The following is a 57,671-nucleotide window of genomic DNA, read 5'->3' as shown; positions in this document are numbered from 1 at the left end:
TCGACTCGGGTCGGCTGGTCGTCGACCAGCAGTTCGGCGTCGCTGCGCCCGGACAGTGTGCAGGGCTGCGTCGAGATGTTCGTGGCCTCAACCGTGCCCATCAGGCCGTACGGACCGGCCCGTCGGATGGCGCGTGACTCCTGGTCGTCGGCGCTCGGGTCGACGTGTGGGGTCAGGTCCTGCCAGGCGGGGAGGACGGCAGCAAGGTCGGAGGCCTGGCAGTGACGGTCCGTCGTGATGGTCCAGCGCAGGCGTGCCGGCCGGGTGAACTCGGAGTCGGCCGCCGGCTCGTCCACCCACGGAACCGTGCCGTCGGCCGCGAGGGTGGCCGGTGYGGACACTCTCGGCGGCAGCGGAGCGGCCCTCGTATCCGGGGCGCGGTCACATCCGGCGACCAGACCGCACGCCGTTATAGCCGCCGCCATGGTGACCGGTGCGGTATGTGCCCTGATGTGCCTCATACGGTCGAGTACATCCGCCACCTCGACATCGGTCATGAGTACACGTACTCATAAGCGCGGCGTAACGGCTCCCCGCGCTGCTCGAAGCGCCGCCAAGGGACCTGTCGTCCATCCCGAGCCGGGCGCCCGGCTCGCCCCACAGTTCGCTCAGTGGGACAGCACGGTCGCGAAGGCCAGCCACGGTGATATCGACGCGTTCGGGAGTGGAGGTCGTCCGGGCGGATTTCGACGAACCCGCGTCGCTGCGCCAGGCGGTGGCCACGGTCCGGACGATGTTCCTGCTCACCGCACCGGCCTCACCAACCACGCGCCACGACCTGGCCCTGATCGACGCGGCACGATCGGCGGGAGTGCGCAAGGTGGTGAAACTGTCCGCGATCGGCACAGGTGAAAAGATCGGCGCCGATGTGGTCGGGGCATCGCACCTGGCGGCCGAGCGAGCGGTGCGCGACAGCGGGATGAGCTGGACGATTCTGCGCCCGTCCAGCTTCGCTTCGAATGCCCTGCGCTGGGTCGAGGCAGCCGACCAGGGGCAGCCCGTGCTCGATCTCACCGGACCGGGCCGGCAGGGAGTCGTCGATCCCCATGATGTCGCCGCCGTCGCGGTCGAGGCCCTCCTGTCGTCGACGCACATCGGCAGGATCTACACACTGACGGGACCGGAGCTGCTGACCATGACCGAACAGGTGGCCTGCCTGTCGCAGGCGGTGGTACGCCGGATCGACACCGTCGCAGTGAGTCTTGAGCAGGCAGCCGACGAGATGCTCGCAGCCGGGATGGACAGATCCGCCGTCGACATGATCATTATCGGCGCCGCCTGGGTCCGCGCCGGCCACAACGCCATCCTGACCGGCGATGTGGCCGCTGTCCTGGGCCGTCCTCCCGCCAGTTTTCAGTCCTGGGTCCTGAGGTGCCGGCAGGCCCTCGGCGCCTCACGACCGACGCCGCTTGGCCGCCGTCGGACACCGCCCGGGTGTCGTCGTCGCCGGTTCGTCTACGCCGAATGGCGCAGGTCGTACTCGTTGGCGACGACCCCGGAGCCGAAGGTGGTGGATGCGACCAGCCGCGCCGGACGCGGCCGGCAGTCGCCCTCGAACAGCGAGATTCCCGCGCCGAGAACGACCGGGTTCACCTTCAGCACCAGCCGGTCGATCTGCTCGGCCAGTGCGCTCGCGAGCGTGCCACCCCCGCAGAGCCAGATGCTCCCCCCATCTCGCCTGCGTAGCCGTTCGACCTCTGCTACCGGGTCGGACGAGACCAGGCGGACGTTCGCCGGAACCCGCTCGTTCGCGTGGCGACGGGTGAAGACGACCTGCTCCAGGTGTGGGTAGGGGTCGATCAGGCCGACCCGGCGGCCTACGTCGTAGGTCTCCCAGCCCATCAGCACGGTCGTGAAGCGGGAGTTGTCGGCTGTCAGTCCGAGAGCTGTCAGCGCGGGCGCCGGCAGTGTGTCCGCGTACTCCCGGAAGATCCAGTCCATGTGGTCGCCGGAGGTCGGGAACGCCGAGAAGTCGCCGTCTGGCGCCGCGATTCGACCGTCGAGCGAGACCGCGACGTAGTAGACGAGCTCACGCATGAAACCTCTTTCCACTGCACCTGTCGTGGTTGCAATGTACGGCAGGTGTCGTGGTTGGCGCTACCCTCCTTGTCGTGGCCCGCAACAACGAACGACGCACGGAACTTGCTGACGCCGGACTCGCCGTCCTGGCACGGGAAGGCGCCCGAGGTCTCACCCATCGAGCGGTTGACCGGGAGGCCGGCGTCCCGATCGGCACCTCGTCCAACTACTTCCGCTCGCGCGCCGACCTGTTCGACGGGATCGTCCGCCGGATCGGTGAACGGCTGGCGCCGGAGCCGGCGGTCCTGGAACGCCTGGGCAGGCGCGAGCCCTCGCGAGAGCTGTTCGCCGACTACATCAGCGACATCGTTCGACGGATGACCACCCACCGCGACCTGACCATCGCCCTGTTCGAGCTGCGCTTGGAGGCAGCCCGCCGCCCCGAGGTCGCGCAGCGCCTCACCCCCTGGTTCCGGGACGCCTTCGCCGCGGACGTCGCCTTCAACACCGCGGCCGGACTGCCCGGCGACGCCGCTGACATCGCGCTGTTCCACTACGCGATCGACGGCCTGATGCTCGACCGCCTCACCGTCTCGATCGACCCCGGTTCCGCCGCGGACGCTGTCGCGCGGGATCTCGTCGACCGCCTGCTCCCCGAGGCGGACTGCGCTTCGTAGAGCGTGAGCAGGGGCGGAGGCAGACGAAGCCGCTGCCAAGGGCGCGCGAGGCCTGAGGTGAAGGCGGGTTCAGGTAGTGGCTACCAGGACGTCCTCGCCGCTTGATGGGCGCAGGCCGTCGGGCCGGCCGGTGAAGTAGCGTTCCGCGAGCGCCGTTCCAGGTATGTGGCGGACATCCTTGAAACCCGCCTCGCGGGCCATCGCGAGCATTTCGTCGGGTGGGTAGAAACTGATGAACGGGGTGTTCGAGGCCCGTGCGCCTCTCCTGGACACGTCGAGCCCGGCACGGTCGGCGTCGTCGGTGAGCAGCTCGGGCGGCAGCAGGAACGTCATCGCGACCGTCGAGCCGGGGGCGAGCCCGGCGATCTGGCGCAGAGTGGCGGCGGTGGCCTCCTTGGACAGATACATGGTCACGCCGGTCGAGGCGACGACAGCAGGCCGCGTGGCGTCGAAACCGGCGGCGGTCAGGTGCGCGGGCCAGCCCCCGTCCGTCTCAAGGTCGACGGGGACCATGCGCAGCCCGTCCGGGATGCCATAGCCCAGGTCGATCAGGCGCTGGCGCTTCCACGCCTGGGGGCCGGGCTGGTCGACCTCGAACACGGTCAGGCGGGCGGCGATCTCCGGCTCGCGCTGGACGAACGTGTCGAGACCGGCGCCCAGGATGACGTACTGGTCGACGCCCTGGGCTGCCTTCTCGGTGACGAGGTCCTGGATGAGACGCGCGCGGGCCACGATCGACGCGCGGAAGCCGCTGGTGGCCTGCGGGTCCATGTCCGGCCGGGCGCGCCAGTCGCCGTCGGGGGCGGCCAGGTGCAGGCCGATCTCGTCGGTGAGGACGTGCGGTGGCGAGTCGACCTGGACGTGCATCGCCCGCCAGAGGGCGACGCGAACGGCGGTGCTGTCCGGCGTGGTGCTGTCCGGTGCAGTGTTCTCCGGCGCGGTGCTGCGCGGGCCGGTGCCGGTCACGCCTTCACGTCTCCCAGGTCAGCTCCGCCGGGGGCCTGAAGACTCCAGAGCCGCCCGTCGGGATCACGAACGGTCATCTCCCTGGTGCCCCAGTGGGTGTCCTCGAACGGGGTGACGACCTCGACGGCGGGGTCGGGCTGGAATGCGTCCGCGTCAGGCACCTTCAGCACGATGCGCGGCGCCTGGAGTTCCCGGGACTCGGGAATCTCCGCGATGAAGACGTAGGGACCGTCGCCGTTGCGAAGCTGGCCGGAGTTGTGGCCGGTGTCGAACTCCAGCCTGAAACCCAGCGCCTGGAAGAATCCTGCCGCCCTGCCCCAGTTGTGGGTCTCCAGGAAGACGGCTTCGATTCCTTCGGTCGTCATGTCAGGTCTCCGATCCTGATGAATGCGATCGTTGCCCGTGGGCGTTGTCGAGGTAGGCGCGCAAGGCCTCGGCGACGAGCGCCGAGAGGGACAGCCCCGACTCGATGGCATGGTGTTTGACCTGCTTGATCAGCCCGATCGGCAGGTACACGTTGAACTGCTTGACGTCCTCGTCGCCCACAGCCAGGACGCTAGCATGCTAGCAACCTAGATGCGAGTCCGATGGTCCCCGGTCGACGACTCGGTGCCGCCGAGTCGTCGGTGTCGTGGCGGGGCGCCGGCTGATCCGAGCTGCGGTCGCGCTCCGCCATCCCGTGCCGGCGGAGCGCGGGCCCGCCAGCCGGCCTGTGGAGCGCAGCCAATCCGCAGGTGGGTAGAAGGTGGCGGCGCGCCGCATCGACAATTCACCGCACAGAAGATAAAAGGGGCGCAGAGTCGTTTGGTAATTCGCAAGAGCTGAGGATTTCGGCTGTCGGAACGACCAAAATCCTCAGCTCTTGCTCGGCAGCAGCCAAAAATTCGAAGCTCGGGATTTTGCCGCATGCTCTGGGACGACAAAAATCCTGGACTCTTCGAGTCGTGGCACCGTGCCGAAGCACGGCCACACTCCTACACGTCGAAACTCCTACACGTCGAAGTCGGTGTATACCGGTGCGTGGTCGCTCCAGCGCTGAGCGTATGTCGGTGCCCGGTCGACGGCGGCGGCCAGGACCCGCTCGGCGAGTTGGCCGGTTGAGATCAGGTAGTCGATGCGCCAGCCAGCGTCGGTGTCGTAGGCGCGGCCTCGCCACGACCACCACGTGTATGGGCCCGGCCGCTCTCCCGCGAAATTCCGCACGACGTCCACGAAGCCGTCCTCGGTGAACAACTGGTCGAGCCAGGCTCGTTCCTGGGGCAGGAATCCGGCCTTCTTGAGATTGCCCTTCCAGTTCTTCAGGTCGATCTCGCGGTGGCATATGTTGAGGTCACCGCAGACCAGCACGTGCCGACCGTCCGCGGCCAGCTTCGCCATGCGTTCCCGGATCGCGGCGAGGAAACGGTACTTCTCCTCCTGCAGGGGTGTGTCCGCCTCGCCGGTGTGTACGTAGACGGACACCACCGTCAGCAACCCGGGATCGCCGTCGAGCGAGAAATCCGCCTCCACCCATCGACCCGTACCGGTGAAGTCACCGAGCCCCAGACGGACGTCCACCGGCGCCATCCGGGCGAGGATCGCGACCCCGGCCCGGCCCTTCGCCGCCGACGCCTCATGGACGATGTGCCAGCCCGGCCCGACCGCGTCCGCCAGGATCGCGTCGTCGGCGCGCACCTCCTGCACGCACAGGATGTCCGGGCGCCGGTCCTCCAGCCACGTGCCCATTCCCCGCCGTCTGGCCGCGCGAATGCCGTTCACATTGACCGTCGCCACTCTGAGCACCGCGCCCCGGCCTCCTCATCAGCACCTTTCCACCATGGAAGCAGGGCGGGCGGTCAGTCCGGGTGGCGGGGTGGGTTGGCCGACGGCCGGACGAGGCCGATCTCGTAGGCGAAGACGACGGCCTGTACCCGGTCGCGAAGCTCGAGTTTGCCGAGGATGCGGCCGACGTGGGTTTTCACGGTGCCTTCGGCGAGGACGAGCCGGGTGGCGATCTCCGCGTTCGACAGGCCGGCCGCGACCTCACCGAGGACGTCGCGCTCGCGGTCGGTGAGCCGGGCGAGCCTGTCCGCTCCGTCCCGGCCGGGTCCTGCCCCGAACGGGCGGTGACCGGGACCCGACCCGGTGTCGTCCAGGTCGGGCAGGCGGTGCGCGAAACCGTCGAGCAGCCGCCGGGTGGTGCTCGGCGCGACGACGGCGTCCCCGGCGGCGACCGTGCGGATGCCGGCGAGCAGGTCGTCCGGCGGGACGTCCTTGAGCAGGAATCCGCTGGCGCCGGCCCGCAACCCGGCGAAGGCGTATCGGTCGAGGTCGAACGTGGTCAGGATGAGCACCTTCGAGGCGCCGCCGGAGGCGACGATCTGCCGGGTCGCCTCGATGCCGTCGACACCCGGCATCCGCACGTCCATCAGGACGACGTCCGGGGCCAGCTCGGCGGTGAGCCGGACGGCGGTGGCACCGTCCCCGGCTTCGCCGACCACCCTGAGGTCCGGCTGCGAGTCCAGCACCATGCGGAAGCCCATCCGCAGCAGTGGCTGGTCGTCGACCAGGAGCACGGTCGTCGTCACGATTTCCCCGCCTCCAGCGTTTCCTGCGCCGTGTCCGGATGGTGCGGGCTGGTCGGGCTGGTCGGGCTGGAACTGTCCGCGGCTCTGATCCGAGCGGTGACCCGCCATCCGTCGTGCCGGCCGGTGACCGGCCCCGCGGTCAGTGTCCCGCCATGCAGAGCGGCGCGTTCCCGCATGCCCTGAACTCCGCGTCCGCCGGTCGGCGCCGGACCGGTGGCGGGCACGCCGCGGCCGTCGTCCACGATTTCGATCTCCACACCGACGGCGTCGTACCGCAGCAGAATCCGTGCCCGCGTGCCTGGCCCGCTGTGCTTGAGAACATTGGTGAGCGACTCCTGGACTATGCGGAACACGGTGAGCTCCGCGTCGGCGGTGAGCGTTCGGCGCCTTCCCGCACTGGTGAGTCGCACGGCCAGTCCAGCCTGCCGGATCTGGTCGATCAGGTCGTCGAGGTCGCCGATTCCCGGTTGTGGTGCGGTCTCGGCGGGRCCGGTCGGATCGGTGATGGCGGTCCCGGTCCCGGTCCCGATCGCGGCCGCGGTCAGGTCTGCGATGCCGGCGGTGTGCCCAGCTCCCGCTCGTACCCCGGCTCCTGCTCTCACCCCGGCTGCGGAGGCCGCGGACGCCGCGGAGGGCGGCGGTTCGATCTCGGTCCGCTCGTCGCGCAGGACGCCGAGCAGCCCGCGCATCTGCGCGAGCGCCTCACGGCCGGTGGCCGAGACCTGCTCGACCGCCCGCGTCGCCCGCGCCATCCCCTCGTCCACGTTCGTGGCTGGGCCTGCGGCTGTGGCCGGGCTGGACGCCGGGCTGGACGCACGGGACGGATCGGAGAGCGCGGCAGGGGGAGGCGCTGCCGGGCCGCGCAGGGCGAAGGTGGCCCCGTCCGCCAGCGCGATCATCACGGAGAGGTTGTGCGCCACGATGTCGTGCATCTCGCGGGCGATCCTGGCCCGTTCCCGGGCCGCGGCGAGTCTGGCCTGCTGGTCCCGCTCCCGTTCGAGCCTGGCCGCGCGGTCGGCCAGGGCGGTGAGGTAGGCCCGCCGGGTGTTCATGTTGACGCCGAGCACACCGGCGGTGATCCCGAGCGCGCCGAGGAAGACCGCGACAGCGATCCGGTCGTAGAAGCGGGCGTCGGGCAGGCCGACGCAGAACCATGCGACCAGCGCGGTGAGGGCCACGGCCGCGGCTGCCGCCATCCGCCGCGGCCGCCGCGCGGCGACCGTGTAGAACGCGATCAGCAGCGACATGGTGCCGAAGTTCTGAACCCACAGAAGAAGCTGGAGGACCGCGGCTGCCGAACAGGCCGCGAAGACCGCGATCGGATGGCGCCGCCGGAGGCACAGCGGCGCGACCGATGCGACGATGAGCAGCAGCGCCACGACAGACGGACCCGCCAGATCGACAGTGGGCGGCAGTGCGACGAGACCCAGCATCGAGGCCAGGGCGGAGTCGACGAAGACCGGATGGGCCCGCAGGGCGCGGCCTACCCGCCCGTGCCGCATCCGTCCGAAGACCACACCGGGGACATCCGGCGGCTCCGCCGTGCTCATGCCGCTCATCCTCCTCTCGCCCACACCCTCGCCGCCCACCGCTCGCTTTCCGCTTTCCGCTTTCCGCTTTCCGATTGCCGCTTGCCGACCGCCGACCGCCGACCGCTGGCCCCGCGGGTGTGCTCGGAGGCGGCCGTGCTCAGACGTCCCGGCGGCCCAGGACGACGGCGGCGGCGACCAGCGTCACCACCAGGTAGACGGTCATCATCACCGCGGCGGTGCCGGGGGAGAACGCGTCGCCGGAGCCCTGGGTGGAGATGAGGACCTCGCCGATCGAGGCAGGCAGATACCGGTTGATCGACTGCATGCTCGCGGGCAGCAGGCCCACCACCATCGGCAGCCCGAGCAGGACGGCGAGCAGCGCCGACACGGCGCCGGCGGTGCTGCGCAGCAGCGCGCCGATGGCGAGGCCGAGCAGCCCCACCGCGGTCAGGAAGAACGCGCAGCCGACGATCGCCCGCGCCGCGCCCGGCGAGCCGATCGAGACGCTGAGATCATCGCCGGCGAGGATGGCCTGGCCGACGGTGAACGAGAGCAGACCCGTGACCAGCGTGAGGGCGAACGCGACACCGGCGAACACGACGGCCTTGGCCCAGAGCACCGGTAGCCGCCGGGGAACCAGGGTCAGCGTCGCGCGGATCATCCCGGTGGTGTACTCGCCCGTGATCATCAGCACACCGAGGACGCCGATGGTGATCTGGGCCAGCAGCGCGCCGCCGAGGCTGGGGGCGGTCGCGTCGAAGTCGGCGTTCTCCGGGTCGAGGGTGGTCCCGTCGGTGGCTATCGCGCAGAGCAGGACCGCGAGGCCGATCATCGCGACAACGGTGAGGGCCAGGGTCCACCAGGTGGACCGCAACGACCKGAACTTCGTCCACTCGGATCGGAGCAGGCCGAGAAGGACGACGTCCCCCGCCGGGCCCGCGGCGTTCGCCGCTCCGCTCGCGCCGACGGTGCCGGTCCCGTTCGCTGAACGGGTCGCCTTCGCCGAACGGGTCGCCTTCGCCGAACGGGTCGCGTTCGCTGAACCGGTCGCGTTCGCCGGGTCCGCGACGTCCCTGCCGCCGGCGGGGGCCGTGATCGTCCGACCGTCCCGGGGATCTGTGAACTGGGTGTTCATCGGTTCGCTCCGATACCGGCCGGTGCCGCGTTCGTGAACTCGACGGCGTCGCGGGTGATGTTCATGAACGCGTCCTCGAGGGAGACGAGGCGGGGGGTGAGCTCGTGCAGGGCGATCCCGCCGGCGCGGGCCAGCTCGCCGATCCGCGCGCTGGCCAGGCCCGCGACCTCGATCGTCTCGGCGGTCCCGATCGCCGTGGACACCTGATCGGGCGTCGGGCCGGGCCGGTGGCCGAGTGGGTCGGCGGGTTGGTGGCCCGGGGCACCGGCGGGCAGCAGGGACGCCGCCGGGTCGGGCGTCGCGGTGACCGTCGCGCCCTCCCGGACCAGCATTTCGGCGAGTGCCGCGGCATGTGGCGAACGGACGAACACCCGGTTCCCGGAGGCGGCGCGGACGAAGTCGGCGACCGACGTCTCCTGGATCAGCCGGCCCCGCCCGATCACGATCAGCTCGGTGGCGGTCAGCGCCATCTCGCTCATCAGATGCGACGAGACGAGCACGGCGCGACCCTGTGCGGCGAACCCGCGGAGCAGGTCGCGGATCCAGCGGATGCCCTCCGGGTCCAGCCCGTTCACCGGCTCGTCGAGGATCAGCGTCGACGGGTCGCCGAGCAGGGCGGAGGCGATGCCGAGCCGCTGGCCCATCCCGAGGGAGAAGCCGCCGGCCCGTTTGTGGGCGACGTCGCGCAGGCCCACCAGCTCGATCACCTCGTCGATCCGCCGCCGGGCGATGCCGTGCGTCTGGGCGAGCGCGAGCAGGTGGTTGGCGGCGCTGCGCCCGGTGTGGATCGCCCGCGCCTCCAGCAGGGCCCCGACGTGGCGCATCGGTGCGGCCAGCTCGCGGTAGGGCCGGCCGTCGATGAGCGCGGTGCCGCCGGTCGGCCGGTCCAGGCCCAGGATCATCCGCATGGTGGTTGACTTGCCGGCACCGTTCGGCCCGAGGAAGCCGGTGACGACCCCCGGCCTGACGGTGAAGGAGAGATCCTCGACCGCGACCTTCTCCCCGTAGCGTTTGGTGAGCCCGCGCGCCTCGATCATGTGTACCCCGCGTCCGTCGTCGACGTCCGGCCGGCTGCCGGCTGACGTCCCAGAACGCTAGGGATCTTCGGGGCCGCCGCCGACCACCGCGAGACCGATCTTCGGCGACCGCCACGTACCTCTCAGGTCACGGCTCCTACGTCCTGAGAGGTACACCCACCCGCGTGCCCACGAGCAGAGCGCGGACGTCGCAGGCCGGATAGGCCAGCGGAGGACGCCGCAGTGAGTCCGTGCGGCGACGGGGCACAGCCGCAGGGCGATCGTCGCCCGCTGGGCGCTGATCACGACGCTGCGCGAGGGCTGCGGCTGCGAGGGCGGGTCGAGCCTGTCAGGTATCGAGGCGCCGTAGGCGTCGCACCTCAGCCCGTAGCGACTCCAGCTCTGCCCGGGGGATGGTGACCAACTCGGAGGCCTCGACGCTCACGATCGACTCCCTTGGCTCGATGCTGGCCCCCAGTCCAGCGGGCGCAGAGCCGCAAGATCGAAATGGGAACCACATGCGGTCGCGCCGTCCCGGTTTCGGTTACAGGGGGTACCTGTGCGCGAAACCGGGACAATGCAAAAGGACGTACGGGTCCTCGGCACCGCACCCCCACCCCGCCGATGAGGTGTCGATGAGGGCCGCCGGCTATGGCCACGCGCACTGACGCCTGGTCCAGCCTTGCGCGACGGGATCGGCGACGCAGATGCGGAGAAATTTCGGTAATCGCGTCGCGGACACGGTGCTGGCCGGGTATGTTTCCGTCCCGGAGGATCTGCTCCTGACGCGGTCTGCGCCGCGGGAAAGATCTGTTGCGCTCGTCGTCATCGTTCGGGTCGGTCACCTGAGAGGTGTGCGGCGAGAGTCCGGCGACGGGTGACGTCACCCCGGACGTGGAGTACCAGCCAAGCGGTCGTCCGGCTGGTACTCGCCTGGTGTCTCACGTGCCACAGCGTTTTCGGTGAGAAGCGCCGAGGGGTGGTCCCGTCCGGGGTTCTTCGATTCTTCGGCCCACCTTGAAATCGCCGTGAGCAGTTCGTGATGTCTTTCCCGTCGTGGCTGGTGAACCTGTCCATTCGGGTATTGAGGAAGAAGGCGATGGCGAAGAAGTCCCTGCGATCCCCCTTGGTCGCGGCACTCGTTCTGGGTACCGCGCTGGCCGTCACGCTGCCCGGAACCGCTTACGCGGCAACCACCATCACAGTACGTACCGCGACCCCCGCGTCCGGGCCGGGCACAGCCAACACGGAGAACACGAGCGACGCGAACTGCCGGAGCGGCGGCGACACCGACGACGTGGTCTCCGGAGTCGGCATTCTCCAGACCATCGGCACCGCGGCAGCGCAGAGCAATCTGCACGTCAAGGGAATCGTCCCCTTCAACGGGACCAGTGAGTACACCCTCCCGAACTCCTACTCGGACGGGGTCGTCGGCACCAACGCGACCCAGGCGCGAGCGGTCGGTGCCACGGGTGGTTCGGGAGGCGGTTTCGATGCCGCCTTCGGGTCGACTCCGTATGCGATGTGCCTGGATCCGGGCGGCACGATCACGGGTACCCAGATCGTGATGGACCACGTCGCGGGGCCGACCGCCCCGGGAACAATCGACCTGGCGGTGGCGACCTGCCCCGAGGGCACCCGTCTGCTGGGCGGCGGCGCGCGAACTCTCCCGGGCACCGTGGGGCCCCTCAAGCCAATCGTCAGCTACCCCACCTTCCTGGACGGCACCGGCCCGGGTACCCACGACAACGGTGCCATCGCCGCCGCCGACGGGGAGATCAACCCGGATTCCTGGGCCGCGGGCGGCTCGTACGGCGGTATGAGCACGAGCTCCAGCAACGTCACGTACGCATACGCGATCTGCAGCGGGGAGGAAATCGACGTCAGCGGTGTCACTGTCACCGTGCGATACGACGACTCGAGTGGTCCGACCAGCAACACCGACCTGCACGAGACCACGGTCGGATGCGACGAAGAAGACGGAACGCTGATCAGCGGCGGCGCCGGTATCAGCGGCGGTGACATCACCACCTCCGACTTCACCGCACCCGGAACCCAGGGCGATCACCTGAACGGCAGCTACCCCAGCGACAGCAGCGGGAATCCGCTCACCACCTCGCCGGCGCACTGGACGTCCCTCACGCACACCGGCGGAAGCGGCTCGACAGGTGCCACCACATCCCACGTCTGGGCGCTGTGCCTGACCGGCAACTGATCGGCAACTGATCGGCGACTGGCCGGCAACCGATCGACACGCACAGCACGGCACGTCCGTAACACGGAGTGACAGATTGACCTCGGCAGGTGGGGCGACGTTGGGCGGATGCCCCGCCTGTCGAGCCACCCGATGCGCTGGAGGATCTACGGAGCGCCGCCGCCGACCTCCAACTTCCGCATATGAGGGTGATTTCACCGTAAGTTGTTGTTTTTGCGGTTCTACAAGTAGTACCGTGCTGCTCGCCGAGACGGATGACGGTCCGTGACCGGTGTGGTCGCCGGCGTCTGCGGTGCCGCGCCATCAATCGGCTGGGCCGCAAGCAACGTCGGGTACGGGGACTTGCTGCGCCTGTGGACCGACCAGTTGATGTCAGGGGGGCTCGCGCGATGCGACGCAGGGACTGGGCCAGGGCCCGAGGTCGACGACCGGTGGGATCTGGGCGATCGCGGGGAGTGGCCGTCGCCCTGTCCGCTCTCGTGGTGGCTGTCGCCGCGGTGGCGCCCACCGTCATAGCGCCGGTCGTGGCCGCGGCGGCTGAACCGCAGGAACCACAGGAACCGGTGATCCGGGTCGCCTCCGCCGAGCTCACTGTCCCGGCCACGCCGTCGGCCTCCGCGACCGCGGTGACCTCGTGTCCGGCGGGCAGCCGGCTGCTCAGCGGCGGTGCGCTGGCCAGCGGAACCGATGCCACCGCCGCCAGCGGGCTGCGCGCGAAGGCGACCTTCCCCAGCCACGCTAACGGGACCCGGATCGAGGACAGCACCGGGGAGATTCCCGAGTACTGGGCGGCCGTCGGCGATGTCACCGGTCCGCCCGGGGACGGTGGCAAGGTCTCCAGTTTCGCGGTGTGTGTGGAGGAGGCGAGGCTGCTCGGCCAGCTGTCGGTCGTCGCACGGCTCGCGGTCGGCCCGACCCAGGCGGGCGCCGTCCAGGTGACGGCCCCGTGCCCCGGCGGAACAGTGGCGGTGGGCGGCGGCGGGCTGATGGCGTCGGGCGGGTCGCTTGCCGGCATGACGACGGTCAGCAGTTTTCCCAGCGACGCCCAGGGGAATCCGCTCCCGGACGGGGCGGCGGACCCTCGGTACTGGACGGCGGTGGTGGTCGGCAGCGGGGCGGCCCCGACGACCACGCGGACCATCGCGAGCGTCATGTGCGCCAAGCCCGCCGACATGGATGTCCGGGTGGTTCGCAAGGACGGCCTGGGCCCGCAGGCCGGCAACGGCCAGGTGACCTACACGGCCAGCTGCCCGGCGGATCTCGCTCTGCTGGGCGGAGGGCAGCATCTGAGCAGGGGCGCGGGTGGGGCGTATGCGCCTGACGCGTATCTGCGCGGCAGCTATCCCAGCGACCAGGCGGGCGTCCCCGCCGGCAACGGGTCGACCGGTCCGTCGTCGTGGAGTTCCACCATCGTCGCCGGTGCTTCCGGCGGGACGGGCGATCAGGTCGCGAGCACGTTCGCGCTGTGTGGCGACTTCGACCACGACACGACGACGTCGCTGGCTACGAACATCACGAGCCCGCTGTTCGGCCGGCCGGTCGAACTGACGGCCTCCGTGCTGCCGGCGCTGCGCGATGTCGGCACCCCGACCGGAACCGTCACCTTCTCCGACGCGACGAGGCCGCTGGCGACCGTTCCCCTGAACGCCGAGGGAAAGGCCGTCTTCCGTACTCCCAGCCTGCAGCCCGGAACCCACTCGATCACGGCGAGCTACGGCGGAGGCCCGACCTTCCACCCCAGCTCCACGGCACCGACGACGATCACGGTCAGTTTCAGTGAGCCGTGCCTGACCACGGTGCACAAGAGCACGATGACGGTGCGGCCTGAGCAGGCTCTGTGTATCGGTCCTGGCGGCCTGCAGAAGGGCCCGGTGAACGTCGAACCGGGCGGCGCGCTGGCGGTGACCAGCGGCGAGATCGCCGGGACGGTTTCCAGTAGCGGCGCCTCCGCGTTCACGCTGTGCCAGTCCACGGTGGGCGGCCCTGTCACGGTGCAGGGCAGCACCGGTCTCGTCCTGATCGGTTCGGACGATCTGCCCTGCGCGGGCAACACGATCAAGGGCAGCCTGACGGTGACCGGCAACACCGGCGGCGTACAGGTCATCGGCAACACGACGAACGGCCCACTGACGGTCGAGGGCAACAGTGATCCCGGCCCGGGTCCGACCGACCCGCAGGACCCGCAGGACCCGCAGGAACCGCAGGAACCGAGGGACCCGCGGGAGCCGGTGATCCACGTGGCCACCACCGACCTTCCCGTACCGCCGGCGTCGTCGGCGTTCGCGACCGCGGTGACCGCGTGCCCGGAAGGCAGCGTGCTGGTCAGCGGGGGGTTGTGGGGCAGCAAGGTCGATGCCACCGACCCCGTCCCCCCGATCAACGGCCTGCGCGCGAAGGGGTCCTTCCCCAGTGACGCGAGCGGGACCATGAGCTCGACCGGCACGCAGAACCCGCAGTTCTGGGCGGCCGTGGGTAACTTCGGTGGGCAGGCCGAAGAGGGTGACAAGATCACAAGCTTCGCGGTGTGCGCGCAGGGAACGCAGCTCGACCACCGGGTGGTCTCGGTCGCCTCCGCCCCCGGCCCGCTCAGAGCGGGAAACGTCCTGGTCACCGCCGCGTGTCCGGAGGGAACCGTCGTGGTGGGTGGTGGCTCGCACACGCTGCCGCCGGAAGCGGCCACCCTGAAGGCGGTGGGTAGCTTCCCCAGCGACGCGCAGGGCAACCCGCTCCCGAACGGGGCGTTGAACCCCCGGTACTGGACCGGTATGGGCGTTGCCAACGGGCGGTTCGACGTGCCCCCGCAGACCTTCGCGTACGCGGTGTGCGCCGAGCCCGGTGAGATGGACGTCCAGGTGGTCCGGACGGAGCGGCTCGGCCCCCAGGAGGGCAGCAGCTACGCGATCACCACCGCGACCTGCCCGACCGGCCGCACCCTCATCGGCGGCGGTGTGCACCTGCTGCAGGGCCCGACCTCGGGGCCGGTGACCGGCGGCACCCATCTGCGCGGGAGCTATCCCAGCGACGCACTGGGTGATCCCGCCGTCAACGGTGCCACGAACCCCGCATCCTGGAGTGCGGTCATCGCGGCCGGCGGCTCGAGCGGGACAGGTGACGCACCCGCGCTCGGATTCGCGCTGTGTGCCGACTTCGATCACGAGTCGGCGACGTCACTGGCGGCGAGCACCCCGAGTCCCCTGTTCGGCCGGGCCGTCGAGCTGACGGCCTCGGTACAGCCGGTCGTGCCTGATGCCGGCAGCCCCACCGGTGCGGTCTCCTTCTCCGACGGGGAGACCCTCCTGGCGGTCGTTCCGGTGACCGCGGGGCAGGCCGTCCTGCGCACCACCAGCCTGCAGCCCGGTGCCCACCAGATCACGGCCCGCTACAGCGGGGGCCCGACCTTCAAGCCCAGCACCACCACGGCACCGACCACGATCACGGTCGGCTTCAGCCAGCCGTGCATCACCGCCGTGCACAAGGCCGCCATCACCGTGACGGCCGACCAGTCCCTGTGCATCGGGCCCGGCGKCCAGCAGAAGGGCCCGGTGACGGTCAACCCCGGCGGCGCGCTCGCCGTGACCGGCGGCGAGATCGCCGGGGCGCTCTCGGTCAACCAGGCTGCCGCGTTCACGCTGTGCCAGTCCTCGGTGAGCGGTTCTGTCACGGTGCAGAGCGGCACCGGGCTCGTCCTGATCGGCTCGGACTACCTGCCCTGCGCGGGCAACACCATCAACGGCACCGTCACCGTGAGCGCCAACACCGGCGGACTGTCGGTCAGTGGCACCACGATCAGCGGGCCACTCACGGTCCGGGACAACAGYGGTGACGGACCGGACCCCGGCGACCCGGTCCCCGCCATCACCGCGAACCGTATCGGCGGCGGGCTGAGCTGCACCGGAAACATCCCCACCGTGCGGGAGCAGGGCAACACCGTCAACGGCGTCCGATCAGGACAGTGCCGTTAGTCAAGACAGTGCCGTTAGTCAGGACAGTGCCGTTAGGACGCCAGCCACCGGTTGACAGACCCATCGGGCCCCGTCAGCTGGTACCCGTCCGCTTCGAGTTCGACGGATCCCGGATCCCCGGCGCAGTCAGCCCGGGATCCGGGATCGTCGCGTCTTCGGTAGCCAGGCGCGTCGGTAGCTAGGCACGCAGTGTAGACACGCGACGTATACTCTCGATGTATAGTTCGCGCCATGAGCGTTCCGCTGACCTTGCTCGGCCTGCTCGAGCGTGAACCCAGCCATGGATACGACCTCAAGCGTGACTACGACCTGTTCTTCAGCCGTGGCAAGCCGCTGCCGTTCGGGCAGGTCTACGCCACGCTCGGCCGGCTCGCCCGAGACGGCAAGATCGTCATCGGTGAGGTCGCGGCGGGTGAGGGGCCGGAGCGAAAGCGGTACGTCATCACCGACCTCGGCGCGACCGAGGTCGACACGTGGCTGGCCCAGCCGGTGGAGCCCGAGCCCAACCTGCAGGCCGTGCTGTTCACCAAGGTCGTGCTGGCCCTGATGCTCGGCCGGCCGGCCGACGAGTACCTCGACACCCAGCGCGCCGCTCACCTGCGCCGGATGCAGGAGCTGACCGCGCTCAAACGCGGCGGCGATCTCGTCGACACCCTGCTGGCCGACCGCGGGCTGTTCCATCTGGAGGCCGACCTGCACTGGATCGACACCGCCACCGTCCGGCTGGACGCCCTGCGGGAGGCGGTGCGGCGATGAGCGCGATCGAGGCACGGGACGTCATCCTGTCGTTCGGTGCGACCCCGGCACTGCGCGGCGCGAGCCTGGCGGTGGGGCCGGGGGAGATCGTCGCCGTCATGGGCCCCAGCGGCTCCGGCAAGTCGACGCTGCTGCACTGCCTCGCCGGGATCCTCGTGCCGGAGTCGGGCGAGGTCTCCTTCGCCGGCCGTCGCGTCGACACCATGAACGAGACGGAGCGCAGCCTCCTGAGACGGGACCGGTTCGGGTTCGTGTTCCAGTTCGGACAGCTCGTGCCCGAACTGTCCGCGGAGGAGAACGTCGCGCTGGCGCTGCTGCTCGGCGGGGCGAAGCGGGCCGCCGCGCTGGCGCAGGCGCGGCCGTGGTTCGAGCGGCTCGGAATCGCCGGGCTGGAGCGGCGCCGAGCCGGTGAGCTGTCCGGCGGCCAGGCACAGCGGGTGGCGTTGGCACGGGGCCTTGTCAGCCGGCCGGAGGTGCTGTTCGCCGACGAGCCGACCGGCGCGCTCGACTCCTTCACCGGCGAACAGGTGATGGACCTGCTCGTCGGGTCCGCTCGGGAACAGGGCACGACCGTCGTGCTGGTCACCCACTCGGCCCGCGTCGCCGCGTACGCGGACCGGCAGGTCATGGTGCGCGACGGTCAGGTGAACGCGCTGGTGCCGTCATGATCCGGTTCGCGCTGCGCCTCTCGCTGGCCGGTGGGCGGGAGTCCGCCGGGCGGCTCGCCATCCTCGCCGGTGCGGTGGCGCTCGGCGTCGGCATGCTGSTGGCCACCCTCGCCGGGATGAACGCCGTCCAGGCGCAGAACCTGCGTTACGGCTGGCTCAACACGGCGATCGCGCCGGACTCCACCCAGGGTTCGGGTGACGGGCTGTGGTGGCTGCTGCGCGAGGACTACTACCACGGCGAATCCATCGGCCGGATCGATGTCGCCTCCCTCGGGCCGGGCGTCCCCGTCCCGCCAGGCATCCCGCGGCTGCCCGCGGACGGTGAGTTCTACGTGTCACCCGCTCTCTCCGAGCTGCTGCGCACCGCGCCGCCTGGGGAGCTGGGCGACCGCTTCCCTGGGCGTGAGGCCGGTGTCCTCGGCCCGGCCGCGCTCCCGTCGCCCGACTCGCTGATCATTATCATCGGGCGTGACCCCGCCACGCTGGAGCGGCTCGGCGGGCAGCGGGTCAACCAGATCTCGACGGCCGACCCGGGTGCCTGTGACGGCTGCGTGGTCGGGTTCAACCCCGATGCCCTGACGCTGGTGCTGTCCGTGGTCGCGGTGGCGCTGCTTTTCCCGGTGCTGATGTTCGTCGGGACGGCGACGCGGCTCGGCGCCGCCCGGCGGGAGCAGCGGTTCGCGGCGATGCGGCTGCTCGGGGCGACCCCACGGCAGGTCTCGGTGTTCTCGGCTGTCGAGTCGACCGTCGCGGCCGGTGCCGGCACGGTAGCCGGATTCGCGCTGTTCTTCGCGAGCCGGCCAGGCCTCGCCGCGATCCCGTTCACCGGCGACCGGTTCTATCCCGGCGACCTCTCGCTTGGGCTCGCCGACGTGCTCGCGGTCGCGTTCGGCCTTCCGCTGGGGGCCGCGCTCGCGGCCTGGTTGGCGCTGCGTCGGGTGCGGGTCTCGCCGCTGGGCGTTCGCCAGCGGGTCACGCCGAATCGGCCGAGCGCATGGCGTCTGCTGCCGCTGGCAGTCGGACTCGCCGAGCTGACCTTCTTCATCGGCCGCCGGCCGCAGACATCGGACGAACAGATCCTCGCGTACCTGACGGGGATATTTCTGATCATGGTCGGTCTGGTGTCGGCCGGACCATGGATAATCATGGTCGTCGCGCGGCTGCTGGCCGGGCGGGCGAGGCGGCCGGCCACGCTGATCGCCGGGCGCCGGCTGGCGGACGACCCGCACGCGGGCTTCCGGTCGGTCAGTGGGCTCGTGGTGGCGCTGTTCGTGAGCACCGTCGCCACCGGTGCGATCACCACCTACGTCGTGAACCGTGGCCAGCCCCCTGACAACTCGATTGCCACGACCTCGCTGTCCAAGGTGTTCTGGCCGGAGGAAGGCCCCGCGCCGGCCGCCGACCAGGTCTCAGCCGGCCTCGGCCTCGCGGCGATCCCCGGCGTGCGCAGCGTGACGCTCGTGCGCCAGGACCCGTCGGGCTACCGCGGCCTGATCACCTGCGCCGAGCTGGATCGACTGGAGGTGTTCGGTAGCTGCCCGGCGGGTGTGCAGGTCGCGAGCGTCCACCCGGACCTCGTCGGGCCGATGGCCTTCTCGCTCACCACATCGGTCGTCTGGGATGCCGCCGACGTCCCGCCCGCAGCGGTCGACGAGCGGCCCGTCCTGTCCGTGGTCGTGGACACGACCACCCGATCAGCGTTCGAGCGAGCCCGCACGGTGCTGATCAACGCGTTCCCGGCGGGACGCTTCCCGGCCAGCGTCGGCGAGTGGGAGGCCGGTTCGGCGCGCCAGCTGACCCGGTTCCAGCGACTGGCGGACGTCGTCGTCGTGTGCAGTCTCCCGATCGCCGGATGCGGCCTGGCAGTGAGCGTGGTGGCCGGGCTCAGCGACCGGCGACGGCCGTTCAGCCTGCTCCGGCTCACCGGGGTCCAACTCGCGACGTTGCGCCGGGTCATCGTCCTCGAGACGGTGGTACCGCTGCTGGCCGTCGCCGTGGTCGCCATCGGGATGGGGCTCCTGGCAGCGCACCTGTTCCTACGAGCACAACTCGAGTACACCCTGCTCGCCCCACCCGTCTCGTACTACCTGACGGTGACCGGTGGCCTTGCGCTGTCGCTGGCGATCGTCGCGTCCACGCTGCCGTTGCTACGCCGGATCACCGGCCCCGAATCGGCGCGGAACGAATAGCCGCGCAGGCCGCCGCGAGAGTGCGGTCGTAGTCGGGCGCGCACTGAGGACGAGTCCTTCACTCTCGCGGTCACCCGTGTAGTTGTCCCGTCAGTGGCCGAATCGTGAGACGTCCTGGTATCCGCACGCCTGGTGACAACTTCTCTCCGTGAAACTACGGCGACACAATGTATTCGTGTCAGGGCCCGCATTCCGTCGGGCCCATGCACCTGAGCGGGTTTCAGGCTGACGCCGTATCCACGGAGCTCGGCCGGCCGGAGGTCGGCACGTCGCCCGATGCCGGGTCGACGACGTGCAGAAGGTAGTCGACGCCGGTGCTGAAGTCGGTCGAGCGCCCCCGGATGGCAAGGGCGTGTTCGCCCGGTGACAGCGGGGGCAGCTGGACCCACAGGCCGCAGCCGTAGCCCTGGAAGGTTCCGGCCTCGCGGGTCACCGGGTTGTCCGCCGCACCTTCGTAGCTGATCGGCGTCGCGGGTATGGCGCTGGCCTGCACGGGGGTGCCGTCGAGGTCGGCACTGCCCTGCGCGTCCGCCATCAGCGCGTCGCAGTCGGTGGGCTCGTCGCTGGTCAGGTTCACGAGCGGGACGGCCAGCGGCCGGCCGGCGGGCAGGGTGCAGTCGCGGGTGGTGTACCCACCGAACGTGCCGGCCAGGAACCAGACGTCCGCCGGCTGCCCGACGGCGCAGGCGTGGCCGTCGGGATCCTCGACCGGGTTGTCGTCCCCGATCGCCGATGCCGCCCAGGTCCACCATCGCCCCTGCAGCTCCGCGGGTGGGAGGCCTTCGGCTGGCACCGGCCGCTCCGTCGGCGCCGAGGCGGTGGCCGCGCCCCCGGCGGATCGTTCGCTGTCATCGCCGCGGTCGTCGTTCTCGGCGGCGCAGCCCGTGGCGAGCAGGAGCGCCAGCATCGCGACGCCACCGGGCGTCGTCCGCGGGCGGCGGTGGCCGACGCGATCGACGCGATCGACGCCATGGCCATTCGCGCCGCGGTGCCGAATTCCTGTCCGGATCAAGGGATCTCCCTGGTGAGGCGACCGGTCGAAACGTGAAGCCGGCCAGTATCCCGTCCCGGATGTCCGGGCTGTTCCCCAGGTGTGGGTGGTGCGGTGGTCAGAGGCGGGTGGCGGCGCGGACCAGTCCGGCCAGGGCTCGGGAGCGGCTGTGCGGCGGCCACGCGATCACCGTCGTCACCGGCGGTGCATCCAGCACGGGGACGGCGGTGATGTCGGGGCGAAGGCTGACGCGGCAGGACTCCGGCAGGACGGTGCAGGTCCGGCCGAGCGCGATCAGCTGGTACAGCTGCGTGTGGTCCCGAACCTGCGGGCCGGGGCCGTCGGGGTAGGTGCCGTCACGGCCCGGCCAGCGAGGCATCGGCAGGCCGGGCAGCGCGGCGACGTCGGCCATCCGCAGGTTGGCCCGGCCGGTGAGGAAATGCCCGGCGGGCAGGAGCGCGACCTGACCTTCCGTGCACAGCTCCTCGGTGTCGAACCCGACCGTCGAGTCGTACGGCCGGTGCAGCAGCGCCACGTCGGCCCGCCCGTCGCGAAGCAGCCGTTCCTGCTCGGCGATCCCGCAGAGGATCACGTCGACGGTGGCCGCGCCTGGTTCGGCGGCGTACGCGTCGAGCAGCTTCGCCAGCAGCTCACCGGACGCGCCGGCCTTCGTGACGAGCACCAGGTCGGCCTGGCCGGTTCCGGTGAGCGCGGCGCGGCGGGTCCGGCGGTCCGCGGCGTCGACCGCGTCGAGGGCGGCCCGGCCCTCCCGCAGCAGCACCGCCCCGGCCTCGGTCAGCGTGACACTGCGGCTGTTGCGTTCCAACAGCGTCACCCCGAGGCGGCGCTCCAGCTGGCTGATCGCCCGCGACAGCGGCGGCTGCGTGATCCCGAGGCGTTGCGCGGCCCGCCCGAAATGCAGCTCCTCGGCGAGGGCGATGAAGTAACGCAGCTCCCGCGTCTCCATGAGCTGACGGTACCGCCACCGATTGCCGGATCGATGCCGCTGAGGTATCGCTGCCCACCCAGACGGTGTTGGAGGTCCCGCCGACGCGCCCCGAGGATCGACCCATGAGCGAACGAAACGAACGGAACGAGCAGCCCGGACGGACGACTGCGCTGGTCACCGGCGCGAACAAGGGCATCGGCTACGAGATCGCGGCCGGCCTGGGCGCGCTCGGCTGGAGCGTCGGCGTCGGCGCCCGGGACGCCGGGCGCAGGGAGGCCGCCGTGGAGAAGCTGCGCGCGGCCGGCTTCGACGTCTTCGGCGTGCCGCTCGACGTGACCGACGACGGGAGCGTCGCCGCCGCCGCGGCACTCGTCGAGGAACGCGCCGGACGCCTCGACGTCCTCGTCAACAACGCCGGGGTGACCGGCGGAATGCCGCAGCAGCCCACCATGGTCGACCCCGCGGCCGTGCGGACGGTCGTGGAGACGAACGTGATCGGAGTCATCCGAGTCACCAACGCGATGCTGCCGCTGCTGCGCCGCTCGGCGTCGCCGCGGATCGTGAACATGTCCAGCGGCGTCGGATCCATCACCCGGCAGAGCGAATCCGCCGACGTGAGCGTGACCGGCCCGATCTCCGCCGCGTACTCGCCGTCGAAGACGTTCCTCAACGCCGTCACCGTCCAGTACGCCAAGGAGCTGCGTGACACCAACATCCTGATCAACGCGGTCTGCCCCGGCTACACCGCGACCGACCTCAACGGCTTCCGCGGCATCCGCACCCCCGAACAGGGCGCGGCGATCGCGATCCGGCTCGCGATGATCCCCGACGACGGCCCGTCCGGCGGCTTCTTCGAGGACGCCGGAGTCGTGCCCTGGTGACAGCCACCGAGCGGTGCGGATCGCCCTGGGCGTGAGGCCACGCGAGGGAGTTGTCCGTTCCGGTGCGGGGCGCGGTCAACCCGGGCTACGTCCATCGGACTCCTTATGTGTGAGGAGGGGTGATGGACGATGAGTTGCACCGCGAGTTCCGGGAGTATTTCGCGGCACGGCTGCCGGGCCTGCTGCGGCTGGCATACCTGATGACCGGCGATGTGGTCGAGGCGGAGGACCTGACGCAGACGGCGCTGGCCGGCACCTTCGTCGCCTGGCGGCGGGTTCGCGCGAGCGATTCCCCGGATGCCTATGTGCGTCGCGTTCTTGTGAACGCGCAGCGGCGGCGTTTCCGGCGGCGCCGGGTGCCCGAGACGCTGGTGTCCGCCGTGCCAGACCAGGCGGCGGGCGTTGCCGGTGGTGAGATGTCGGCGGTTGAGGATCGGGCGGATCTGGCGCGGGCGCTTTCCGCGTTGCCGGCCCGGCAGCGCGCTGTGGTCGTACTGCGGTACTGCGAGGACCTGCCGGAGGCGCGGGTCGCGCAGATCCTCGGTTGTTCGGTGGGGTCGGTGAAGACGCACGCCTCGCGCGGGCTGGCCCGCCTGCGTGCGGATCCGTCGCTGGTGACGGCTGTGCGACCGCTGCCGGTGGCCGCTGAGCGCGGCCTCTCGGCACCCGGCCCGGCAGCCAACCCGGCGGCAGCCGGCTCCGCGGAACCCGCGGCCGTGGAGCCTGCGGGGTCCGTGCCGTCTGGTGCGGAGCCGTCTGGTGTGCCTCGGGGCGAGGCGCGACTGGTGGTGGGGGCCGGGGGCGGGGACGTCCCCCTGCCGTTGCCCGTATCCGGATCGATGGAACGTGACGAGGTGTGGGGAGGTCCGGCATGACCACCGATGAGCAGATCGCGCAACACCTTCGGGATATGGCGAAGTCGGTTTCCGTCCGTTCCTCGGCGGATCTGTGGGCCGGGGCGCGGAGCAGGGAGCCGCGGGAGCGCCTGCGGCGCACCGCCCGGTGGGTGGCGCCGGCCGTCGCGCTGGCCGTCGCTGCTACCGGGATCGCCACTGGAGTGCTGCTGTCCGGCGGCGAGGGGCGGGCCTCCCTCACACCCGCGGATCTTCCGCCGGGACCGGCAACCATTCAGCTGCATCCGCTGACCTTCACCCCAGCCGAAACCACGCGACTCGTCTCCTCCTGCAGGCGTGGATATTCGTCAGTCGAGGGGATGCCGGAGCCCGCGTTCGACAAGCTGAAGGTGTGGGCGGCGGTGCGGGACGATGACGGGGCGTCCGTGGTGCTGTGGGACGGGCCGGTCTTCCTCGACTGTGACCTTCCGGTGGACGCGGCCGGCCAGCTCGCCTACGACAGGGCTGTAATGAGCGATCTGGACTCGGGGGAGCCGTCCCCGCTGTCCGGAAATGCCGATCTCAGCCTGGTGGGCGGCGGTGGTAACGCGATCGATGACGGCAGCGAGGCCGCATCGGAGCCCGGCGGCGGGGACGTGGTCTCGATTTACGTCGCCCAGGCATCCGACCAGGTGGCCCGGGTCACGGCGACTGTCGCCGCCGGCGTGGTCGAGGTGCCGGTCCAGGACGGCAGGGTTGTCGTCAGGACTGTTCAGAAAGGCCCGTGGCCTGGCGCCGGGATGTCGGAGCAGGAATTTGTTGATTACATGTACGCGCATCGGGACGATTTTGAGAAATGGGCGCTGTCCGGTATCCCGGCCATCAGGGCCTACGGCCGGGACGGGAAGCAGCTGACTCTCATCGATATACCGGGATTCATGAAGGCTGAGGCGACGGCGTGGGCGTCGGCGAATCCGGATTCTCAGCAGGAGATGCAGGAGTATCTGGAAAGCCATCCGGAAGGGGAGGAGGTCTTCCCGCCGATGCCGACACTTCCGGGGCCGACGGAGGCGGCTGGGGAGGTGGGAGGCGCCGGATCGCCCGGGCCGGGCTGAGGCCGGCGAGGTCGAATCCGCCTGAGTGAGAGCCGCGCCCCGGCCTGACGGCATGCATCGCCTGCCGTCAGGCCGGGGTGAGCTCTTGTTGCTGTTCGGCCATGAGGCGGTGGGCGATGCGGTGGACCGCAGCCCGTACCCGTGGGTCGAGGATGGCGTGCTCGCGCCCGGTTGTGGACATCCTGGGCCTCCTGTCTGGCTGCCGGCGTCTGGCCGCTCGGCCCCGGGTGCAGGTGGGCGCAGGCGACCTTCCCCTCGCTCTCGCGATCAACGCCTTGGTTCGATCGGCTACACGCTTGTGTAGTAAGCTGCTCATGCGTATAGCGACAGCCTGGCCGCAGGGGTGATGGATGCGGGAGAGGTGGTTGAAGCGCCATGGCCGAGGGGAAAGTGGCGATCACACGAGCTACCGATGGTGATGGTGATGGTGGCGGTGACGACGGCCGCGGCCGGGCGGGTCCGGCGTTCGAGGACCTGACGGCCAGGGCGCGCATCCGGGACGCGGCCCTGCGCCTGTTCGCCGAACAGGGCTTCGAGGCCACGACCATCCGGGGTGTCGCCGAGGCGGCCGGGGTGTCCTCAGGCCTGGTGCGCCACCACTTCGGAGCGAAGGAGGCGCTGCGCGAAGCCTGCGACACCTATGCGCTGGAACGGGCGATGGCCATCAAGGAGGAGGCGGTCGTGGCCGGCCGGCTGGCCGATCCGGCGTTCATGGTCGCCGTCCATCCCACCCTGCTGCTGCTCCAGCGCTATGTGGCCCGGTCGATGGTCGACGGCTCCGCGGCGGCCGCCGGCCTGTTCGACGGCATGGTCGCCGAGACGGAGCGGTGGATCGCGACCGGCCGGCTGGCCGGGCCCGGGCCCGATGACGACGACGACCCTCGGGCCTTCGCGGCCGCGCTGGTCGCGATGCAGACCGGCCTGCTCATCCTGCACGACCACGTCTCGCGGGCGCTCGGAACCGACATGCTCGACGTCGACGGGCAGGTGCGGCTCGGCCGGGCGGTCGTCGACATCCACTCACGTTCGCTGCTCAGCGCGGAGCAGGCCGCCCAGGCGCGGGCGGCGTACGACGAGATCCAGGCCCGCCGGCCGGCGCGTGCGCGTGGCAGGGAGCCGGCGGGTGCCCCGGATGAGCAGCCGCCGCGTGCCCGGGACGGGGAGCCGGCGCGGGCGCGGAATGAGGAGCCGTCGCGGGCGCGGGACGGGGAGCACCGGCAGTGACCGCGGCGATCGAGGTGGAGCAGCTGGTCAAGGCCTTCGGTCGCACCCGTGCCCTCGACGGCCTGGACCTGACCGTGCGCACCGGTGAGGTGCACGGCTTCCTCGGCCCCAACGGCGCCGGCAAGAGCACCACGCTGCGCATCGTCCTCGGCCTGGTCCGGGCCGACGCGGGCACGGTGCGCCTGCTCGGCGGGGACGCGTGGCGGGACGCGACCGCGTTGCACCGCCGGCTGGCGTATGTGCCCGGCGACGTCACGCTGTGGCCGAACCTGTCCGGTGGCGAGGCGATCGACCTGCTCGGGCGGCTGCGCGGCGGGCTCGATCCACGGCGGCGGGCCGACCTGCTCGAACGCTTCGACCTGGACCCGCGCAAGAAGGGCCGTTCCTACTCCAAGGGGAACCGGCAGAAGGTCGCGCTGGTCGCCGCCTTCGCCTCGGACGTCGAGCTGCTCATGCTGGACGAGCCGACCTCGGGCCTCGATCCGCTGATGGAGGAGACGTTCCGCGAGCTGGTCCGGGAGGAGCAGCGGCGCGACGGGCGCACCGTCCTGCTGTCGAGCCACATCCTGGCCGAGGTGGAGGCGCTGTGTGACCGCGTCACGATCATCCGGGACGGTCGCTCGGTCGAGACCGGCACCCTCGCCGAGCTGCGCCACCTGACCCGCACGTCCGTCCGCGCCGAGCTCGCCGCCCCGGCGGACGCCCTGGACGTTCTCGGTGGTCTGCGCGGTGTCCCCGGCCTTCACAACGTGGACGTGGCCGGGAACCGGGTCAGCTTCGAGGCGGACGGCGACGCCCTCAACGCGGCGTTGCTGCGGCTCACCGCCGCCGGCGTGCGTGGCCTGGTCAGCCAGCCACCAACCCTCGAGGAGCTGTTCCTGCGGCACTACGACCGCGCAGGCGCGCAGGCCCGCTCAGGTACGCAGGACCGTTCAGGTACGCAGGGCCGCTCAGGCATGCAGGGCCGCTCAGGCATGCAGGGCCGCTCAGGCACGCGGCCATGAGCCACCTGACCGGTACCGGAACGCAGATCCGGCTGATCCTGCGCCGTGACCGGGTGCTGCTGCCGTGCTGGGTGTTCGTCCTCGGCATCCTGCCGGCCGCCCTGGCGGCGTCCTTCGCGGGCCTTTACCCGACGGCCGCCGAGCGGCAGCAGTTCGCCGCAACGAGTGCGCGAAACGGAGCCCTCATCGCGCTGTACGGTCCGCTGCGCGGCTCCAGCCTCGGTGAGCTGGTGTGCTGGCGGGCCGGATTCCTGCCGGTTGTCATCGGTCTGATCAGCGCGCTGGTCGTCATCCGGCACACCCGGGCCGAGGAGGAGGCCGGGCGCCGGGAGCTGGTCGGCGCGACCGCGGTCGGCCGGCACTCCGGCCTCGCCGCGGCGCTGGCTGTCCTGCTTGCCGCCAACCTCGTCCTCGCCGTGATCGTCACGGCCAGCCTGTCCGGCCGTGGCCTGCCCACGGGCGGATCGCTGGCCTTCGGGCTCACGCTGGCGCTCGGCGGCTGGGTCTTCGCGGCGGTCGGGGCGGTCGCCGCGCAGGTCACCACGGGTGCCGGCAGTGCTCGCGGGATCGCGTGCGCGGTCGTGGCCGCGGCCTACGCGATGCGAGTCGTCGGCGACGGTGGCGGCGTAGGCGGCGGTGGTGGTGGCGTCGGCGGTGGCCCCGGTGGCGATGGTGCCGGTTCGGCCGGGTGGGCCTGGCTCTCCTGGCTGTCGCCGATCGGTCTTCTTCAGCGGAGCTACCCGTTCGGCGCGCGGCACTGGTGGGTGTGCGTACCCGCCGTCGGGATGGTCGTCGTTCTCGTCGGGGCGGCTGTCGCGCTGTCCGCGAGGCGTGACCTCGGGGCCGGTGTGTTCCCAGATCGTCCGGGGCCGGCGCAGGCGTCGCCGTCGTTGCGTTCGCCGCTCGCCCTCGCCTGGCGGCTGCACCGGGGGCTGCTTGTCTGCTGGGTCGCCGGCTCCGCCCTGCTCGGCCTGGTGTTCGGCGGCGTCGCCGGCAGCGTCGGGGATCTGGTGGGGGACAACCCGGGGCTGCGGGACGTCTTCACCCGGCTGGGCGGCCGGTCCGGGATCATCGACGCCTACTTCGCGTCCGTGATGTCGATCACGGCGATGCTCGTCGCGGGCTACGCGATCCAGGCCGTGCTGCGACTGCGGGCCGAGGAGATCGCCGGCCGGGCGGAGCCCGTGCTGGCCACGGCCGCCGGCCGGCTGCGGTGGGCGGCGTCCCACCTGGTGTTCGCCGCGCTGGGCCCGACCGCGGCACTGCTCACCGCCGGCATCGTCACAGGGCTGGTCCACGGGCTGAGCGGTGGAGGCGTGGGCGCTGGAGGTGGCGAAGTCGGAGATGGCGATGCCGGCGTCGGTGTCGGTGGTTCGCTGTCGCACCTGGTGCGGCTCGCGGCGCCGCAGCTGCCCGCCGTCGCGGTGCTCGCGGCGATCGCGGTGATGCTGTTCGGCGTGTTCCCCCGGCTGTGGGCAGTGAGCTGGGTGGCATGGGCCGGCAGCCTGCTGATCGGCCTGTTCGGCACCGCGGCGGGGGCGAGCCACTGGCTGCTGGACGTCTCACCGTTCACCCACACCAGCCGTTCGGTCGGTGGATCGGTGCCCGTCCTGCCGCTGTCGCTGCTCACCGTTCTCGCCGCCCTGCTCGTGGTGGCCGGCCTCGCGGGGCTGCGGCGCCGCGACCTGCCGGCCGGCTGACCACCGGCGCGGTGCTCAGGGCGTCAACTGCTGCTTGAAGGGGTCGTACTCGGCCATGAGCCGCTCCAGCCGCACCTGGTCGACCCGGCTGATGACGGCGGAAGCCTCCTGGTGGTCACGGACGCACTTCGAGAGCGTGAACGTCGAGGTGACGATGTACAGCGTGCCGAGCAGGAGGAAACCACGCATCCAGGCATCGCCCGGAAGGTGCGCGATCGCATAGAGGACCGCGATCACCGAGATGCTGAAGGAAAGCGCGGCCTGGACCATGAAGCGGTCGTCGTCCGGGGCACGGGGGCCTTGGCGGTGGTCATGATCACAGTGTCGGCCCGGCCGCCCCACCCGGCTTGAGTATCCGTACTCATCTTTCCCTGACGGCCTCCCTGACGGCCCTGGCCCCGACGGCCCGCGGCTGACCGGACAGGGTGATCCATGCCAACTCCTGGTGGAAAGCGGGATCAGTCACTGTCTGCGAGACTTGTTCGGTGCGCAGGCCACCGGGTTCGGCCCGCCTCCGTGGGCCGAACGGTGTGCGCGGCGCGCTGTGGCGTTCACTCGCGGTCTTCCGCCTGGTCGCGGCGTGCTACGCGGTCGTGACGGTCGGGCGTGACCTCGGGCAGGGCACGTCCGCGGTCCCCGGTCTGCTCTGGTTCGTCGCGGTGACCCTCTGGTCGGTGGTCATGTCGTTGTTCGCGCCCGCGGCCGACCGCCGGAGGCCTCGGCTGCGCGACTACCTGGTCGCGGCGGATGTCGTGGTGTGCGTCGCGGTCCTGCTGTCGGCCGGTGCGGTGAGCCCGGCCGGGTCGCGGGATGTCCTTCCCGCCCTGTGGACGGCGAGTGGTGTGTTCAGCGCCGCGCTCGTCGGTGGAACCGTGGGAGGTGTCGCCGGCGGTGTGGTCCTGGCCGTGGCGTCCTTCGTCGCGACCGGCTCGGTGAGCCAGGCCTCGATACGTCCGGCGGTTCTCTTCGTGGTCTCGGGAGCCGTTGTCGGCTACCTCAGCCAGACCGCGTTCCGCGCCGAGTCGGCCCTGGCACGACTGCTGGCCGCGCGGGCCGGGGACGCCGAGCGGGAGCGGCTCGCCCGCGACGTCCACGACGGAGTGCTGCAGGTCCTCTCCCTGATCGCCCGCGAGGCCGAGCGAGGCCTGCCCGCCGCCGACGTCGCCAGGCTGGCCGCCGATCAGGAGACAGCGCTGCGTGACCTGCTGCGGTCGCCGGGCGCGGCCGTGCGGGTCGATCCAGAAGATCCGAAAGATCCAGAGGGCGCTGGGAGGCGGGCGGTCCGGGCGGTCCTGGCCGGCCTGCCAGGCAGGCCAGGACCTCCAGGCCGGCCAGGCGGCAGGGGCGGATCCTCGCGGCCCGATCCCGGCGAGGCGGATCTCGGGGGCCTGCTGATGGCGATCACTCGGAGGCAGCCGGCGATGGCCGCGGGCGCGGTCGGTGACCTGCCGCCGCAGGTGACGGTCTCGACTCCGGGCGTGCCGGTGCCTCTGCCGAGGAGGCATGCGGACGAGATCGTCGCGGCCGTCCGTGCTGTGCTGGACAATGTGGCCATGCACGCCGGCCCCGGGGCGTCGGCGTGGATCCTGCTTGAGGACGACGGCGGTTCGGTTGTCGTGACCGTTCGCGATGACGGGATCGGCATCGAGCCCGGGCGGGCCGAGCGGGCCGCCGCGCAGGGCCGGCTCGGGCTCGCGGTCTCCGTCCGCGGGCGGATCCGTGAGCTCGGCGGCGACGTCGCCGTCACCGGGCGCCCGGGTGAGGGGACGGAGGTCGAGCTGCGTGTCCCACGGTGATGCCGACCCGGGTGCCCGCGATGGAACCGGCGCCGACCGGGCTGGCGTGGGCGGCCGGGTGGTCGTCGTCGACGATCATCCGCTGTGGCGGGAGGCGCTGAGCCGGGATCTCACCGAAGCCGGCTTCTCGGTGGTGGGCACGGCCGGCTCCGTCGCGCAGGCGCTGCGCGTCCTGGCGGCGACCCGGCCCGAGGTCCTCGTCCTGGACCTTGGGCTGCCGGACGGTCCTGGCGTCGAGGTGATCCGCGCCCTGGTCGGCACGACGGAGGCCCCGAACGCCCTGACCGGAGCGCCGGTGTCGGTACTCGTCGTGTCCGCCTCCGGGGAACAGGCCGACGTGCTGGACGCCGTCAAGGCCGGGGCATCCGGGTACCTGCTCAAGTCAGCCCGTCCCGAGGAGCTCGTCAACGCGGTTCGCCGCACCGCGCGAGGGGCCGCCGTCTTCACCGCGGGGCTGGCCGCGCTCGTCCTCGGTGAGGCGTCCCGGGCGTCCCGGGAGCCGGGCTCGGCTGCAGGCTCGGGCTCGGCTGCCGAACCGCGACTCACCGCGCGGGAGGTCGAGGTGCTCAGGCTGGTCGCGAAGGGCCTGTCCGCCCGGGACGCGGCCCGCCAGCTGGGCGTGTCGCATCGGACGGTGCAGAACCACGTCCACAACGTGCTCGCGAAGCTTCAGCTCCGCAATCGGGTCGAGCTGACCCGGTTCGCCCTCCGCGAGGGCTACGACGACGTGCCCTGATGCGCGGCTCCACTCGGTTGTGGCGGTGACTCGGAGTCCCCGAGCCCCCGAGCCCCCGAGCGCCTGGTGGCCCGGTTTGGCGAGTCGCAGGAGTGAACGATTCTGGTCGTTGCGACGACCAGAATCCTGCTTTCTTGCGGGTCACCAAAGGCAGGTGGCGCGCTTTTTGTCCCTCTCGACCTGGAACCTGGAATGTCAGATTCCCGCGATCGTGGCCGGGGCACGTTCGGGGCGGCTGAGTGCGCGCAGGACCGCGGTGGGCCCGTGCCGGTGGGCCGCGAGGCGGGTCAGCAGCACCAGGACCGCGTCGGTGGCAGCCGTCGGCAGCTCCGGCGTCGGGACGCCCACGCTGACGGCCAGATCGTCCGAGTGCACGGCGATCTCCAGGATTCGGGTGGTCAGAAAGTCGTCAAGGGACAGCACGAACGACGCCATGCGCACGATCCGTCCGGCGGGCTCGGCCGGCAGCAGGCCGTGTAGTTCCGCGATGGCGGCTTCGACGCGAGCTGCGAGCTCGTCCGGGCCGCCCTCGGCCGTCGCCTCCCCGATCTGGCGGATGCCCACGTTGAGATCATCGTCGAGGGAAGCGCCTATCCATACCGCCTGGGTGTAGTGCTCGAGGAGGCTGGTGGGCTTCGCCTCGGGCTCATGGTCGGCGAGCAGCCGAGAAACAATGGTGACCTGCCAGGCGAGATGCCCGGCCAGCCCGCTGACGGTGAACTTCGGCAGCGCGCTGTCCGCATTCCAGCGAGTGGCGACGGCAGGAGCGCGCAGCAGCGCGGCGGCTGATGCCGCGGCGTCCAGAAAAAGCTGTCTGGTGGATGTCATGTCCCAGCATTTTGCTCAGATGCCGCCGGTGAGGCAGCCATTTCGCCCGGCGGTCGCCGGGTCCTGGCTTTCGTCGGTGTGCGCCGAGCTCCCTGCCGTGGCCCATGGGGATCGCCGGGCTGCTGTCCGTGCGCCGCGTGTCCGGGAGTACGGGGCTGTTGGCGTCCATCGTCCATCGCCATGCCTGCCAGCGGTGGCCCCGATGCCTGCCAGCAGCAACGACAGGACCGGTAAGAAATGTGGCCATAAGGAGAATTGCGACGACGATGGACATTCTGGTCAGGATCCTGGTGGAGACCGGCGGGGGCGCGCCGGCTCCGCGCGACGTCCGGATCAGCGACTGGCACTGAGCTGCTCGAGGGGAGGGTCGACCGGCCTTGCGCCCGGCCCGATGACAGCCCGACGAATCGTCCTGGTCGGGTTTGTTGTTAGATAGCCGGGCGTGATCCGGTCTCGCTGTGGGGTGCTGGTTCCAGCCCCCGATCCGGAGGTCGGGTCTCCGCATCTGTCTGTTCGGCGGGCTTGTATTGCCCGTTGGTTATCTTCTGCGGGGGGATAAGGTGCTGGCAGGGTTATCGGGGTACCTAATCGACTGTTCCCGCGGAGCTGTCGTGAGTCGTGTGCGCCGCGTATGTGGCGTCGCCGTCGTGTCCGTGCTGCTCGTAGCCCTGGCCGCCTGTACCGGGCAGCCTGGGGGGCAGGTCGACGCGAGTTCCTGCGCATCACCAGGAGTCACTGACAGTGAAGTTCGGGTCGGTGTCGTGTACACGGACAGCGGTGCGCTGTCGGCTCCCTTCGCCCCGGCGCGTGCCGGATTTGAGGCACGCCTTGCGGTCGAGAACGAAAAAGGTGGGGTGAACGGCCGCCGGATCGTCTACCAGCCGCGTGACGACGGGGGGAGCACCACGGGGAACCTGGCGGTCAGCCGGGATCTCGTGGCGAACTACGGCGCGTTCGCAATCCTCGAGTCCAGTGCGACGACCTCCGACGCCGCGAAGTACCTCGCCGACGAGAAGATTCCGGTCATCGGCATCTCGGCGGAAGAGGTCTGGTCGTCCTACCGGAACATGTTCGCCTTCGCCTACCTGGCGAGCAAAGGCCTACCCGTGGACACCTTCGGTCGGTTCGTGAAGGAACACGGTGGCACGCGGGCCATGGTCATCGGGACGTCCACCAGGCTGACCGGCTCTGACCTGAACAGCCATATGGTGAAAAGCCTTCGCGGAACGGGTGTCCAGATCGACGAGGCGAACCCGGTCGTGGAGTTCCTGCCGGGGGTGACGAGCGCCGCGCGCCTGGCACAGCGGATGGTCGACCAGAAGATCGACACGGTGGTGTCCGGCGGTGCTGCCGCCGACATCGCCGAGGTCGTCAGTGTCGCCCGCAGTGCCGGTGTGCGGCTGAAGGTGGTGTTGACTGCCACCGCCCCCGACGCCGCGCTCCTGGAGCGGTACGGGCAGTCCCTGGCTGGCCTGGCCTTCTTCGAGCCGTTCACGCCGTTCGAGTCCGAAAACCCAGGGCTGGACGCATACCACAAGGCGATGGCACGGCACGCGCCGGAGATCTCCGATCCCAACCAGACGGTCGCACTTGCCGCCTACATCAACGCGGACATGCTGATCCGCGGCCTGCAGGAAGCCGGGCCGTGCCCGACCAGGCAGGGCTTCATCGATCGGCTGCGCCAGGTACACGACTACACGGCAGGTGGCCTGGTCCCCACCACCGACTTCGAGGCCGACTTCGGGCAGCTTCGCGCGTGTTACGCCTTCGTCCGGGTCGCGGCCGACGCGAAGCATTTCGAGGTGATCGACCCCAACTACTGCGGGACCCGCCCGTCTGGGTGACCCGGCGGTGTAGCCGTCCGCCGTGACGCTTCCGCAGGCCTGTCTGTTCAGACCCGCGGAAGCGCCTGTTCGGCCGGATCGACGTGCGACAGCGTGACCGCTCGGTCTGTTACAGCGGGCCGCTCCGCCCCCGGCCCCGCTCCGCCCCCGGCCCCGCTCCGCTCCCGCTCCGCCCCGCCTCCGTGGGCCGCCGGTATCCGCGCTGGACGCGTGGACTCGCCGACAGCGCAACTGATGGTTGCATGAAGCCGTCCCGCCGCCTATGGTGACGTGCAACCAAAGGTTGCTGGAGGTTGGCATGGAGTTCGGATCCATCGAGCGCGAGATCTTCATCGAGGCGTCGCCGGAGATCGTCTTCGACGTCGTGAGCAGTCCGGAGCACCTGAAGGAGTGGTGGCCGGACGACGCCCGGTTCGAGCCGGTGCCCGGGGCGGTGGGGGAGATCGTCTTCGGCGACCGCGACGCCGGCGGAACGGTGGTGCCGGTCACCGTCGTCGACGCCCGGCCGCCGCGGATGTTCTCGTTCCGCTGGACGCATCCGGCCGGGGAGCCGGCGGCGGAGGGCAACTCGCTGCTGGTCACGTTCGACCTGGCGCCGTCCGGCGACGGGACGCTGCTGCGGATGACCGAGACCGGCTTCCGCGAGATGGGCTGGGAGGCCGCCGTCCTCGAGCATCACTACAACGACCACGTCAGCGGCTGGGCCCACTTCCTGCCGCGGCTCGTCTCGTACGTCGCGACGCTGCGGGTGCGTCCGTGAGCACTGCGGTGGCCGAAGCCGTCGACGACGATCTCTGGTCCGCCATCGGGGATCCGACCCGGCGCCGCATGCTCGACCTGCTGCTCGCCGACGGTGGCGGCACAGCGACCACCCTGAGCCAACATCTGCCGGTCACCCGCCAGGCCGTGGCCAAGCATCTCGGCGTCCTCGACCGGGCCGGGCTCGTCCAGGCGACGCCGGTGGGCCGGGAGAAGCGCTATCGAGTGGACGATGCCCAGCTCGCCCGCGCGGTCGCCCAGCTCGCCTCGGTCGGGTCGGCCTGGGACGCCCGCCTGCGCCGGATCAAGCGGATCGCCGAGGCGATCCAACGTGCCCAGCAGAACCAGCAGAACCAACAGAAGCCACAGGGCCATCAGGGCCAACAGGAAAGCTGACCAGGAAGAGGAGCACGAAGAATCGTGGACATTCTGCACAGGATCGGTGTCCGGACCACGGAGCCGAAGAAGGTGTACGACGCGCTGACGACCGTCGAGGGTCTCGCCGGCTGGTGGACGGACGACACGAAGGGCACAGCCGAGGTCGGCGGTGTGCTCGAGTTCCGGTTCCTGCCCGGTGGCTTCGACATGGAGGTTGTCGAAACCCGGCCGTCCGAGCGGGTGGTGTGGCGCGTGGTCGACGGACCCGAGGAGTGGGTCGGGACGACGATCGACTGGGACCTGCAGCAGTCCGGCGACTACACGATCGTCCTGTTCCGGCATCAGGGCTGGAAGGAGCCGGTGGAGTTCATGTACCACTGCAGCACCAAGTGGGGCTCGTACCTGATGAGCCTGAAATCCCTGGTGGAGACCGGGCAGGGGGCGCCGGCTCCGCGTGACGTCCAGATCGGCGACTGGCACTGACCTGAGCGAGGCTGGGCCGATCTGATGCCGGGCCGATCTGATGCTGGGCCGATCTGATGCCGGGCCGATCCGAGGCTGAGCCCAGCTGGCCTGCGCGGCCCTGCATCCAGGCGTCCTGTACCCGGCTGGCCCCGAGCCGCTCCGCGTTGAGCGGTTCGGGGCGGCTCAACGCAGGGCGAGGATCCGGTCGTCGCCCGCGCCGGGAGTGCCGCGGCCGTCGGTGTTCGATGTGATCAGCCACAGGCTGCCGTCGGGCGCCGGCTCCACGGTGCGCAGGCGGCCGAGCTCGCCCGTGAACAGCGCCCGGGGCGCCCCGGCCACCCGGCCGTCGGCCAGGTCCATCACCCACAGGCGCTCACCGCGCAGCGCGGCCACATAGAGGACGTCGTCCCGGATCGCGATGCCACTGGGGGACGCCTCGTCGGTCGACCAGGTGACCTGTGGGTTGGTGTAGCGCCCGCCGGCCGGGTCGCCGGTGCCCTCCACCACCGGCCAGCCGTAGTTCCCGCCCGGCCGGATCAGGTTGATCTCGTCGAACGTGTTCTGCCCGAACTCGGATGCCCACAGCCGCCCGGCCGAGTCCCAGGCCAGGCCCTGCACGTTGCGGTGGCCGAGGCTGTACACGCCTGACGACGGGTCCGGGTTGTCGGCGGGTATCCCGCCGTCGGCGGTGATCCGCAGGATCTTTCCGTTCAGGCTCGTCGGGTCCTGCGCCGTGGCAGGCTCGCCGGCGTCGCCGACGGCCACATAGAGCTGGCCGTCCGGGCCGAACGCGATCCGCCCGCCGTTGTGGTTCGGTGCGGCGCGTAGCCCGGTCAGCACGTTCTCGGGTGCGCCCGCACGGTCGCCGTCGAGCTGGAAGCGCACGACACGGTTGTCCGCCGCCGAGGTGTAGTAGGCGTAGACCCGGTGGTCCTGATCGAACCGTGGCGAGACCGCGAGCCCGAGCAGACCGCCCTCGCTGCGATGCCGCACGGGCAGCGTCGTCACCTCCGTCGGCGTTCCGCCCGCCGCGGGCACGATCAGGATGCGCCCGCTGTCCCGGGCGGCGACGAGGGCACGGCCGTCCGGGAGGAAGGCCAGCCCCCAGGGCGAGGTGAGATCTGCTGCCACCTGCCGCAGATCCTGCGCATCGGACGTCGTCCCGCTTTCGTCCGGCCCGGGTGCGCCTGACCCGGGTGCGCCTGACCGGTGTGGCTCTGCCCCGGGTGGGACAGCGGCCCCGGGTGGTGCGGCGCCGTCGGCCTCGCCGGGCCCGCAGCCAGCCAACAGCGTGCCGGCGGCTGCGAGCGTGGCGAGCGAGGAAGCGAACAGTCGGGTGAGCGAGACAGCCGGACGTGAACGAGGTGAATGGAACACCGCAAACTCCTCACCGGGCCGACGGAGACCTCCGGCGGCGGCTTCAGCGCCTTCGTCAGACAGTACGGGGGCGCGCCGAGCCTCGGTCGTCGCAGGACTGGAGCATGATCTGCCCCGATCTGCCGCTTTCGTCCTGGCTCGTTGCGCAATGACAAGGCAGAATCGTGCCCGGTCTCAGATCGCTGCTTCGGGTACCCGGTCCAACGACGAGACCGCCGTTTCGTTGCCGGCCGGAGCTTCGCCGTCAACCGTTGGCCGATTACCTTGTGGGGGCGATGTGTTACCAGGAGTGCCGACGCGCTTACCCGCCTGTTCTCGTGGCGCTGTCGTTGGCCGCGCTCGCCGCCTGTGCGGTGTCATGGTCGTGTCATCGCTGGCCGTCACGCTGGCCGCCTGTTCCGGGTCGCCGCAGGCACCGGTCGCCGAAGATTCCTGCGTGGCCGCCGGAGTCACCGGCAGCGAAGTGCGGGTCGGTGTCGTTTATACCGACAGCGGTGTGCTGTCAGCCGCGTTCTCACCGTCGCGTGCCGGTTTCGAGGCGCGTCTCGCGGTCGAGAACGAAAAGGGTGGGGTGAACGGCCGTCAGATAGTCGCCCAGTGGCGCGACGACGAAGGAAGCCCGGCTCGGAACCTGGCGGTCAGCCAGGATCTCGTGGAGAACTACGACGCGTTCGCGATCCTCGAGTCCAGCGCGTCGACGTCAGGTGCCGCGAAATATCTCGCCGACGAGAACATTCCGATCATCGGAATCTCGGCGGAAGAGGTCTGGACCGCCTACCGAAACATGTTCGCCTTCGGCTATCTGACCACCAAGGGCTCGTCCGTCGACACCTTCGGTCGGTTCGTGAAGGAGCACGGCGGCACGCGGGCGCTGGTCATCGGTCCGACCACCAGGTTGACCGGGACCGACCTGAACAGTCAGCTGGTGGTCAGCCTTCGCACAACGGGTGTCCAGGTCGATGAGGAGAACCCGGTCGTGGAGTTCCTGCCGGGCGTCACGAGCGCTGCGCGCCTGGCGCAGCGGATGGTCGCGGAGAACATCGACACGCTTGTGACCGGTGGCTCTGCCGCCGACATCGTCGAGGTCATCAGCGCCGCCCGTCAGGCCGGAGTGCAGCTCAAGGTGGTGCTGGCCGCCACGGCACCCGATGCCGCGCTGCTGGAGCAGCATGGGCAGTCCCTGGCTGGCCTCACCTTCTTCGAGCCGTTCACGCCGTTCGAGCTCGACAGCCCCGCTCTGGACTCCTACCACGAAGCCATGGCGCTGCACGCGCCGGAGACCACCGACCCGAACCAGACGACCGCGCTGGCCGCCTACATCAACGCGGACATGTTCATCCGCGGCCTGCAGGAAGCGGGGCCGTGCCCGACGCGGAAGAGCTTCATCGACGGGCTGCGCGGGGTTCACGACTACACCGCCGGTGGCCTGGTCCCCACCACCGACTTCGAGGCCGACTTCGGGCAGCTTCGCGAGTGCTACGCCTTCGTCCGGGTCGCGGCCAGCGGGCGGAGCTTCGAGGTGGTCGACCCCAACTACTGCGGGTCGCGCCTGGCAGCGTGACCAGGCGACGCACCCGTCCATCGTGACGTTGCCGCAGGCCTGCCTGTTCAGGCCTGCGGCAGCACTACGCCGTCAACGACCGTTCCGATAAACCGTTTGCCCTGACGCCGCACCGTCGTGACATTGGGCGGGTGGATCGCAGGGCGGGGCGTACGTTCAGTGCGGTGGTGACGGCGGGCGGCGAATGCCTGGGCGGTCTCGGGCCGTTCGAGGCCGACAGCCCCTGGTGGGCGGACGTCGGCCCGGTCGTGCGCCGCCTTGGCCGCGAGCTCGGGGTGCGGGTGACGGTGCTGCGGCTCATCGATGTCGAGAACGGCGAAGGTGCACGGGACGGACACGTCACCTACCACGTCGAAGCCGCGGGGCGTCCGCCCGACGGCCGGCTCACCGGGGTGCCGATCGACCACGACAGTCTGGTGGCGCCCGCGGCGGGCCGGGCGACCTGGGCCACCAGGGAGGGTCTTCAGGACGCCCTGAGCTGGGCAGACGCGGCGTTGCGGGCCGCGGGGCGCCCGCCGGTCGGCGCCGCCGAGCAGGTCAGGACCTGGAACCTCTCCGGCCTGTTCCGCATCCCGACGGCCGCCGGGCTGGTCTGGCTGAAGACGACACCGCCGTTCGCCGCCAGGGAGCCCGACGTGATCGCGGCGTTCGCCCGGATCGACCCGTCGCTGGTACCCGCCGTGGTGGCCGCGGATGTGCCCGCGGGACGGACCCTGCTCGAACATGTGCCGGGCCGCGACTGCTGGAACCCGTCGCGGACGGACATCGAGACCACGATCCGTCGGCTCGTGCGGGCGCAGGCGGCATTCGCCGAGCACCCCGAGCTGATGCCTGCGGACCTGCCCGACCGGACTCCGCAGGCCCTGATCGGCCTGTTCGACCGTCTGCTCGATAGTGCGGCCGGGGCAGAGCTGACCGCCGCCGAGCTGGCCGCCGCCCGCGACCTCGCCGCGCAGCTGCCGGATCTCGTCGCCGAGCTGGCCGCCTGCGACCTGCCGCTCACACTCGTCCACGGGGACTTCCACCCCGGCAACTGGAGATCGGACAACCAGAACGCCGGTACCGGTACCGGTACCGGCGCCCGCACCGGTGCTGGGGTCGCCGTCGACTTCGCGGACAGCCATCTGGGCCACCCGGTACTGGACGGCCTGCGGCCCCGCGAGTTCCTGCCCGACGATCTGTGGGAACACGTCGCCGACGTGTGGGCGACCGCCTGGTCGCGGTGCCGGCCGGGCAGCGACCCGCACCGCGCACTCACCCTTGCGGCACCGCTGGGCCACATCTCCTACGCGGTGCGTTACCAGGAGTTCCTCGACAACATCGAGGCCAGTGAACACCGCTACCACCTGGGCGACCCCGCCCACATGATCCGCGCCGCCCTGATCGCGACCCGATAGCGCGCGGCCGAGAACAGTCCGGAAAGCGTGCCTGCCCGTGACCGGCGCGTTTCGGCTGGCCACGGGCAGAGGCGGCGGGAGCCGCCTGGTGCCGATCGTCCCCCCGAGGCACGATCGACAGAACCGGGATGTGCGACGGCGGCGCGGGTCCACCGGGGATCTCCGGCGGACCGGGGCGACGAAAATGTCGCGGTGTGAAACAGGCGCTATTTCCGTGCGATCAGGAGCCAGCGCTATTTCCGGGTGACGTCGCCATCATGCTGCCCGCCCTGTGCGATGACGTACTGTGCTGCGCGGAGTCGTTCCACGTCCGCCACGTCACGCCGCTCGTCGGTGAACCTGGAAAGAGTGAGAAGGAATACGCTGCCGATCGCCAGTACGAGAGATACGGCGAGCAGCACGACGAGAAGCTGGGTCATCTGGACTCCCTTCGGCTGCTTCTGCTCCGGCGGTGCCGGCTGTGGTCCGGCGCTGCACCGTGTCGTACAGTCCTAGAGTTGCTGATGCCAGCGTGATCGGCAAGCGGAGATTGACCGGATGTGAGCGGGAAGAAAAAGGGGGGTGCTAGTGATCCGGAACGAAACGGGAACCAATGGGGAAGGGACCCGGAAATCCCTTGTCGTGGAGTTGACACAGTTACGCAGGGGCCGGGGGTTGTCACTGGCCGCTCTGGCTCAACGCGGAACCCTGCTCGTCGCGCTCCAGGACTGGAACCGGCTTCTCGGCCGGACCGACTCGGTGACCGCGGCCCTCGATCTGCTGCGTGCGCTGCTGGTCGACCTGGGAACAGGTGCGAAGGCGCATTCGCTGCGTAACGCGCTCGCGGTGCCGGAGCCGGCGGCGGACTCCTCCACGCCGGCGACGTGGCCTGGCCGCGACCCGGGCTATCTCACCGCGCGCCGCCGCCAGCTCGCCGAGGCGCTCAGGCTGCATCCGGACACGATCGAGAACTACGAGAACGAGGCCATCGAGGAACTGGCCCTCAAGATCCTCGAAGGGCCGGCGGATGCCCGCCCGGCCGAGCTGCCGGCGCCCGCGCGGCTCGGGATCACGGTGTTCGTCGGGGGTACATACGTCGACCTCACGGATCACCGGCGGGCTGTCGCCGACGCGATCGACGGGAGCATGACCGACCACGGCGTGGTGGTGACCACGGTCGGCGCCCGGGTCGAGGAGCCCGAGCATCCGGCCACGGAGGCGGTGGACGCCTGTGCGGTTTTCATCGGTATCTTCGGGCACACGTTCGGTGTGCCCTCCCAGTATCCGACCAGGTCCGTGGCAATGGCCGAGTACGACCACGCGCGGGCCACGGGTAAGCGGGTTCTCGTCTACCTTGCGGATGAGAGCCTGCCCGTCCCGCACGACATCGTGCCGTCCGACGAGCTGCGTGAACACCAGGCGGACTTCCGCGACGAGCTGCGCCGTCGGCACCCGGCGCGGCTGTTCACCAGCCCGGCGGACCTCGCGTTCCGGGTGACGGTCGACCTCGCGCGCGTAGTAGGGGAGATGAACGCCCCTGCGCCCGCCCAGGCCTACGCCGTCTTCGACTCGGACCTCGAGGGCGTCCGTGACCTGATCGACGCCGGGAACTCGTCGTCCCGGGTGCAGGTACAGGGTTTCCTTGGGTTTCTCGCGGAATCGTTCCAGCCGCTGTTCACCATCGACCGATCGTCCTACGGGACGCATCCCCTGCTGCGTGAGGCCGGTAAACGGCTGGGTGACATGCTGCCGGAGTTCAGCCTCTCGGCCGAGGACGGCGTGATCAGCCGGGCCGGCGTCCGGCACGTCATCCTCCGTACCGAGACGGTTGTCCAGCTGCTCCGCCTGCTGCTCCCGGACCGCGTCGACCTGCTGGAGAACGCGGCGCAGAAGATCGGGGCGGGCGCCGCAAGCGACCTGGTCGAGTTCGTGCTGCGCGGCGGCCGTTTCGTGCCGATCGGCCCGAAGGCCTTTGTGGCGTTGTGGAACTACTGGGACCGCACCGGTGGATGGGGTACGTACACGCTCGACAGCGTCACGGACGATGCCTGGAAGATCACTGTGGGCCGGAGCTTCCTGCGGTCCGCCGACCCGGCCGAAGCACCGGCGCTCGCCGCTTTCTGGCGTGGCTACATCAAGGGCTTTCTGAACGAGTCGCTGCCACAGATCTCGGCGCTCATGATGAACCTGCCGGAGCAGCAGCGAGCCGCGCAGCTCACCATGCCGGCATCGGCTCATGTGAGCACGGTGGAGCACGAGGGCGCCAGCGGAGAAGAAGACTCCTTTTTCGTCACCTTCGATCGGGGTTCCTTCTTTACCGCCCTACGAGCACTCATAGTGAGCAGTTACCATCGGGACCGCCAGGAGTACTCCGAGGCCGTCATCCGGGCTCGCGAGGCATTTCACTCCGGCCGTCTCGCCGGGCCGGTTGAGTTTGGCGACGTCGTCAACGAACTACGGCTTGACGAAAGATACCCTGCCGCGATGGCGGCACTGGAGACCTTCGCGACCCCCGTGAATGACGGAGATCTGGCCGCCGACTGCTTCTTCGTCGCGAATCTCATCATTCAGAAACTACGTCAAATTCGAGAAGAGTAGCCATGGGCAAGATTGTCGTGGACCTGGCGGACATAGACGAGAGATTCCTGCGTAACAACCGGGTGATCTGCCTGTTCAGTGGTGGGCTGGACGGTACCTATCTGCTTCATCACATAGCGTCCGTGCTGCCGTCGGCGTCCGTGCTCGCGCTCACCATCGAGCTTGGCGGCGGTGATGGCCTACGGGCGGGGCGGGTGTGCGACCGGCTCGGGTTCGACCATCTGGTGCTCGACCAGACGGACGAGTTCCTCGCAGGCTATGCCTTCCCGGCGATCGCTGCCCAGGCCGTCTACCTGGGCACCCATCCGATCTCGGCGTCGTTGACCCGACCGCTGATGGTCCAGGTGGCCACCGCGGTGGCCCATGAGCAGGGCTATGACGCGGTACTGCACACTGCGGACGGCACGCAGAACAGCCTGCGGCGGTTCAACCAGACCTTCGCGGCACTGCGTTTCGCGGGCAGCTACGGTTCCCCGTTCGCCGTCGACGCGCCATCACGGGAGAAGAAGCTGCTCGAACTCGCCGACAGCGGGCTGCTGGAGCTGGTGGAACGCTCCCGGCCCGAATCCGCTCGGTACAGCACGGACGTGAACCTGTGGTGCCGTGAGTTCGAAGCCGATGGCCTCGACGACCCGGAGCGGATCGACGTCCCGGAAGCGCTTTACGAGTGGACCACACCGACGGCCACCGAGCCGGTGGAGGTGGAGGTGAGCTTTCAGCACGGTGCGCCGGTCGCGCTCGACGGACAGGCGCTTTCGGCGGCCGACCTGGTTCGTTCCCTCAACGCCCTGGTCGGCGCGTACGGCCTCGGCAGGTATATCGGACTGGAGGAGATAGCGAACGGGCAGAAGGTGCAGGAGGTGCGGGAGATGCCTGCCGCGCATCTGCTCCTCGACGCCTACCGCCGCCTGGAGCAGGCCAGCGTGGACGCGGCAACCCTGCGCGAAAAGATCCACCTGGAGCAGATCTGGGTGCATGAGGCCGTTGAGGGCCGGTGGCTCGGCCCGCTGCGTACCGCGGCCCAGGCCTTCATCGGCTCCGTCGCCCAGGCTGTCTCCGGGCGGGTGCGCTACCGGGTGGCCGGCGCCGGCCTGACCCCGCGGGCCGTGATCGCCCACAACCCGCTCTACGTGCGTGATCGGGTGGAGATTCCGCAGGCCTGAGCTTTGCGGATGCCTGCCGCGCCGCCCGCCCGCCCGACCGCGCACGCCCGACCGCGCTACCTCGAGACCACCCGGCGTCGGGTCAGGCCGTCGACCGCGGGCGGGCCTTGGTGATGGCGGGGAGCTGGTAGGTGCCGTCGAGCACGGCTGCTCTCGGCTGGTAGAGCCGCAGGATCGGACGGAACGGACCTGCCGGGGCGGGTAGCCAGTTGCGGGTGTCGGCGGGCGGGTCGTGCTGGATCACGATGGTGAGCGATCCGTCGCCGTCGCGTTGCAGGCCAGGTGTGCGGTCGCCGATGGAGTACCGGTTCGCGCTGTTGGCGACCAGATGGAACCCGGGCAGGTCGTACATGGTGATGGACCAGAACGCGTCGACCGGCGGCTCCTGGTCGAACCGGATTGTGTAGCGGCCGTGGCCGTCGAGCTGGTCGCCGTCGGAGTCGGTGTAGGTCATCGGGTATGCGGCCTCGTAACCGTGGTTGCCCCACAGGCCGGCCCGGGCGGCCAGCGCGCGGGCGAGATAGCCGGCCTCGCGGTCATCGATCTTCCACTCCGGGGTGTCGATCGTGCCCAGCCCCAGGTGATCCAGGTTGTAGTCGAACATGTGGAAGGTGATCGCCCAGCCGTTGACCACCGGCGCCGGGCCGCCCTTCCGGAGCCGGTCCTCGATCCGCTGCTTGCCCGCGTCCTGCCCGGCTGTCAGCGCCTTGGCCAGCTCGGGCGGGGCGTCGGCGTACGGCGAGGCCTCGTCCAGCAGCCCGAGGGGCGCGAACCGTTGCTGGTAGGCGAAGTCCGGGCCGGCGGGCGGGAAGGCGCGCATCCAGGCCCGCATCCGCTCGAAGAAAGCGAGCTCGATCGGAACCGCTGTGGGTGCAGGGATCCCCACCAGCCCGGCGTCGGCGTCGGTGGCGTCGGCAGTGCCAGCGGTGTCGGTGGTACCCGGGCTGCCGGCGGCGCCCGCGGCGGCTTCGAGGGTCAGGCTGCTCTGCAGGGTTCGGACATTGGCCAGATCGGCCGGGCCGTCACAGGCCCAGCGGCCCACGATCGAGCCCACCGCGGTGGGGAACTCGATCACCGGGACGCCCGCGGGCCCGCCGGCCCGCCACCCCGGGGGGACCAGCAGGAAGGAAGCCGCGGCCGTCCCGGTCGCCCGCCGGCCCACATACGCGAAGTTGTTCGTCCAGGCGTCGATGAACTGCAGAACATAGTAACGCCCGGAAGTGTCCGGAACGCGCAGCAGGAGCGGACCACCACTCACGTCGACCTGTGCGAAGGAGTAGATCGTGTCATTGTTTATCGAGACGAACCTGTCGGCCGGCCCGGCCAGTGCCGAGGCGTGGCTGAGAACATTGAACGGCGCCGGCTCAATAGTTCCCATGCCCTGGTTGGAGATGCGCTCGACCTCCATGAGGTTGTAGACCAGGGGAAATCCGTAGATGTAGGCGTCGGTGGCCAGCTCCAGCAGATCATCGGTCACGTCGAGCCCCCTCACCGAAGATGGGTACCAGCGTTCATCGCGCACGAGAAAGCCGCAAGTCGGTGGCCGCCTACCACCTGCCATCTGCCACCCGCTGGGGACCTCGCAGCGCCGCACCGCGCCAGCAAATCAGAACAAAAGGCGTGAAAGTGCCCGTGGGGCCACCTGACGATCGACAGATAGTGAGGATTTTGGTCGTTCGAGCAGCCAAAATCCTCAACGCTTGCCCGTCGGCAAAGCCGACCTGCTGCCTGCGATTCCGCGACGGGGTCCGGGGCGTCGAAATTCCTCAGCTCTTCGAGCCGTGACCCGGCGCCGATCTGAATCGCGCGGCCGGCTGGAATCAGGCGTCGAGGAGCTCGATGGTAGTCGAGGTGACGTCCCCGATCTCCAGAGCCTCGGCCTTGCGCACGGCGCGTTTGACGGGGAGTACGTAGCTGCCTCGCTTGCTGTCGGGAAAGATTGACGTCCGCCAGGTGCTGCCGCCGAGCGTGGCCCGCACCCGCAGCGAGCCGAATCCGCGCCGCAGCCCGCCGGTCAGATCCCGGATCTCCTCTGACACCTCGACGGGCAGGCTGACGAACACCCAGCTGTCGGGGCGCCGCGCCGCCCACTCCCACAGCTCGCTCTCGAAGACGACGATCATCGTGGGAGTCTCACACAGGCCGGTCCGCTGGCGTCAGCACCACCCGCGATCAGAGCCGGCCGGCGCCAGCGTGCTACTCGGAAACGACACCCAGTGCTCGCAGGCTCGCCTGGCGTGACTGATTCGTCGCGAACGGTTCGTGCTGCGCGTTCTTAACCCGGGTTCATCCAGCCGAAACCCGGCGCTGTTCTCCTGTGAGGAGAGAAGTTCTCCTCTCAAGACATGGATGCAGCGGGCGGGAGCCCGCCCCGCCGCCGGCCTGAGCAGTCGGCACGTCCCCGATCTGGAGTCCCGATGACGCTCGACGTGTTTCCCGGCCCGGTCGATGCCCCGCCCGCACCCAGCGGCCGTGGTGGCGGTGCGCTGGCGGCGCGGGCGCGGGCCGACGGGGTCCGGTTCCTGCTCGCCCTGTTCGTCGATCTCACCGGCAAGCCGTGCGCCAAGCTGGTGCCCGTCGAGGCCGCGGACGAGTTCGAGCGGGACGGGGTCGGGTTCGCCGGGTTCGCCGTCGGCGCGATCGGCCAGCGGCCGGCCGACCCCGACCTGATCGCGCTGCCCGACCTGGCCAGCTACACGCTGCTGCCGCAGGTGCGGGACGGGCTCGCGCTCGTCCACTGCGACCCGCATGTCGACGGGCGGCCGTGGCCGTTCGCGCCCAGGATCATCCTCAAGACGATGCTGGCCCGGGCACGCGCGCGTGAGCTGGAGCTGTTCGCCGGCGCCGAGGTCGAGTACTTCCTGGTCAACCGGGACGCCGACGGACGTCTCACCCCCGCCGACGCCCGCGACGGCGCGGCCAGGCCCTGCTACGACGCCCGTGGCCTGACCCGGATGTACGACCATCTCACCGGCGTCTCGACGGCGATGAACGCGCTCGGCTGGGGCAACTACGCCAACGACCACGAGGACGCCAACGGCCAGTTCGAGCAGAACTTCGCCTACGCCGACGCGCTGACCACCGCCGACCGGGTCATCACCGCCCGCTACCTGATCTCGATGCTGGCGGAGCAGCGCGGGATGACGGCGACGTTCATGCCGAAGCCGTTCGCGGACCAGACCGGCTCCGGCATGCACCTGCACCTGTCGCTGTGGCGCGCCGGCCAGGCGCTGTTCCCCGGCGACGGCACCGGCGAAGGCGGCGGGGACGGGGCCCGGAGCGGCCCGTTCGGGCTGTCGGCCCTCGCGGGCCGGTTCCTGGCCGGGGTTCTCGCGCACGCGCCGGGCATGCAGGCCGTGCTCGGCCCGACGGTGAACTCCTACAAGCGCACCGGTGCGACGTCGACCCGGTCGGGGGCGACGTGGTCACCGCGCCAGGCCAGCTACGGCGGGAACGACCGCACCCATTTCGTGCGCATACCCGACCCGCACCGCATCGAGCTGCGTGGCACCGACGGCTCGGCGAACCCGTACCTGGCCCTTGCCGTCGTCCTGGCCGCCGGTCTCGACGGCATCGAGCTCGATCTCGACCCGGGCTCGCCTGGCCTGGCCCAGACGGGGGAGTCGTCCGCGCCGTCCGCGCCGTCCGCGCGGTCGACGCTGTCGGCCCGGCCCGCCCTGCCGCCGACGTTGCTGCACGCGGTCGAGGCGCTCGACGCGGACCCGGTGGTGCGGGGCGCGCTCGACGCGGCCGGCGCCGGCGTCAGCTCCTACTTCGCCGAGCTGAAGCGGGACGAGTTCTTCGCCTGGCACGGCACGGTCAGCTCCTGGGAGCACGACCGCTACCTCACCGCCTTCTGACCGAAGAGAACACAGAGAAGAGAACACAGAGAGGAGACGACCCGTGTGCGGGATCGTCGGACTCCACCTGCGTGACCCTGACCTGTACCCGCGGCTCGGACGTCTCCTGGAGTCCATGCTGGGCCAGGTCGTCGAACGCGGCCCCGACTCGGCCGGCGTCGCCGTCTACGGGGACGTCCGCCGCTGTCCGCCAGGCCACGCCGCGGTGTCGCTGCTGCTCGGCGGGACGTCCACCGAACCCGCGGGTGTCGGACCGCTGATCGCCACGGCGCTGGCCGGCGCGGGTGCAGACATGGGCGCGGGTCCAGGAGCGGGCGCGGGCCCCGGGGCAGGTGCGGAGGCGTCTCCCCTGGTCACCGTGGCCGGTGACACCACCGTGGTCGCCGCCCCCGTCCCCCTCGACGACCTGGTCGCGGCCGTGCGTCGGGCGCTGCCCGCGGCGCTGATCGTCGGGTCGGGGACGGATCTGACCGTCTACAAGGGCACCGGTGACCCACGGCGGCTCGCCGGCGTCTATGACCTGGCCGGCGCGTCGGGCTGGCAGGGGCTCGCGCACACCCGGATGGCGACCGAGTCGGCGGTGACTCCGCAGGGCTGCCACCCGTTCTCGGTCGGGTCGGACCAGTGCCTCGTCCACAACGGCTCGTTCGCGAACCACGCGACGATCCGGCGTGAGCTGCAGGCCGAGGGGGTGCGGTTCGACTCGGACAACGACTCGGAGGTCGGTGCCCGCTTCGTCGCCGCCCGCCTGGCCGCCGGTGAGGATCTCGACAAGGCGCTGCGCGGGCTGTGCGAGCGCTTCGACGGGTTCTACACGCTGCTGGTGACCAGCGCCGACGGGTTCGCGGTCGTCCGGGACGCGATCGCCTGCAAGCCGGCGATCATCGCCGAGACCGATGCCTGGGTGGCGATGGCGTCCGAGTTCCGCGCCCTGGCGGACCTGCCGGGCATCGACACCGCCCGCATCTACGAGCCCGAGCCGGAAAGGGTCTACGCATGGCAGCGCTGACGGGGACGGACACCGCTACCAGCAGGGCGGACACCCGCACGTTCGACCTGTCGACGTCGAAGGTCCGCGAGCTCAACGCCGCGCTGCACGCGCTTGGCGCGGGCGGCGTGGGTGGCGTGGGTGGCGCGAGCGGCGTCGGCGGGCAGCCGTCCGGCCCGGTGCGGCCGTCGGACGGCGTTGCGGGCGGCGTAGCGGATGTCGTTCCGGCGGCGTTCGAGGTGCTGCGGCCGCAGGGGGCGCACGCGATCGCGGCCGGGGTGAACGCGCCGGTCACGATCGACATCCGCGGCCATGTGGGCTACTACTGCGCCGGGATGAACGACGGCGCGACCGTGGTCGTGCACGGCAACGCGGGCACCGGGGTCGCCGAGAACATGATGTCGGGGCTGGTGCGGGTCCGCGGGGACGCATCGCAGTCGGCGGGGGCGACCGCGCACGGCGGGCTGCTGGTGATCGAGGGGTCCGCGTCGATGCGCTGCGGGATCTCGATGAAGGGCGTCGACATCGTCGTCGGTGGTGACATCGGCCCGATGAGCGCCTTCATGGCGCAGGCCGGCCGGCTGGTGGTCTGCGGTGACGCCGGGGACGGGCTCGGTGACTCGATCTACGAGGCCCGGATCTACGTCCGCGGCAAGGTCGGTTCCCTCGGCGCGGACTGTGTGGAGAAGCCGATGCGGGACGAGCACCGGGCGGAGCTGGCCGAGCTGCTCGCCGCCGCCGGCCTCGGCGAGCCCGCGGAACCAGGAGAGCCGGGAGAGCCGGGGGAGCCGGGGTACGACCCGGCCGAGTTCCGCCGCTACGGGTCGGCCCGCACGCTCTACCACTTCGCCGCCCACAACTCCGACGCGTACTGAGCCTTTTCCGTCGTCGACTCCGGCCTGTGGCTACGGCACTCGACAAACGTGAGATGGAAAAGGCGCACTGACCGCGGATATCGTCCGTAGCCTGAGGAGATTCATGTCCGGCTATCCTTCGTCGCCCGCCACCTATGGCCTGCGCGAGTCGGCGACCTTCGACCGCGCCACCATCGCCGGCATCCAGCGGGCCGCGAGCACCGGCGTCTACGACATTCGCGGCTGGGGGTCCAAGYGGGCCCTGCCGCATTTCGACGACCTGCTGTTCCTGGGTGCGTCGATGTCCCGCTACCCGCTGGAGGGCTACCGCGAGCGGTGTGGCACCGATGTGATCCTCGGGGACCGCAACGCGAAGTACCCGCTGCACCTCGACATTCCGGTGACGATCGCCGGGATGAGCTTCGGGGCTCTCTCCGCGCAGGCGAAGGAGGCACTCGGCCGCGGCGCGAGCGAGGTCGGGACGTCCACCACCACCGGCGACGGCGGGATGACCTCCGAGGAACGAGACCAGTCGAAGCACCTCGTCTACCAGTACCTGCCGTCGCGCTACGGGATGAACCCGACCGACCTGCGCAAGGCCGACGCCATCGAGGTGGTGCTCGGGCAGGGCGCGAAACCCGGCGGCGGCGGCATGCTGCTCGGCCAGAAGATCTCCGACCGGGTCGCCGCCATGCGCACCCTGCCGCCCGGCATCGACCAGCGCTCCGCCTGCCGGCACCCGGACTGGACCGGCCCCGACGACCTCGCCATCAAGATCCTCGAACTGCGCGAGATCACCGACTGGGAGAAGCCGATCTACGTCAAGATCGGCGCGAGCCGCCCCTACTACGACGTGAAGCTCGCGGTCGCCGCCGGCGCGGACGTCGTCGTCCTCGACGGCATGCAGGGCGGCACCGCCGCTACCCAGGACGTCTTCATCGAGCACGTCGGCATCCCCACGCTGGCCGCGCTGCCGCAGGCGGTGCAGGCGTTGGACGAGCTCGGCCTGCACCGCAAGGTCCAGCTGATCGTCTCCGGTGGCATCCGTACCGGGGCGGACGTCGCGAAGGCGATGGCGCTCGGCGCCGACGCCGTCGCCATCGGCACGGCGGCGCTGATCGCGCTCGGTGACAACCATCCGCGGTACGCGGCCGAGTACGAGCGGCTCGGCTCGGCGGCCGGCTACTACGACGACTTCCAGGACGGCCGCGACCCGGCCGGCATCACCACCCAGGATCCGGAGCTCGCGGCCCGGCTCGACCCGCTCGAGGGCGGCCGGCGGCTCGCGAACTACCTGCGGGTGCTGACCATGGAGGCGCAGACGCTGGCCCGGGCCTGCGGCAAGGCGCACCTGCGCAATCTGGAGCCCGAGGACCTCGTCGCGCTGACGGTCGAAGCCGCGGCGATGGCCCGGGTGCCGCTCGCCGGGACCACCTGGATCCCGGGCGCCGACCGGTGAACGGGGAGACGCGCTGAGCGGCGAGCCGCCCGGGCAGCCGAGCAGCCAGCCACCCGGGCAGCCGAGCAGGCGGCCGGACGGTCAGCGGAGCAGGCGACCGGACGGATCGGGCAAAGAGGGCGCCATCGCTAGTGTTTCGGGTGTGGGGGAGGAGAACGCGTCCCGGCAGGGGCGGCTGGAGCGTGCCATCGCGGGCAACGTCCGGCGCCTGCGCCATGACCGTGGGCTGACCCTGGCCGAGCTCGCGACGCGCAGCGGTGTGTCCAGCGCGATGATCTCGAAGGTGGAGAACGCGTCGATCTCCTGCAGCCTGACCACGCTCGACCGGCTCGCCGAGACGCTCGACGTGCCGGTGACGTCGCTGTTCCGCGGCGCGGACGCCGCCCGGGAGGCGGTCTTCACCCGCGCCGGCACCGGGCCGCGGATCACCCAGCGCGGGACCCGGGTGGGCCACGAGTACACCCTGCTCGGCGCGCTGCGCGGCCCGCACAAGCGGATGGAGGCCCACATCGTCACGCTGACCGAGCGCAGCGAGGAGTTCCCGCTCTTCCAGCACCCGGGTACCGAACTGCTCTACATGCTCGAAGGGGAGATGATCTACGGCCACGGCGATGCCAGCTACGTCATGCGCCCCGGCGACGCGCTGCAGCTTGACGGCGAGGGTGCGCACGGGCCGAGGGAGCTGGTCCAGCTGCCGATCCGGTTCCTGTCGGTCGTGGCCTACGGCGAGGTCGGCGCCGGCCAGCCCTGACCCCACCGGGTGCGGTGCCGGCGAAAACGGATCAAGTCATGATGTGTCGAAATTCGGGCCGGAAAAATTCTTCGTCGCCACGGCGGGAAATTCGGTCGCGGGCCCGATCGTGCCACGCACCTTGCGCAGTGGTTGGGTTGACGGGTGGTGACGAATCGCTGACGCCGGTCGCATGGCGCCGGGAGAAAAAGGGCGAATTCTCGGCCGGCTAGACGTAACGCGGAAGAAATTCAAGACCGAGGTGTCGGATGTGACGCTCCTCACAAAGCCTTTGAATTGGTTTGTGGCTCGTGTGTAACGTCACTGCCGTGCTTCCGACTGGGGAGCGCACATCGGGTGGCCCGCCGAATCCTGCCCCACCCGGTGATTAACAAAACCGCAGGCAGGAGCGGGGGACCCAGGTTTCCCGGACGTCGAATTGCGGACGTCCTTGGGGTGAAGCCGCCGAGAGCGCGATCTGAAAGCGCCGGCCGGCCGGGCCATTCCCGGGCCCGAACCCGACAGCTAACTTCGCAGGCGTGGGGGAAGGACACCATTTTGTCCACTATTACCTCGGCTGCCCGCAGGAACCGTCGTTCCATCCGTCGGGGCCGTGCTCTGCTCGTCGCGCCGGTGCTCGCCGCGACCATCGGTGGCGGTATCGCGATGTCCCAGCCGGCGAGCGCCGCTGCCCGGCCGGACGCACAGCGCTTCCTGAGCGCGGTTGTCCCCTGTGAGTCCGGCGGTAACCCCCGCGCGGTGAACTCCATCGGCGCGGGTGGCCTGTTCCAGTTCCTTCCCGGCACCTGGCACGGCGTCGGCGGCAAGGGCCTGCCGCAGAACGCCAGCGTCGCCGAGCAGTGGAAGCGCGCCCACATCCTGTACGCGCAGCAGGGCACCAGCCCCTGGTACTCCTCGAAGAGCTGTTGGGGCGGCAGGATCTGACCCGCAGCAGACAACACCGGTGCGCCCGTGACGTTCTCATGACGTTGCGGGCGCATCGGTGTTTGTGTGGCGTGTGAGTGGTTGTTGATTGTTGTTCGTTGTCTTCGTTTGGTATCCCCTGGGTCTGCTATCAGGCATCTGACAGCAGGCTGACAGCTGCCTGATAGCTTCGCTGTCCTTCCGGCCCGATAGAGCACGTATGTCGTGTGTGCCTGCCGCGCGGGAGGCATCCGGTGGTTGCGCCGGTGCTGGCATGCGTGGGGGTGGACGAGACGTGGCTGTTCGCGATCTGTTTCGACTGAGCGAGTATGCGCCGGGCGAGGGCCGGGGCGGACCGTCCGCGGTACGGGACGTCGCGGGCAAGCCGGCGCCCTCGGCGTTGGGAAGACGACCGCGCCAGCTCCCGTCGAAGCGCCACGGGCTTTTCCTGGCGGTCATCGCGTTCACCGTGTCGTCCTGCTCGGGTGACGTCGCCGCGAGGCCCGAGACCGCGGTCACTTCGGGAGCGGCCTCGCCGGGGCCTGCCACGTCAGCACCGCGCGTGCTGGGTCTGTGGCCCGAGGACTTCGTGCTGACCGAGGACCTGGCGACAACCTATTTCTCCGGCGTTCCCGCCGAGACCGATACCGCCGCTGTCCAGCCCGGGAAACGGTACCCCCCTGAGTTCGCGGACTGCCTCGGCCTGTCGGCGACGGACCTCAACTACGAGCCCGAGGCGACCGCTGTCGGCGCGATCTTCGTGAGTGATGACGGGGACTCGTTCATCTCGTCCTACGCCGAGATAGTGACCGAGAAGCAGGCCGCTGCCGTCCGTGCGATGTGGGCCAATCCCCGGTTCGCGGACTGCTCGGGCAGGGAGACCCAGGCCCGAATCGACGAGTCCGGCGCCGACCCCGACGGGCTCGAATATCAGCTGGCCGGGGTCCAGCGTCCCCCGGCGCCGACTGGAGCCGCTGGGTATCTGCGCGTGACGTTGCAGGTGCGAGAGCAGGAATTCACCTACGACATGGCGGTGGACAACCTCGTCTTCATCGTCGATCACGTCGCGGTGACCGTCACGTACACGAACTACGAGCCCGCCCCGCCGATGGATCGGCTGCAGCTGATCGCTGACCAGATCTCCGGCAAGCTGGCCCAGCAGCAGCTGCGCCCCATCGCCGGCCGGCCCACGTCGGCCGGTACCGGGCTCCAGGCCGCGGGGAAGGCTGACCCCTCGACCGTGCTTCCGGCGGTGGCCTGAGGCGCGGTGGCCTGAGTAGACAACACCAGTGCGCCCATAGCGTTCATGCGGCGTTGTGGGTGCATTGATGTCCATATGGCGTGTACGTGGGGGTGGGTGAGACATGGCTGTTCGCGATCTGTTTCGACTGGGTGGGCGGGCACCGGGCGAGGCCCGGTGCGGTCCGGCCGCGGGTCAGGATGCCGTGCTGACACAGGACACCGCGGGCCAGCGGCCGCCCTCGGTCCTCGGAAACCGACCGCGACAGCTCCCGCTGCAGCGCCACGGCCTCCTCCTGGCGGTCATCGCGTTCACCGTTTCGTCGTGCTCTGGTGACGGCGACATGGTCAGGAGATTCGAAACCACGGTCATCTCGGGAACGGCCACGCCGAGCGCCGGTACGCCGTCGGGGACGGCAACGCCGGAGCCGAGCGCGCTGGGTCTGTGGCCCGAGGACTTCGTGCTGACCGAGGGCCCGGCGACGGCCGGCTTCACCGGTGTGCCCGTCGATGCCGCCGCCGCTGTCCAGCCCGAGGAACGTTACTCCCCTGAGTTCGCGGACTGCGTCGGCTTTTCCATGGCGGAGCTCGACTACGAGATCGAGGCAGTCGCTGCCGGCGCGAGTTTCGTGAGTGACGATGGCGAGAGCGCGATCATCCTTTCCTCCGCCGAGATAGTGAGCGAGAAGCAGGCTGTTTTCGAGACCGTGATGTGGTCCAATCCCTGGTTCGCGGACTGCTGGGGCAGGGAGACCCAGGCCAGAATCGACGAGCGCAGCACCGACGGCGACGAGCTTGAATATCAGCTGACCGGCGCCCAGACTCCCCCGGCGCCGACCGGAGCCGCCAGGTATGCGCGCGCGACGGTGCAGGTACGAGGCCAGGGAGTCACCTACGACATCGCGATGGACACCCTCTTCTTCCTCGTCGATCACGTCGAGGTGACCGTCACGTACACGAACCACGAGCCGGCCCCTCCGACGGAACGACTGCAGCTGATCGCTGACCAGATCGCCGGGAAGCTTGCCCGGCAGCAGCCGCGCAGCATCGCCGGCCGGCCCATGTGGGGCGGTTCCGGTCTCCATACCGCGGGGAAGCCTGGCTACTCGAGCGTGGTGCCGGCGGCGGCCCGAGCTGTCGGACGTCCCTGAGCCGACCGCCGGCCCTCACCTGGTCGATCCGTCCCGTTCATGCCAGTCGGCGAGACTCTGCTGGCTGATCGATCTGGTCAGGCCGAGCCGGCGGCGCCGGGTCGGGAGACGCGCGGAGGTCACGTGGTCGCCCAGGCTGTCGTCATCACCGGCGCCGCTTCCGGCATCGGCCGGGCCTGCGTCGAGCTGTTCGCCGCCCGCGGGTTCGGTGTGGTGGCGGTCGACGCGGACGAGGCCGGTCTGGCCGGGCTGGCAGACCTTGCCGCGGACGCCGGTTCCGCGGAACCGCCTGCTCCCTCCGCCCCGCCCGCGTCCCCCGCCTCACAGCCCGCTGCCCGCCTCGACGGAGCCGTTCGTCCGGAGCCGGAGGTGGTCACGCTGGTCGCGGACGTCTCGACGCAGGAGTGCGGCGCACGGATGACCGAGCTCGCGCTCGCCAGCTTCGGGCGCCTGGACGTGGCCGTCCTCAACGCCGGCATCGGCGGGACCGTGCCCTGGGAGGCCGACGGAGCGATCGAGCGGCTGGACCGGATCCTCGCCGTGAACGTCCGTGGTGTGGCGATCGGCATCCGTTCGGTCGCGCCGGCGCTGCGGGCCGGCGGCGGGGGCTCGATTGTCGTGACGGCGTCAAGCGGTGGGCTGCAGGCGGATCCCGGCAACTGGGCCTACCACGCGTCGAAGGGCGCGGTGATCAATCTGGTGCGGGCCGCGGCGGTCGACTACGCGGCGCAGAACATCCGGGTGAACGCGGTGGCGCCCGGCCTGACCGAGACGTCGCTGATGGCCCCGTACCTGTCGCAGCCGGCGGTCGTGGAGGCCAGCAGCCAGCGGATCCCGCTGCAGCGTTGGGGCCGTGCGGACGAGCAGGCCGGCGCCGTCTGGTTCCTGGCCTCCGCGGCGGCCTCCTACATCACGGGCACCACGCTCGTCGCCGACGGCGGGCTGACCTCGCATCACGGCGCCGTCCCGCTGCCGCGGGTGCAGCGGGACTAGCGCTCGGAGGCCGGCCACGCCGAAAGCCCGGTTACGCCGAAAGCCCGGTTACGCCGAAAGCCCGGCTACGCCGAGAGGCGCAGTGGCAGCCGGCTCATCGCGCGTACCCAGGCGCTGGGCCGGTAGCTGGGCTCGTCCAGCAGGGTGATCTTCTCGGTGCGGGCGAGCAGGGCACGCAGCGCGATCGCGCCCTCGGCGCGGGCGAGCGGCGCACCGAGGCAGTAGTGGATGCCCAGGCCGAGACCGAAGTGGCGGGGAGCGCTGGTCGTCTGCGCGTAGCGGGCGACGTCGAAGTGGTCGGGTTCGCGGTACACGTCAGGGTCACGGTTCGCGGCTCCGATGAGCATCACCACGCTGTCGCCGCGGCTGAACGGATGGCCGTTCAGCTCGGTGTCCCGCAGCACGGTGCGGATCAGGAAGGGGAACGTGGGGTCGTAGCGGAGCATCTCCTCGATCGCCGCCGGTACGAGCTCGGGTTCGGCCCGTAGCCGCGCCAGCTGGTCGGGGTTGCGCAGGAGCGCCACGATGCCGCTGCCGATCAGGTTCACCGTCGTCTCGAACCCGGCCAGGAGCAGCAGGATGCAAAGGTCGAGCAGTTCCTGCTCCGGGAGCACGTCGCTGTCCTGCCCGGCTGCGACGAGCTGGCTGAGCAGGTCCTCGCGTGGCTTCGCCCGGACCTCGGCGATCAGGCCACGGAAATAGTCCTGGATGGAGTGCGTGGACTCGGCGCGGGCGCGCAGGTCCTCCGGTGTGAGGGTCATGTCGGGGGCCAGACCGCGTACGAGCGGGACGACCCATTCGCTGAAGACCGGCTCGTCCTCGGCCGGGACGCCGAGCAGGCGGCAGATGACCGACAGTGGCAGCGGGCGGGCGAACGCTTCGATCATGTCGACCTCGCCGGCCGCGAGAGCCGCGTCGAGCAGGGTGTCGACGACCGAGGTGATCTCGGCGGTCAGGGTCGCGACGACCCCCGGGGTGAAGGCACGGTTCACCAGGCCACGAAGCCGGGTGTGCTCCGGCGGGTCCTTCCGGAGCAGGGACTTCAGCCCGCTGTCGTCGGATCCGGTCGACCGATGGGCACCCGCGTGGAGGCCGGCCGAGTAGCCGCTGCCCAGGTCCGGGCTCTGGAAGACCGCGGAGCAGTCGGCGTGCCCGGTGATGATAGTGGTGACCCAGCCGCGGACCTCACTGCGGACGAACGCTCCGCTCTCCTGGATCGACCGGTAGGTGGGGTACGGGTTCTGCCGGCTGACCGCGTCGAGCGCGACCAGGATCGGCGGTGGCTGTTCGCTGGTCTTCTGCGGCGGCGGTGCGCTGTCCATCGCGAGCTCCTCTGCGACGTGCGTCGCGACTTATACTTCGAATATCGGCGGATGGCGTCAACCATCATCTCTGTCGCCAATCGCGGGATAGTACCGACAAATCCCCCGCGCACTGCCGGCCGGAAGCCCCGTGGCCAGGCGGCGTTCTGTCTGTTTCGCGTGATGTGTTCTCCGCGGGCCGGAGAATTTCTCGTCGCGCAGCCGAGTCCGGCGGTCACCGGGTGCACGGTGGTTCCAGTTGTGCTGTGGCGGGATGCTGACGCTGATGGAATGTCGGCGGCATGAAAGGGGCGTTCCACCGGTCGAGGAGGCCGGCAGCGGCTTTCAAGGCCTCCTGGTGCTGAGTGGTGCACTTCACGGAGGCCTGGAAATCGCGGGCGGGTGGTGGGTAACGTTGGTGACGTGCTTCCGGACCTGGGAAGCGCACATCGGGTGGCACGCCGAATCCCGCCTCGCCCGGTGCTTCGACATCCAGTAGGCGGGAGCGGGGGACCCAGGTTCCCGGGCGTCGTAGGCAGGCGTCCTCGGGGTGAAGCCGCATAGTGCGGTCGACCTGTCACGCACTGTGTGGCCGGGCTTTTCCGGCTCGAACCCGACAGCTAACTTCGTAGGTGTGGGGAAGGGTTTTTATTTTGTCCCTGATGACTTCGGGTGCTCGCAGGAACCGTCGTTCCATCCGTCGTGGCCGTGCTTTGCTGGTCGCGCCGGTGTTGGCGGCGACGATTGGTGGCGGTATCGCGATGTCCCAGCCGGCGGGTGCTGCGGCGCGGCCGGATGCGCATAGGTTCCTGAGTGCTGTGGTGCCGTGTGAGTCCGGTGGTAATCCGCGTGTGGTGAACTCGATTGGGGCTGGTGGGCTGTTCCAGTTCAT

Annotated in this window: 49 protein-coding genes, 3 pseudogenes and 2 riboswitches (1 of these 54 running past the window's edge); of the genes and pseudogenes, 33 read left to right on the top strand and 19 right to left on the bottom strand. The window is 70.4% G+C overall.

Features of this window, described 5'->3' with window-relative positions; translation table 11 throughout:
- Positions 1–296: the beginning of a DUF4232 domain-containing protein gene (locus CcI49_RS36445; protein ID WP_158230873.1), read on the bottom strand. Its footprint begins 655 nt before the window's first position; only the first 296 of its 951 coding nucleotides appear in the window; the start codon lies at positions 294–296; its stop codon lies off the left edge, out of view.
- A 347-nt stretch (positions 297–643) separates the two neighbouring features.
- Between CcI49_RS36445 and CcI49_RS43900 the strand changes: the two are divergent.
- Positions 644–1,111 (top strand): annotated as a pseudogene (locus CcI49_RS43900) (NAD(P)H-binding protein); the annotation flags it as partial.
- A gap of 344 nt (positions 1,112–1,455) precedes the next feature.
- On the opposite strand, the gene CcI49_RS36435 reads toward CcI49_RS43900, so the two are convergent.
- Positions 1,456–2,037: a dihydrofolate reductase family protein gene (locus tag CcI49_RS36435; RefSeq protein WP_076834120.1), complete on the bottom strand. Its 582-nt coding sequence runs from the start codon at positions 2,035–2,037 to the stop codon at positions 1,456–1,458.
- A gap of 74 nt (positions 2,038–2,111) precedes the next feature.
- On the opposite strand from CcI49_RS36435, the gene CcI49_RS36430 reads away from it, so the two are divergent.
- Positions 2,112–2,696 (top strand): TetR family transcriptional regulator, encoded by a 585-nt coding sequence (locus CcI49_RS36430; RefSeq protein ID WP_054568402.1) that lies wholly within the window; start codon positions 2,112–2,114, stop codon positions 2,694–2,696.
- A gap of 69 nt (positions 2,697–2,765) precedes the next feature.
- Here CcI49_RS36430 and CcI49_RS36425 read toward each other — a convergent pair whose 3' ends face one another.
- The 8 genes from CcI49_RS36425 to CcI49_RS36390 all read right to left on the bottom strand — a co-directional run bounded on the left by CcI49_RS36425 (position 2,766) and on the right by CcI49_RS36390 (position 9,933).
- Entirely contained in the window at positions 2,766–3,563 is a 798-nt protein-coding gene (locus CcI49_RS36425; RefSeq protein WP_054568616.1) for a class I SAM-dependent methyltransferase, read from the bottom strand.
- Between the two features lie 95 nt (positions 3,564–3,658).
- A complete protein-coding gene (locus CcI49_RS36420; RefSeq protein WP_054568401.1) occupies positions 3,659–4,027 on the bottom strand; it encodes a glyoxalase in 369 nt (122 codons plus the stop codon).
- A gap of 1 nt (position 4,028) precedes the next feature.
- Positions 4,029–4,208 carry a CopG family transcriptional regulator gene (locus tag CcI49_RS36415; RefSeq protein WP_054568400.1) on the bottom strand — a complete coding sequence of 60 codons (180 nt, stop codon included), beginning with the start codon at positions 4,206–4,208 and terminating at the stop codon, positions 4,029–4,031.
- A 444-nt stretch (positions 4,209–4,652) separates the two neighbouring features.
- The gene (locus CcI49_RS36410; RefSeq protein WP_076834116.1) at positions 4,653–5,444 is read right to left on the bottom strand and encodes an exodeoxyribonuclease III; all 792 of its coding nucleotides are present in this window, start codon (positions 5,442–5,444) and stop codon (positions 4,653–4,655) included.
- A 53-nt stretch (positions 5,445–5,497) separates the two neighbouring features.
- Complete coding sequence (locus tag CcI49_RS36405) at positions 5,498–6,229, bottom strand: response regulator transcription factor (RefSeq protein WP_076834114.1); 732 nt, start codon at positions 6,227–6,229, stop codon at positions 5,498–5,500.
- Positions 6,226–7,779, bottom strand: coding sequence for a histidine kinase (locus CcI49_RS36400; RefSeq protein ID WP_076834113.1), 1,554 nt, complete (start codon positions 7,777–7,779; stop codon positions 6,226–6,228). Before CcI49_RS36400 ends, CcI49_RS36405 begins: the two co-directional genes overlap by 4 nt.
- Positions 7,780–7,918: 139 nt before the next feature.
- Complete coding sequence (locus tag CcI49_RS36395) at positions 7,919–8,896, bottom strand: ABC transporter permease subunit (RefSeq protein WP_076834111.1); 978 nt, start codon at positions 8,894–8,896, stop codon at positions 7,919–7,921.
- On the bottom strand, positions 8,893–9,933 hold the full coding sequence (locus CcI49_RS36390) for an ABC transporter ATP-binding protein (protein WP_054568396.1): 1,041 nt from the start codon (positions 9,931–9,933) through the stop codon (positions 8,893–8,895). Before CcI49_RS36390 ends, CcI49_RS36395 begins: the two co-directional genes overlap by 4 nt.
- 1,078 nt (positions 9,934–11,011) lie before the next feature.
- On the opposite strand from CcI49_RS36390, the gene CcI49_RS36385 reads away from it, so the two are divergent.
- The 5 genes from CcI49_RS36385 (at position 11,012) to CcI49_RS36360 (ending at position 19,702) form a co-directional block, all read left to right on the top strand.
- Positions 11,012–12,127 carry a hypothetical protein gene (locus CcI49_RS36385; protein WP_054568395.1) on the top strand — a complete coding sequence of 372 codons (1,116 nt, stop codon included), beginning with the start codon at positions 11,012–11,014 and terminating at the stop codon, positions 12,125–12,127.
- 431 nt (positions 12,128–12,558) lie between these two features.
- Entirely contained in the window at positions 12,559–16,089 is a 3,531-nt protein-coding gene (locus CcI49_RS43895) for an Ig-like domain-containing protein (protein ID WP_241840464.1), read from the top strand.
- Positions 16,090–16,320: 231 nt separating this feature from the next.
- The gene (locus CcI49_RS36370; RefSeq protein ID WP_076834109.1) at positions 16,321–16,845 is read left to right on the top strand and encodes a PadR family transcriptional regulator; all 525 of its coding nucleotides are present in this window, start codon (positions 16,321–16,323) and stop codon (positions 16,843–16,845) included.
- Positions 16,842–17,513 (top strand): ABC transporter ATP-binding protein, encoded by a 672-nt coding sequence (locus CcI49_RS36365; protein ID WP_076834107.1) that lies wholly within the window; start codon positions 16,842–16,844, stop codon positions 17,511–17,513. Before CcI49_RS36370 ends, CcI49_RS36365 begins: the two co-directional genes overlap by 4 nt.
- Positions 17,510–19,702, top strand: coding sequence for an FtsX-like permease family protein (locus tag CcI49_RS36360; protein ID WP_076834105.1), 2,193 nt, complete (start codon positions 17,510–17,512; stop codon positions 19,700–19,702). Before CcI49_RS36365 ends, CcI49_RS36360 begins: the two co-directional genes overlap by 4 nt.
- A gap of 220 nt (positions 19,703–19,922) precedes the next feature.
- Here CcI49_RS36360 and CcI49_RS36355 read toward each other — a convergent pair whose 3' ends face one another.
- Positions 19,923–20,609 carry a hypothetical protein gene (locus CcI49_RS36355; protein ID WP_063793178.1) on the bottom strand — a complete coding sequence of 229 codons (687 nt, stop codon included), beginning with the start codon at positions 20,607–20,609 and terminating at the stop codon, positions 19,923–19,925.
- A 202-nt stretch (positions 20,610–20,811) separates the two neighbouring features.
- Positions 20,812–21,660, bottom strand: coding sequence for a LysR family transcriptional regulator (locus tag CcI49_RS36350; protein WP_054568390.1), 849 nt, complete (start codon positions 21,658–21,660; stop codon positions 20,812–20,814).
- Positions 21,661–21,764: 104 nt separating this feature from the next.
- Here CcI49_RS36350 and CcI49_RS36345 point away from each other — a divergent pair, with 104 nt between their 5' ends.
- The 6 genes and pseudogenes from CcI49_RS36345 (at position 21,765) to CcI49_RS42885 (ending at position 28,399) form a co-directional block, all read left to right on the top strand.
- Positions 21,765–22,523: an SDR family oxidoreductase gene (locus tag CcI49_RS36345; RefSeq protein WP_054568389.1), complete on the top strand. Its 759-nt coding sequence runs from the start codon at positions 21,765–21,767 to the stop codon at positions 22,521–22,523.
- Positions 22,524–22,645: 122 nt separating this feature from the next.
- Positions 22,646–23,149: pseudogene (locus CcI49_RS36340) on the top strand (SigE family RNA polymerase sigma factor); the annotation flags it as partial.
- Positions 23,150–23,394: 245 nt separating this feature from the next.
- A complete protein-coding gene (locus CcI49_RS41230) occupies positions 23,395–24,471 on the top strand; it encodes a hypothetical protein (RefSeq protein ID WP_131831282.1) in 1,077 nt (358 codons plus the stop codon).
- A gap of 375 nt (positions 24,472–24,846) precedes the next feature.
- The gene (locus CcI49_RS36330; RefSeq protein WP_076834101.1) at positions 24,847–25,695 is read left to right on the top strand and encodes a TetR family transcriptional regulator; all 849 of its coding nucleotides are present in this window, start codon (positions 24,847–24,849) and stop codon (positions 25,693–25,695) included.
- Positions 25,692–26,699, top strand: a complete 1,008-nt coding sequence (locus CcI49_RS36325) for an ABC transporter ATP-binding protein (RefSeq protein ID WP_054568385.1) — start codon at positions 25,692–25,694, stop codon at positions 26,697–26,699. Before CcI49_RS36330 ends, CcI49_RS36325 begins: the two co-directional genes overlap by 4 nt.
- The gene (locus CcI49_RS42885; protein WP_076834099.1) at positions 26,696–28,399 is read left to right on the top strand and encodes an ABC transporter permease; all 1,704 of its coding nucleotides are present in this window, start codon (positions 26,696–26,698) and stop codon (positions 28,397–28,399) included. The genes CcI49_RS36325 and CcI49_RS42885 overlap by 4 nt, the downstream gene beginning before the upstream one ends.
- Positions 28,400–28,414: 15 nt before the next feature.
- On the opposite strand, the gene CcI49_RS36315 is transcribed toward CcI49_RS42885, so the two are convergent.
- Positions 28,415–28,669 (bottom strand): YiaA/YiaB family inner membrane protein, encoded by a 255-nt coding sequence (locus CcI49_RS36315; protein WP_076834097.1) that lies wholly within the window; start codon positions 28,667–28,669, stop codon positions 28,415–28,417.
- A 215-nt stretch (positions 28,670–28,884) separates the two neighbouring features.
- On the opposite strand from CcI49_RS36315, the gene CcI49_RS36310 reads away from it, so the two are divergent.
- Both CcI49_RS36310 and CcI49_RS36305 read left to right on the top strand, forming a co-directional pair.
- Positions 28,885–30,195: a DUF5931 domain-containing protein gene (locus CcI49_RS36310; RefSeq protein ID WP_076834096.1), complete on the top strand. Its 1,311-nt coding sequence runs from the start codon at positions 28,885–28,887 to the stop codon at positions 30,193–30,195.
- Between the two features lie 46 nt (positions 30,196–30,241).
- Positions 30,242–30,931, top strand: coding sequence for a response regulator transcription factor (locus tag CcI49_RS36305; RefSeq protein WP_116437597.1), 690 nt, complete (start codon positions 30,242–30,244; stop codon positions 30,929–30,931).
- A gap of 195 nt (positions 30,932–31,126) precedes the next feature.
- On the opposite strand, the gene CcI49_RS36300 is transcribed toward CcI49_RS36305, so the two are convergent.
- The gene (locus CcI49_RS36300) at positions 31,127–31,759 is read right to left on the bottom strand and encodes a maleylpyruvate isomerase N-terminal domain-containing protein (RefSeq protein ID WP_054568381.1); all 633 of its coding nucleotides are present in this window, start codon (positions 31,757–31,759) and stop codon (positions 31,127–31,129) included.
- Between the two features lie 458 nt (positions 31,760–32,217).
- On the opposite strand from CcI49_RS36300, the gene CcI49_RS36295 reads away from it, so the two are divergent.
- From CcI49_RS36295 to CcI49_RS36280, 4 genes are all read left to right on the top strand, one after another.
- Positions 32,218–33,603 (top strand): ABC transporter substrate-binding protein, encoded by a 1,386-nt coding sequence (locus CcI49_RS36295; protein ID WP_083749928.1) that lies wholly within the window; start codon positions 32,218–32,220, stop codon positions 33,601–33,603.
- A 298-nt stretch (positions 33,604–33,901) separates the two neighbouring features.
- Positions 33,902–34,363, top strand: a complete 462-nt coding sequence (locus tag CcI49_RS36290) for an SRPBCC family protein (RefSeq protein WP_006539623.1) — start codon at positions 33,902–33,904, stop codon at positions 34,361–34,363.
- Entirely contained in the window at positions 34,360–34,758 is a 399-nt protein-coding gene (locus CcI49_RS36285) for a metalloregulator ArsR/SmtB family transcription factor (RefSeq protein WP_076834090.1), read from the top strand. Before CcI49_RS36290 ends, CcI49_RS36285 begins: the two co-directional genes overlap by 4 nt.
- A 21-nt stretch (positions 34,759–34,779) precedes the next feature.
- Entirely contained in the window at positions 34,780–35,223 is a 444-nt protein-coding gene (locus CcI49_RS36280) for an SRPBCC domain-containing protein (protein ID WP_083473485.1), read from the top strand.
- 165 nt (positions 35,224–35,388) lie between these two features.
- Here the strand turns inward: CcI49_RS36280 and CcI49_RS36275 are convergent, their stop codons facing one another.
- Entirely contained in the window at positions 35,389–36,537 is a 1,149-nt protein-coding gene (locus CcI49_RS36275; RefSeq protein ID WP_083749935.1) for a PQQ-dependent sugar dehydrogenase, read from the bottom strand.
- Positions 36,538–36,940: 403 nt separating this feature from the next.
- Between CcI49_RS36275 and CcI49_RS36270 the strand changes: the two genes are divergently transcribed.
- Together CcI49_RS36270 and CcI49_RS36265 are read left to right on the top strand one after the other, a co-directional pair.
- Complete coding sequence (locus tag CcI49_RS36270) at positions 36,941–38,143, top strand: ABC transporter substrate-binding protein (RefSeq protein WP_054568375.1); 1,203 nt, start codon at positions 36,941–36,943, stop codon at positions 38,141–38,143.
- Positions 38,144–38,307: 164 nt separating this feature from the next.
- Positions 38,308–39,540: an aminoglycoside phosphotransferase family protein gene (locus CcI49_RS36265; RefSeq protein ID WP_076834086.1), complete on the top strand. Its 1,233-nt coding sequence runs from the start codon at positions 38,308–38,310 to the stop codon at positions 39,538–39,540.
- Between the two features lie 233 nt (positions 39,541–39,773).
- Here the strand turns inward: CcI49_RS36265 and CcI49_RS36260 are convergent, their stop codons facing one another.
- A complete protein-coding gene (locus CcI49_RS36260) occupies positions 39,774–39,959 on the bottom strand; it encodes a hypothetical protein (RefSeq protein WP_054568374.1) in 186 nt (61 codons plus the stop codon).
- A 235-nt stretch (positions 39,960–40,194) separates the two neighbouring features.
- Between CcI49_RS36260 and CcI49_RS36255 the strand changes: the two genes are divergently transcribed.
- Both CcI49_RS36255 and CcI49_RS36250 read left to right on the top strand, forming a co-directional pair.
- Positions 40,195–42,117: a DUF4062 domain-containing protein gene (locus CcI49_RS36255; protein ID WP_076834084.1), complete on the top strand. Its 1,923-nt coding sequence runs from the start codon at positions 40,195–40,197 to the stop codon at positions 42,115–42,117.
- 2 nt (positions 42,118–42,119) lie between these two features.
- On the top strand, positions 42,120–43,280 hold the full coding sequence (locus CcI49_RS36250; RefSeq protein ID WP_076834082.1) for an argininosuccinate synthase domain-containing protein: 1,161 nt from the start codon (positions 42,120–42,122) through the stop codon (positions 43,278–43,280).
- 82 nt (positions 43,281–43,362) lie between these two features.
- Here the strand turns inward: CcI49_RS36250 and CcI49_RS36245 are convergent, their stop codons facing one another.
- Positions 43,363–44,757 carry a DUF1254 domain-containing protein gene (locus CcI49_RS36245; protein WP_054568371.1) on the bottom strand — a complete coding sequence of 465 codons (1,395 nt, stop codon included), beginning with the start codon at positions 44,755–44,757 and terminating at the stop codon, positions 43,363–43,365.
- Between the two features lie 343 nt (positions 44,758–45,100).
- Positions 45,101–45,403 (bottom strand): DUF1905 domain-containing protein, encoded by a 303-nt coding sequence (locus CcI49_RS36240; protein ID WP_054568370.1) that lies wholly within the window; start codon positions 45,401–45,403, stop codon positions 45,101–45,103.
- A 294-nt stretch (positions 45,404–45,697) separates the two neighbouring features.
- Between CcI49_RS36240 and glnT the strand changes: the two genes are divergently transcribed.
- The 9 genes from glnT to CcI49_RS36195 all read left to right on the top strand — a co-directional run bounded on the left by glnT (position 45,698) and on the right by CcI49_RS36195 (position 55,478).
- Positions 45,698–47,140, top strand: coding sequence for a type III glutamate--ammonia ligase (gene glnT, locus CcI49_RS36235; protein WP_054568369.1), 1,443 nt, complete (start codon positions 45,698–45,700; stop codon positions 47,138–47,140).
- A 43-nt stretch (positions 47,141–47,183) separates the two neighbouring features.
- Positions 47,184–48,149 carry a glutamine amidotransferase gene (locus CcI49_RS36230; protein ID WP_076834080.1) on the top strand — a complete coding sequence of 322 codons (966 nt, stop codon included), beginning with the start codon at positions 47,184–47,186 and terminating at the stop codon, positions 48,147–48,149.
- Positions 48,137–49,003, top strand: coding sequence for a glutamate synthase (locus tag CcI49_RS36225; RefSeq protein ID WP_054568367.1), 867 nt, complete (start codon positions 48,137–48,139; stop codon positions 49,001–49,003). Before CcI49_RS36230 ends, CcI49_RS36225 begins: the two co-directional genes overlap by 13 nt.
- Positions 49,004–49,106: 103 nt before the next feature.
- Positions 49,107–50,441, top strand: a complete 1,335-nt coding sequence (locus tag CcI49_RS36220) for an FMN-binding glutamate synthase family protein (protein WP_076834078.1) — start codon at positions 49,107–49,109, stop codon at positions 50,439–50,441.
- Positions 50,442–50,583: 142 nt separating this feature from the next.
- A complete protein-coding gene (locus tag CcI49_RS36215) occupies positions 50,584–51,192 on the top strand; it encodes an XRE family transcriptional regulator (protein ID WP_235498122.1) in 609 nt (202 codons plus the stop codon).
- Positions 51,193–51,524: 332 nt separating this feature from the next.
- Positions 51,525–51,725, top strand: a riboswitch (cyclic di-AMP (ydaO/yuaA leader).
- A gap of 4 nt (positions 51,726–51,729) precedes the next feature.
- On the top strand, positions 51,730–52,116 hold the full coding sequence (locus tag CcI49_RS36210) for a transglycosylase family protein (RefSeq protein ID WP_054568365.1): 387 nt from the start codon (positions 51,730–51,732) through the stop codon (positions 52,114–52,116).
- Positions 52,117–52,390: 274 nt separating this feature from the next.
- On the top strand, positions 52,391–53,356 hold the full coding sequence (locus CcI49_RS36205) for a hypothetical protein (protein WP_131831281.1): 966 nt from the start codon (positions 52,391–52,393) through the stop codon (positions 53,354–53,356).
- Between the two features lie 184 nt (positions 53,357–53,540).
- Positions 53,541–54,485, top strand: a complete 945-nt coding sequence (locus CcI49_RS36200; protein WP_158230871.1) for a hypothetical protein — start codon at positions 53,541–53,543, stop codon at positions 54,483–54,485.
- Positions 54,486–54,608: 123 nt separating this feature from the next.
- Positions 54,609–55,478: an SDR family oxidoreductase gene (locus CcI49_RS36195; protein WP_076834071.1), complete on the top strand. Its 870-nt coding sequence runs from the start codon at positions 54,609–54,611 to the stop codon at positions 55,476–55,478.
- A gap of 65 nt (positions 55,479–55,543) precedes the next feature.
- On the opposite strand, the gene CcI49_RS36190 is transcribed toward CcI49_RS36195, so the two are convergent.
- Positions 55,544–56,800, bottom strand: a complete 1,257-nt coding sequence (locus CcI49_RS36190) for a cytochrome P450 (protein ID WP_054568361.1) — start codon at positions 56,798–56,800, stop codon at positions 55,544–55,546.
- Positions 56,801–57,228: 428 nt separating this feature from the next.
- Positions 57,229–57,429: riboswitch (cyclic di-AMP (ydaO/yuaA leader) on the top strand.
- Between the two features lie 12 nt (positions 57,430–57,441).
- On the opposite strand from CcI49_RS36190, the pseudogene CcI49_RS43890 reads away from it, so the two are divergent.
- Positions 57,442–57,671 (top strand): annotated as a pseudogene (locus CcI49_RS43890) (transglycosylase); the annotation flags it as partial.

This window comes from Frankia sp. CcI49, assembly GCF_001983215.1.
GTDB lineage: Bacteria > Actinomycetota > Actinomycetes > Frankiales > Frankiaceae > Parafrankia > Parafrankia irregularis.
This window is presented reverse-complemented; position numbering and strand designations above follow the sequence as displayed.

What these genes read in the sequence shown, in the direction of transcription:
- CcI49_RS36330 (WP_076834101.1), top strand. Translation starts at nt 24,847, where the DNA reads ATGGCCGAGGGGAAAGTGGCGATCACACGAGCTACCGATGGTGATGGT.
- CcI49_RS36425 (WP_054568616.1), bottom strand. Translation starts at nt 3,563, where the DNA reads ATGCACGTCCAGGTCGACTCGCCACCGCACGTCCTCACCGACGAGATC.
- CcI49_RS36390 (WP_054568396.1), bottom strand. Translation starts at nt 9,933, where the DNA reads ATGATCGAGGCGCGCGGGCTCACCAAACGCTACGGGGAGAAGGTCGCG.
- CcI49_RS36260 (WP_054568374.1), bottom strand. Translation starts at nt 39,959, where the DNA reads ATGACCCAGCTTCTCGTCGTGCTGCTCGCCGTATCTCTCGTACTGGCG.
- CcI49_RS36225 (WP_054568367.1), top strand. Translation starts at nt 48,137, where the DNA reads ATGGCAGCGCTGACGGGGACGGACACCGCTACCAGCAGGGCGGACACC.
- CcI49_RS36190 (WP_054568361.1), bottom strand. Translation starts at nt 56,800, where the DNA reads ATGGACAGCGCACCGCCGCCGCAGAAGACCAGCGAACAGCCACCGCCG.
- CcI49_RS36435 (WP_076834120.1), bottom strand. Translation starts at nt 2,037, where the DNA reads ATGCGTGAGCTCGTCTACTACGTCGCGGTCTCGCTCGACGGTCGAATC.
- CcI49_RS36385 (WP_054568395.1), top strand. Translation starts at nt 11,012, where the DNA reads ATGGCGAAGAAGTCCCTGCGATCCCCCTTGGTCGCGGCACTCGTTCTG.
- CcI49_RS36290 (WP_006539623.1), top strand. Translation starts at nt 33,902, where the DNA reads ATGGAGTTCGGATCCATCGAGCGCGAGATCTTCATCGAGGCGTCGCCG.
- CcI49_RS36420 (WP_054568401.1), bottom strand. Translation starts at nt 4,027, where the DNA reads ATGACGACCGAAGGAATCGAAGCCGTCTTCCTGGAGACCCACAACTGG.
- CcI49_RS36345 (WP_054568389.1), top strand. Translation starts at nt 21,765, where the DNA reads ATGAGCGAACGAAACGAACGGAACGAGCAGCCCGGACGGACGACTGCG.
- CcI49_RS42885 (WP_076834099.1), top strand. Translation starts at nt 26,696, where the DNA reads ATGAGCCACCTGACCGGTACCGGAACGCAGATCCGGCTGATCCTGCGC.
- CcI49_RS36315 (WP_076834097.1), bottom strand. Translation starts at nt 28,669, where the DNA reads ATGGTCCAGGCCGCGCTTTCCTTCAGCATCTCGGTGATCGCGGTCCTC.
- CcI49_RS36355 (WP_063793178.1), bottom strand. Translation starts at nt 20,609, where the DNA reads ATGCTGGCGCTCCTGCTCGCCACGGGCTGCGCCGCCGAGAACGACGAC.
- CcI49_RS36365 (WP_076834107.1), top strand. Translation starts at nt 16,842, where the DNA reads ATGAGCGCGATCGAGGCACGGGACGTCATCCTGTCGTTCGGTGCGACC.
- CcI49_RS41230 (WP_131831282.1), top strand. Translation starts at nt 23,395, where the DNA reads ATGACCACCGATGAGCAGATCGCGCAACACCTTCGGGATATGGCGAAG.
- CcI49_RS36370 (WP_076834109.1), top strand. Translation starts at nt 16,321, where the DNA reads ATGAGCGTTCCGCTGACCTTGCTCGGCCTGCTCGAGCGTGAACCCAGC.
- glnT (WP_054568369.1), top strand. Translation starts at nt 45,698, where the DNA reads ATGACGCTCGACGTGTTTCCCGGCCCGGTCGATGCCCCGCCCGCACCC.
- CcI49_RS36350 (WP_054568390.1), bottom strand. Translation starts at nt 21,660, where the DNA reads ATGGAGACGCGGGAGCTGCGTTACTTCATCGCCCTCGCCGAGGAGCTG.
- CcI49_RS36240 (WP_054568370.1), bottom strand. Translation starts at nt 45,403, where the DNA reads ATGATCGTCGTCTTCGAGAGCGAGCTGTGGGAGTGGGCGGCGCGGCGC.
- CcI49_RS36250 (WP_076834082.1), top strand. Translation starts at nt 42,120, where the DNA reads ATGGGCAAGATTGTCGTGGACCTGGCGGACATAGACGAGAGATTCCTG.
- CcI49_RS36270 (WP_054568375.1), top strand. Translation starts at nt 36,941, where the DNA reads ATGGTCGTGTCATCGCTGGCCGTCACGCTGGCCGCCTGTTCCGGGTCG.
- CcI49_RS36300 (WP_054568381.1), bottom strand. Translation starts at nt 31,759, where the DNA reads ATGACATCCACCAGACAGCTTTTTCTGGACGCCGCGGCATCAGCCGCC.